Source organism: Stecheria intestinalis, from assembly GCF_009696165.1.
GTDB lineage: Bacteria > Bacillota_I > Bacilli_A > Erysipelotrichales > Erysipelotrichaceae > Bulleidia > Bulleidia intestinalis.
In genome coordinates this window covers 1-57,671 of sequence record NZ_VUMN01000006.1, presented here as the reverse complement: position 1 = coordinate 57,671, position 57,671 = coordinate 1, and the positions used below count along the sequence as shown (strand labels likewise).

The 57,671-nt window shown below is 51.3% G+C and carries 58 protein-coding genes (1 of these 58 running past the window's edge); 4 read left to right on the top strand and 54 right to left on the bottom strand.

What is annotated here, in order from left to right:
* The 5 genes from FYJ51_RS04005 to FYJ51_RS03985 form a co-directional block, all read right to left on the bottom strand.
* A protein-coding gene (locus FYJ51_RS04005) for a pentapeptide repeat-containing protein (protein ID WP_154503490.1) crosses the window boundary here: on the bottom strand, positions 1-593 show its 5' portion. Its footprint begins 49 nt before the window's first position; only the first 593 of its 642 coding nucleotides appear in the window; the start codon lies at positions 591-593; the stop codon falls past the left edge of the window.
* Entirely contained in the window at positions 590-1,651 is a 1,062-nt protein-coding gene (locus FYJ51_RS04000; protein ID WP_205946170.1) for an RluA family pseudouridine synthase, read from the bottom strand. Before FYJ51_RS04000 ends, FYJ51_RS04005 begins: the two co-directional genes overlap by 4 nt.
* A 31-nt stretch (positions 1,652-1,682) precedes the next feature.
* Positions 1,683-2,168: a YbhB/YbcL family Raf kinase inhibitor-like protein gene (locus FYJ51_RS03995; protein WP_456243035.1), complete on the bottom strand. Its 486-nt coding sequence runs from the start codon at positions 2,166-2,168 to the stop codon at positions 1,683-1,685.
* A gap of 86 nt (positions 2,169-2,254) precedes the next feature.
* The gene (locus tag FYJ51_RS03990; RefSeq protein ID WP_154503481.1) at positions 2,255-3,187 is read right to left on the bottom strand and encodes a PfkB family carbohydrate kinase; all 933 of its coding nucleotides are present in this window, start codon (positions 3,185-3,187) and stop codon (positions 2,255-2,257) included.
* A gap of 47 nt (positions 3,188-3,234) precedes the next feature.
* A complete protein-coding gene (locus tag FYJ51_RS03985) occupies positions 3,235-3,768 on the bottom strand; it encodes a CYTH domain-containing protein (RefSeq protein ID WP_154503478.1) in 534 nt (177 codons plus the stop codon).
* 81 nt (positions 3,769-3,849) lie between these two features.
* Between FYJ51_RS03985 and pdxR the strand changes: the two genes are divergently transcribed.
* A complete protein-coding gene (gene pdxR, locus FYJ51_RS03980; protein WP_154503475.1) occupies positions 3,850-4,932 on the top strand; it encodes a MocR-like pyridoxine biosynthesis transcription factor PdxR in 1,083 nt (360 codons plus the stop codon).
* Here the strand turns inward: pdxR and FYJ51_RS03975 are convergent, their stop codons facing one another.
* The 31 genes from FYJ51_RS03975 to FYJ51_RS03825 form a co-directional block, all read right to left on the bottom strand.
* Positions 4,933-6,303, bottom strand: coding sequence for an MATE family efflux transporter (locus tag FYJ51_RS03975; RefSeq protein ID WP_154503472.1), 1,371 nt, complete (start codon positions 6,301-6,303; stop codon positions 4,933-4,935). It abuts the gene before it with no gap.
* 72 nt (positions 6,304-6,375) lie between these two features.
* Positions 6,376-7,044, bottom strand: a complete 669-nt coding sequence (locus tag FYJ51_RS03970) for an AlkZ-related protein (RefSeq protein ID WP_154503469.1) — start codon at positions 7,042-7,044, stop codon at positions 6,376-6,378.
* Positions 7,032-7,703: an MmcQ/YjbR family DNA-binding protein gene (locus FYJ51_RS03965; RefSeq protein ID WP_154503466.1), complete on the bottom strand. Its 672-nt coding sequence runs from the start codon at positions 7,701-7,703 to the stop codon at positions 7,032-7,034. Before FYJ51_RS03965 ends, FYJ51_RS03970 begins: the two co-directional genes overlap by 13 nt.
* The gene (gene nrdG / locus FYJ51_RS03960; protein ID WP_154503592.1) at positions 7,696-8,217 is read right to left on the bottom strand and encodes an anaerobic ribonucleoside-triphosphate reductase activating protein; all 522 of its coding nucleotides are present in this window, start codon (positions 8,215-8,217) and stop codon (positions 7,696-7,698) included. The genes FYJ51_RS03965 and nrdG overlap by 8 nt, the downstream gene beginning before the upstream one ends.
* A 74-nt stretch (positions 8,218-8,291) precedes the next feature.
* Positions 8,292-8,444 (bottom strand): hypothetical protein, encoded by a 153-nt coding sequence (locus FYJ51_RS03955; protein ID WP_154503463.1) that lies wholly within the window; start codon positions 8,442-8,444, stop codon positions 8,292-8,294.
* 55 nt (positions 8,445-8,499) lie between these two features.
* Entirely contained in the window at positions 8,500-8,913 is a 414-nt protein-coding gene (locus tag FYJ51_RS03950; protein WP_205946169.1) for a PIN domain-containing protein, read from the bottom strand.
* Positions 8,914-9,252: 339 nt separating this feature from the next.
* Positions 9,253-11,454 carry an anaerobic ribonucleoside-triphosphate reductase gene (gene nrdD / locus FYJ51_RS03945; protein WP_154503457.1) on the bottom strand — a complete coding sequence of 734 codons (2,202 nt, stop codon included), beginning with the start codon at positions 11,452-11,454 and terminating at the stop codon, positions 9,253-9,255.
* A 305-nt stretch (positions 11,455-11,759) separates the two neighbouring features.
* The gene (locus tag FYJ51_RS03940) at positions 11,760-12,836 is read right to left on the bottom strand and encodes a 6-phosphofructokinase (RefSeq protein ID WP_154503454.1); all 1,077 of its coding nucleotides are present in this window, start codon (positions 12,834-12,836) and stop codon (positions 11,760-11,762) included.
* Positions 12,837-12,891: 55 nt separating this feature from the next.
* The gene (locus FYJ51_RS03935; RefSeq protein WP_154503451.1) at positions 12,892-13,608 is read right to left on the bottom strand and encodes a biosynthetic peptidoglycan transglycosylase; all 717 of its coding nucleotides are present in this window, start codon (positions 13,606-13,608) and stop codon (positions 12,892-12,894) included.
* The gene (locus FYJ51_RS03930; protein WP_154503448.1) at positions 13,605-14,345 is read right to left on the bottom strand and encodes a hypothetical protein; all 741 of its coding nucleotides are present in this window, start codon (positions 14,343-14,345) and stop codon (positions 13,605-13,607) included. The genes FYJ51_RS03935 and FYJ51_RS03930 overlap by 4 nt, the downstream gene beginning before the upstream one ends.
* Entirely contained in the window at positions 14,339-15,034 is a 696-nt protein-coding gene (locus FYJ51_RS03925) for an ABC transporter ATP-binding protein (RefSeq protein ID WP_154503445.1), read from the bottom strand. Before FYJ51_RS03925 ends, FYJ51_RS03930 begins: the two co-directional genes overlap by 7 nt.
* Complete coding sequence (locus FYJ51_RS03920) at positions 15,031-15,405, bottom strand: GntR family transcriptional regulator (RefSeq protein ID WP_154503442.1); 375 nt, start codon at positions 15,403-15,405, stop codon at positions 15,031-15,033. The genes FYJ51_RS03925 and FYJ51_RS03920 overlap by 4 nt, the downstream gene beginning before the upstream one ends.
* Positions 15,406-15,534: 129 nt before the next feature.
* The gene (locus tag FYJ51_RS03915) at positions 15,535-15,714 is read right to left on the bottom strand and encodes a hypothetical protein (RefSeq protein WP_154503439.1); all 180 of its coding nucleotides are present in this window, start codon (positions 15,712-15,714) and stop codon (positions 15,535-15,537) included.
* Between the two features lie 52 nt (positions 15,715-15,766).
* Entirely contained in the window at positions 15,767-16,366 is a 600-nt protein-coding gene (locus tag FYJ51_RS03910) for a leucine-rich repeat protein (RefSeq protein ID WP_205946168.1), read from the bottom strand.
* Positions 16,363-16,980 (bottom strand): leucine-rich repeat domain-containing protein, encoded by a 618-nt coding sequence (locus FYJ51_RS03905; RefSeq protein ID WP_167836535.1) that lies wholly within the window; start codon positions 16,978-16,980, stop codon positions 16,363-16,365. Before FYJ51_RS03905 ends, FYJ51_RS03910 begins: the two co-directional genes overlap by 4 nt.
* The gene (locus FYJ51_RS03900; protein ID WP_204378595.1) at positions 16,970-17,974 is read right to left on the bottom strand and encodes a VWA-like domain-containing protein; all 1,005 of its coding nucleotides are present in this window, start codon (positions 17,972-17,974) and stop codon (positions 16,970-16,972) included. The genes FYJ51_RS03905 and FYJ51_RS03900 overlap by 11 nt, the downstream gene beginning before the upstream one ends.
* A complete protein-coding gene (locus tag FYJ51_RS03895; RefSeq protein ID WP_154503433.1) occupies positions 17,971-18,378 on the bottom strand; it encodes an FAD binding domain-containing protein in 408 nt (135 codons plus the stop codon). The genes FYJ51_RS03900 and FYJ51_RS03895 overlap by 4 nt, the downstream gene beginning before the upstream one ends.
* A 156-nt stretch (positions 18,379-18,534) precedes the next feature.
* The gene (locus FYJ51_RS03890) at positions 18,535-20,388 is read right to left on the bottom strand and encodes an alpha-amylase family glycosyl hydrolase (protein ID WP_154503430.1); all 1,854 of its coding nucleotides are present in this window, start codon (positions 20,386-20,388) and stop codon (positions 18,535-18,537) included.
* A gap of 12 nt (positions 20,389-20,400) precedes the next feature.
* Complete coding sequence (locus FYJ51_RS03885) at positions 20,401-21,372, bottom strand: carbohydrate kinase family protein (RefSeq protein ID WP_154503427.1); 972 nt, start codon at positions 21,370-21,372, stop codon at positions 20,401-20,403.
* A 174-nt stretch (positions 21,373-21,546) separates the two neighbouring features.
* Positions 21,547-22,020 (bottom strand): cyclic pyranopterin monophosphate synthase MoaC, encoded by a 474-nt coding sequence (gene moaC, locus FYJ51_RS03880; protein WP_154503424.1) that lies wholly within the window; start codon positions 22,018-22,020, stop codon positions 21,547-21,549.
* A gap of 63 nt (positions 22,021-22,083) precedes the next feature.
* Complete coding sequence (locus FYJ51_RS03875) at positions 22,084-23,163, bottom strand: sulfate/molybdate ABC transporter ATP-binding protein (RefSeq protein WP_154503421.1); 1,080 nt, start codon at positions 23,161-23,163, stop codon at positions 22,084-22,086.
* A complete protein-coding gene (gene modB, locus FYJ51_RS03870) occupies positions 23,160-23,831 on the bottom strand; it encodes a molybdate ABC transporter permease subunit (protein WP_154503418.1) in 672 nt (223 codons plus the stop codon). Before modB ends, FYJ51_RS03875 begins: the two co-directional genes overlap by 4 nt.
* Before the next feature lie 27 nt (positions 23,832-23,858).
* Positions 23,859-24,755 (bottom strand): molybdate ABC transporter substrate-binding protein, encoded by an 897-nt coding sequence (modA, locus tag FYJ51_RS03865; protein WP_154503415.1) that lies wholly within the window; start codon positions 24,753-24,755, stop codon positions 23,859-23,861.
* Positions 24,756-24,855: 100 nt separating this feature from the next.
* Positions 24,856-25,800 carry an MOSC domain-containing protein gene (locus FYJ51_RS13695; protein WP_154503412.1) on the bottom strand — a complete coding sequence of 315 codons (945 nt, stop codon included), beginning with the start codon at positions 25,798-25,800 and terminating at the stop codon, positions 24,856-24,858.
* Entirely contained in the window at positions 25,790-26,761 is a 972-nt protein-coding gene (gene moaA, locus FYJ51_RS03855; RefSeq protein ID WP_154503409.1) for a GTP 3',8-cyclase MoaA, read from the bottom strand. Before moaA ends, FYJ51_RS13695 begins: the two co-directional genes overlap by 11 nt.
* Complete coding sequence (locus FYJ51_RS03850) at positions 26,758-27,783, bottom strand: XdhC family protein (protein WP_154503406.1); 1,026 nt, start codon at positions 27,781-27,783, stop codon at positions 26,758-26,760. The genes moaA and FYJ51_RS03850 overlap by 4 nt, the downstream gene beginning before the upstream one ends.
* A 15-nt stretch (positions 27,784-27,798) precedes the next feature.
* Positions 27,799-28,836: a molybdopterin-binding protein gene (locus tag FYJ51_RS03845; protein WP_154503403.1), complete on the bottom strand. Its 1,038-nt coding sequence runs from the start codon at positions 28,834-28,836 to the stop codon at positions 27,799-27,801.
* Complete coding sequence (locus FYJ51_RS03840) at positions 28,833-29,912, bottom strand: histidine phosphatase family protein (RefSeq protein ID WP_154503400.1); 1,080 nt, start codon at positions 29,910-29,912, stop codon at positions 28,833-28,835. Before FYJ51_RS03840 ends, FYJ51_RS03845 begins: the two co-directional genes overlap by 4 nt.
* Positions 29,909-30,748: a TylF/MycF/NovP-related O-methyltransferase gene (locus tag FYJ51_RS03835; RefSeq protein ID WP_154503397.1), complete on the bottom strand. Its 840-nt coding sequence runs from the start codon at positions 30,746-30,748 to the stop codon at positions 29,909-29,911. Before FYJ51_RS03835 ends, FYJ51_RS03840 begins: the two co-directional genes overlap by 4 nt.
* Positions 30,745-31,713, bottom strand: coding sequence for an NTP transferase domain-containing protein (locus tag FYJ51_RS03830; protein ID WP_205946167.1), 969 nt, complete (start codon positions 31,711-31,713; stop codon positions 30,745-30,747). The genes FYJ51_RS03835 and FYJ51_RS03830 overlap by 4 nt, the downstream gene beginning before the upstream one ends.
* 343 nt (positions 31,714-32,056) lie before the next feature.
* The gene (locus FYJ51_RS03825) at positions 32,057-33,037 is read right to left on the bottom strand and encodes an ROK family protein (RefSeq protein WP_154503391.1); all 981 of its coding nucleotides are present in this window, start codon (positions 33,035-33,037) and stop codon (positions 32,057-32,059) included.
* Between the two features lie 90 nt (positions 33,038-33,127).
* Here FYJ51_RS03825 and FYJ51_RS03820 point away from each other — a divergent pair, with 90 nt between their 5' ends.
* Positions 33,128-34,357, top strand: a complete 1,230-nt coding sequence (locus FYJ51_RS03820) for an MFS transporter (RefSeq protein WP_154503388.1) — start codon at positions 33,128-33,130, stop codon at positions 34,355-34,357.
* On the opposite strand, the gene FYJ51_RS03815 is transcribed toward FYJ51_RS03820, so the two are convergent.
* Entirely contained in the window at positions 34,238-35,623 is a 1,386-nt protein-coding gene (locus tag FYJ51_RS03815; RefSeq protein WP_154503385.1) for an MATE family efflux transporter, read from the bottom strand. The genes FYJ51_RS03820 and FYJ51_RS03815 overlap by 120 nt on opposite strands.
* Before the next feature lie 384 nt (positions 35,624-36,007).
* Here FYJ51_RS03815 and FYJ51_RS03810 point away from each other — a divergent pair, with 384 nt between their 5' ends.
* The gene (locus FYJ51_RS03810) at positions 36,008-36,265 is read left to right on the top strand and encodes an iron chelate uptake ABC transporter family permease subunit (protein WP_105303912.1); all 258 of its coding nucleotides are present in this window, start codon (positions 36,008-36,010) and stop codon (positions 36,263-36,265) included.
* Between the two features lie 380 nt (positions 36,266-36,645).
* Here the strand turns inward: FYJ51_RS03810 and FYJ51_RS03805 are convergent, their stop codons facing one another.
* From FYJ51_RS03805 to FYJ51_RS03770, 8 genes are all read right to left on the bottom strand, one after another.
* Positions 36,646-38,100, bottom strand: coding sequence for a glycoside hydrolase family 1 protein (locus FYJ51_RS03805; protein ID WP_154503382.1), 1,455 nt, complete (start codon positions 38,098-38,100; stop codon positions 36,646-36,648).
* 1 nt (position 38,101) lies between these two features.
* Entirely contained in the window at positions 38,102-39,466 is a 1,365-nt protein-coding gene (locus FYJ51_RS03800) for a PTS transporter subunit EIIC (RefSeq protein ID WP_154503379.1), read from the bottom strand.
* Between the two features lie 134 nt (positions 39,467-39,600).
* Positions 39,601-40,467: a LysR family transcriptional regulator gene (locus tag FYJ51_RS03795; protein WP_154503376.1), complete on the bottom strand. Its 867-nt coding sequence runs from the start codon at positions 40,465-40,467 to the stop codon at positions 39,601-39,603.
* A gap of 14 nt (positions 40,468-40,481) precedes the next feature.
* Positions 40,482-41,126 (bottom strand): vWA domain-containing protein, encoded by a 645-nt coding sequence (locus FYJ51_RS03790; protein ID WP_154503373.1) that lies wholly within the window; start codon positions 41,124-41,126, stop codon positions 40,482-40,484.
* 79 nt (positions 41,127-41,205) lie between these two features.
* A complete protein-coding gene (locus FYJ51_RS03785) occupies positions 41,206-42,021 on the bottom strand; it encodes a macro domain-containing protein (protein WP_154503370.1) in 816 nt (271 codons plus the stop codon).
* Between the two features lie 12 nt (positions 42,022-42,033).
* Positions 42,034-42,444, bottom strand: coding sequence for a peptide deformylase (locus FYJ51_RS03780; RefSeq protein ID WP_105303918.1), 411 nt, complete (start codon positions 42,442-42,444; stop codon positions 42,034-42,036).
* Between the two features lie 80 nt (positions 42,445-42,524).
* On the bottom strand, positions 42,525-43,478 hold the full coding sequence (locus FYJ51_RS03775; RefSeq protein WP_154503367.1) for a ketopantoate reductase family protein: 954 nt from the start codon (positions 43,476-43,478) through the stop codon (positions 42,525-42,527).
* Positions 43,479-43,567: 89 nt separating this feature from the next.
* Positions 43,568-44,020, bottom strand: coding sequence for an Rrf2 family transcriptional regulator (locus FYJ51_RS03770; protein ID WP_154503364.1), 453 nt, complete (start codon positions 44,018-44,020; stop codon positions 43,568-43,570).
* A 262-nt stretch (positions 44,021-44,282) separates the two neighbouring features.
* Here FYJ51_RS03770 and FYJ51_RS03765 point away from each other — a divergent pair, with 262 nt between their 5' ends.
* Entirely contained in the window at positions 44,283-47,291 is a 3,009-nt protein-coding gene (locus FYJ51_RS03765; RefSeq protein ID WP_154503361.1) for an EAL domain-containing protein, read from the top strand.
* A gap of 281 nt (positions 47,292-47,572) precedes the next feature.
* Here the strand turns inward: FYJ51_RS03765 and FYJ51_RS03760 are convergent, their stop codons facing one another.
* From FYJ51_RS03760 to FYJ51_RS03720, 9 genes are all read right to left on the bottom strand, one after another.
* Positions 47,573-48,868 (bottom strand): C1 family peptidase, encoded by a 1,296-nt coding sequence (locus tag FYJ51_RS03760; RefSeq protein WP_205946165.1) that lies wholly within the window; start codon positions 48,866-48,868, stop codon positions 47,573-47,575.
* A gap of 163 nt (positions 48,869-49,031) precedes the next feature.
* On the bottom strand, positions 49,032-49,343 hold the full coding sequence (locus tag FYJ51_RS03755) for a hypothetical protein (RefSeq protein ID WP_105303923.1): 312 nt from the start codon (positions 49,341-49,343) through the stop codon (positions 49,032-49,034).
* 237 nt (positions 49,344-49,580) lie between these two features.
* Complete coding sequence (locus tag FYJ51_RS03750; protein ID WP_105303924.1) at positions 49,581-50,246, bottom strand: DUF1287 domain-containing protein; 666 nt, start codon at positions 50,244-50,246, stop codon at positions 49,581-49,583.
* The gene (locus tag FYJ51_RS03745) at positions 50,243-50,845 is read right to left on the bottom strand and encodes a cyclase family protein (protein WP_105303925.1); all 603 of its coding nucleotides are present in this window, start codon (positions 50,843-50,845) and stop codon (positions 50,243-50,245) included. The genes FYJ51_RS03750 and FYJ51_RS03745 overlap by 4 nt, the downstream gene beginning before the upstream one ends.
* Positions 50,836-51,453, bottom strand: a complete 618-nt coding sequence (locus tag FYJ51_RS03740) for a uracil-DNA glycosylase family protein (RefSeq protein WP_105303926.1) — start codon at positions 51,451-51,453, stop codon at positions 50,836-50,838. The genes FYJ51_RS03745 and FYJ51_RS03740 overlap by 10 nt, the downstream gene beginning before the upstream one ends.
* Before the next feature lie 77 nt (positions 51,454-51,530).
* Complete coding sequence (locus FYJ51_RS03735) at positions 51,531-52,079, bottom strand: GNAT family N-acetyltransferase (protein ID WP_154503355.1); 549 nt, start codon at positions 52,077-52,079, stop codon at positions 51,531-51,533.
* Between the two features lie 177 nt (positions 52,080-52,256).
* Positions 52,257-52,508: a hypothetical protein gene (locus tag FYJ51_RS13500; protein WP_205946164.1), complete on the bottom strand. Its 252-nt coding sequence runs from the start codon at positions 52,506-52,508 to the stop codon at positions 52,257-52,259.
* A gap of 120 nt (positions 52,509-52,628) precedes the next feature.
* Positions 52,629-52,955 (bottom strand): dihydropteridine reductase, encoded by a 327-nt coding sequence (locus FYJ51_RS03725; RefSeq protein ID WP_154503352.1) that lies wholly within the window; start codon positions 52,953-52,955, stop codon positions 52,629-52,631.
* Positions 52,956-53,077: 122 nt separating this feature from the next.
* Complete coding sequence (locus FYJ51_RS03720; RefSeq protein ID WP_205946163.1) at positions 53,078-57,493, bottom strand: EAL domain-containing protein; 4,416 nt, start codon at positions 57,491-57,493, stop codon at positions 53,078-53,080.
* Positions 57,494-57,671: the final 178 nt, after the last annotated feature.

Below are 57,671 nucleotides of genomic sequence, written 5' to 3'. Positions count from 1 at the left end.
TCGGCAAGGACCACGGCCTGTTCTTCATTGACGATGATTCCTTTGAGATCTACCGTGCTGACCAGCATCCCGCTGATCGAACAGGTGCTGAAATCCATTCCGGCAAGCCGGCATCCTCCGAATTCAGCCTGCTCGAACAGATCTTCTGACAGTTCCATGTCCGCAAACGTGCAGGAAGTGAATGAACACTCCGAACAGTCTGAAGAAAGAATGGCTCCGCGTTTCCACCGGGAAGCACCGAAGCTGGCATATCTCATGCTGCAATGCTGGAACCGGATATCCTCAAAGAACGAATCTTCCAGATCCGTTCCGATCAGCCGGCAGTCTTCAAACGCACATCTGCGGAACGCAGATTCCTGCATCCGGCAGTTGGAAAAATCGCAGTGCATGAACAGACAGTCCGTATATCCGCAGGATTCCATGGACTCGGGCAGCGTGACATGATCAAACCGGCACCCTGAGAAACTATGATCGATGATCTCGCCGGTGATGGTTTCCTTTTCATACCATTCCTGATCATGCCTCAGGATCTCCCCATTGAAGGAAGTCTTCTCAGGAATCACAGAAAAAGAAGGTTCTGAACGCTTCTTCATTTTCTGACCGGCTGTTCTGGTTTCAGGGCAGGCTTCTTCTGATCAAAGAGACGATAGAACTCGTCCGGAACCGGAGCTTTCATCTTCATGGTCTCGTGGGTTTCCGGATGGACGAAATCCAGCTCGCTGGCATGAAGACCGAGTCTTGCGAACGGAGTCTTGCCATCTCCGTATTTGTCATCCCCGACAATCGGATGACCGATCGAAGCCATCTGCACACGGATCTGATTCTTTCTTCCGGTTTCAATCGTGACCTTCAGAAGCGAGTATTCCTCATTCTCCTTCACGACTTCATAATTCGTGATGGCCTTCTTGCCCTTCTTCTTGTTCTTCGTGATATAGACGATATTGTTTTCATTCTCTGCCAGATAGTGAACAAGACGTCCTTTCTTCTCTTCCAGAGTTCCGTTCACAACGGCATAGTATTCTCTGAGGGTGATGTCTTCATTCCAGTGCATCCTGAGCATGCTGTGGACCCTGATGTCTTTGGCAAACACGAGAACCCCGGAGGTTTCCTTGTCAATGCGGTGCAGGATATAAGGACGATTCGATGCTCCCTTCATCCGCAGATAGTCGCAGGCATACGAATACGCGCAAAGACGCTCTTTATCTGATTCTACCGACAGCAGTCCGTTGGGCTTATTGATCACCAGAAACTGATCATCTTCATAGATGATCATCGGAATCAGCGGACTCTCAATCGTCTTCTTCTTGCCAAGCCGGACGGTATTCTCCATGCGCACCGGATTCTTCGCAATCTTCACTTCATCATCCTTGGCCAGCGGATAATCAAACTGCGTCACTGGCTTGCCGTTGACCAGAACCTTGCGGTCATGGAGGAGCTTCTTGACGCTGTTGCGCGACAGCGGGATCTTGCTCAGCAGAAAATCCAGCAGAACAGTACTGTGCGGAATGACCCACGAATACGTATACCGTACTGCAGGGTATTTTGCTGCCTGTTTCTTTTCTGTTTTCTGTCTGGTTTTCTTCGCGGTCTTTGCGGCTGTTTTCTTCGATGCTTTCGCCCGCACCGGATGGCTTCCTGATTTCTTCTTCATCGCAACCATAATATCATGCCTGTCTACCGGTTCAGTTTCCGGCGGTATACGTTCCGCTGATCGTTTCGGAAACAATCACATTCCCGCGTGATCCGCCCGCGGTATCCATGCCTGCAAACAGGTCTTCCGGATTGTTCCCTGCCGCATCGAACGTGCCAGGCAGCGCATCCGGAGCCGCCTTCAGGGCATAGACCGTCACTTCATACGTATGGGTTCCGGAGGGCGGATACGGTCCTTGATAGCTGCCTGGGTTCTCGCCTTGTGACAGGTGTGTGCTCTTGATTCCTGACGCAATCCAATGCAGCCAGTTATTTCCATCCGGGTCGATCATTACAACGGCATATTCCTCTGCCCCTTCCACGGCATCGAAGGAAAGTTCCGGAGACAGGTTCTGTCCGCTCCCATTTGAAGCGATCACGGAGTTCCAGACGCCATCAGAAAGATCATCAGAAGAAAGATTCAAGGAAAGAACAGCCGGTTCTGAAGAAGCAGGCACTGTCGAAGAACTTTCCTGCATTACAGCAGCACTCTGCTTTGCTTCAGTTTCTGCAGCGGCACTGCCGCAGCCAGCCGCAAACACTGCNAGAATCACTATCAGCTTTTTCATCCGATCATCTCCTTTGCTGCTTCTTTCACGAGTACATCCGGAATCGAAGCACCATGCTGGCCTACAGCAAGCGCACTGATGCGGCTGGCAAAAGAAAGCGCATGATCCACATCCAGGCCAAGCATCCTTCCGGCGATGAATGCTCCGATATGCGAATCCCCTGCTCCGTTTCCATCAATATGCACTGCCGGAAAGGCAGGCGCTTCATGGTAGGAACCATCCGGTTCCATGCATGCACTGCCATAGCGGCCATCCGTGATGATGACCAGATTCCCGGTAATTTCTTCCAGGAGGCGGCAGCAGCGTTTCAGCGTATTCTCACTCGGAATGATCAAGCCCTCTCTGGCCAGGAAAGAATATGCTTCACGATGATTCAGATGCAGGATCGGGTGAATGGCAAGCAGGCGGTTCTGACGTTCCCGATCGATATTCAGGATTCTCGCTCCCGGGGCATAGTAGAGCAGCAGCTCCGGATGTTCTTCCATATACGAAACAATGGCTTCGCCAGTATCTTCCTCGATTTCCAGGCCGCAGCAGTAGGCACACTGATATTCCGAAGCATCCATGGCATCAAGCCAGGCTTTCTGAAAATGATACTCCGCTCCATGGATGGCCAGGAACGTCCTGTTTCCTTCCTGGTCCACGATGCAGTAGCAGCATCCGTTTTCTTCTTCCGGGCGCACCCATGGCTCTATTCCTTCTTTTCTGAGTCCTTCTGCCACCATCTGGCCGTAGAAACCTCTCCCGACGGGCGAGCATTGCGTCATCGGCACGGAAAGCTGACGCAGGATTTTCCCGACATTGTAAGAGCAGCCGCCCATGGACAGTTTCTGTCCATAGGGATTCACATCTTCTTCCACCTTTGGAAGATGATCGACCCGGATCGTGACATCGATCACGCTGGAACCTATTACCATTGCTTTTTTCATGGGAATATCATAGCCCGCACCGCCAGGAAAAAACAGAAAGAAATGACCTAAAGTCTGGTCTTTTCCCAGTATGCTCCCATGGACTGACCAGGCTGAGCGGTGACTTCATGGTTCAGATAGGAAGAAAGACCATCTTCAGAAGGATCATAGGCAAGAGCACTGCGGGGATCCGGGAATTCAATCTCGGCATACCAGAATTCCGTCGGCTGGCCCGCATCGACATGATTCACTTCCAGATGCCTTCCGCTTTTCAGCAGATACGTTCTTCTTGTCTTCGGAATCAGGGGCCGGCCGATCAGATCTTCAATCTCGTGATATTTCTCTTCCGAGATTGCGATCTCGATTTCCTTCCGGCTCAATGTTCCGCTGGATTTCAGGCAGAGGATCCACGCATCCTGGCATGGAACTTCTGACAGAACGGAATAGATGGTACTTTCCCGGCGGATGCGGACCGTGGGATGCACGGAAACATAGCCCTGATCCATCTCCTGCTCCAGCAGAAGCTTCAGTTCGCTTTCCGGCCAGTGAGTCACGAGCCACTTCCGTTCGGTTTCAATCGGTGCCTTGATGTCTTCTTTCATATCGTTTTCTCCGGCTCTATTGTACTTCTGACGAAGGAGGAACGGCCAGCGTGTTAGAATCATCCCGGAAAGAGAAATGAAATGAATATTGCCATTGACCAGAACTCTGAAGTTCCTGCCTACCTGCAGCTGTACCGCCAGCTGAGGGAAGAGATCGTGAAAGGAATGTACCCCTACCGCTCCCGGTTTCCGAGCAAGCGGACGTGCGCAGAAGAGACCGGCCTCAGCGTGATCACGATCGAACATGCCTATGCGCTGCTCTGTGAAGAAGGATATCTTGAAAGCAGAGAGCGTTCCGGGTTCTTCGTCTCTTATACCGAAGAAGAAGTCAGGCCTGTTCAGGAAGCTCTGCCGGACCTGAAGCCGATGGACAGCCTTTCCGTAGATGAAGAAGCGTTTCCACGTTCCGTGTTTGCAAAGACAGTCAGGAACGTGCTTTCGATGCGGGAAAACGAGATTCTCGAGAAATGTCCTGGCAAAGGACTTCCGGAACTGCGCAGCGTGCTGACTTCCTATCTGGCCAGATCCAGAGGCATCATGGTGAATCCCGAGCAGATCGTGATCGGCAGCGGCAGCGAATATCTGTATTCTCTGATCGTGCAGCTTTTAGGCAGAGAGCGTATCTTCGGCATCGAAGATCCTTCGTATGAACGCATCCGCGAGATGTATCAGTCGCAGGGAGTTCAGGTAGATCTATTGAAGATGGGAAGAAACGGCATCCGCACGGATGAACTAGCCCGGACCAGAGCTACTGTTCTCCATCTGACCCCGTTCCACAGCTTCCCGACAGGAATCTCTGCCGATGCGTCGAAGAAGCAGGAATACCTGCAGTGGGCTGAGAAGCATCATGGCATCCTGATTGAAGATGACTATGACAGCGAGTTCACGGTTTCTTCCAAGGCTGAGGATACGCTGTTTGCAATGGAGCCGCATCATCGGGTGTTCTATCTGAACACGTTCAGCCGCACGATTTCTCCTTCGTTAAGAATCTCGTATATGCTGATGCCGGAAACCTTTCTGGACACCTATGAAAAACGGGCAGGCTTCAATGCCTGCACCGTATCCACACTGGTTCAGTTAGTGACGGCGGAATTAATCGAACACGGGGATTTCGAACGCCATATCAACCGTGTGCGCAGAAGAAGACGCCGTCAGCCGAAATGATCAGGCTTTCTTCTCCATCAGCTTCTGCCGCTGCTTCAGAGATCTTCTGAGCCAGCCGCCCTGCAGATAATAGATCACGAACAGAACTGAAGTTGCTGCCCAGGAAATCGGATAGCAGCGCAGCGTATCGAAAATCGTCTGCGACGGATAGGACAGAATCCATACAATCCGGAATGCCCCGATACCGAGGGCCGTCATGATCATCGGCATCAGCGAATCCCCGCAAGCCCGGATGCTGGAAGAGAGAATCTCCACGCCGATGAACGTGATCCACCACGGTGCAAGATATCTTAGCATGCTCTGACCGATCGCGATGACATTCTCATCGGGCGTGAACAGTCGGAACAGCCACTGTCCTGCTAACAGGCATACGCCTGTGATCACCAAGGTTCCGATCGCATCGATGGCAAAGCTCTCGCGGATTCCCTTCTTCACACGTTCGGTCTTTCCGGCTCCGAAGTTCTGTCCGGCACAGGTCAGAACAGCGGTTCCGATCGCTCCGGAATAGTTCCAGAACATCGCATCGATCTTGCCGAAGGCGGTATAGGCCGCAACCGTATCAGTCCCGTAGCTGTTCACACTTGCCTGGATGAAGAGATTGGCAACACTGTAGAGGCAGGACTGGATCCCGGTCGGAAGACCGATGATGACAATCTGCTTCAGCGTTTCCGGATCATTGGACAGCGTGCGCAGCGTGAACCGGCTTCCCTCTTCTCCTTCGGCCAGAACTTTCAGAGTCAGCACGCAGCTGACGACCTGGGCAATGACTGTAGCCAGGGCAGCCCCGGTGATTCCCCATGGAATCACGGCGACAAACAGAATATCGAGAACGATATTCGTGACACAGGCCGCAATCAGAAAATACAGCGGTCTTCTCGAATCGCCCATAGCTCTGAGAATTCCGGCGCCGGTATTGTAGATCAGCGTCGGCAGAAGACCGGTGAAGTAGATCCGCATATAAATCAGCGAATAAAGAAAAATATCATCAGGCACATTCAGCAGGCGAAGAATGCCAGGAGCTCCCCAGATTCCGACGGCTGTCAGGACGATGCCGAGCACCACTGCCAGATACATGCCGGAATTGACGCCTTTCTTCACGCCTTCCCAGTCTCTTCTGCCGTAGTACTGTGCTACGACAACCGTGGCACCGGAAGAAAGCCCGGTCACGAATCCGACCAGCAGATTGATGACCGTACCAGTGGAGCCGCCGACGGCTGCCAGTGCTTCTTTGCCGACAAAGTTTCCGACGACAATCGCATCGACCGTATTGTAAAGCTGCTGGAAGATCGTTCCGGCAAATACGGGAAGAAAGAAGAAGAGCAGTTCCTTCCAGATGACCCCTTCCAGAAAATCTGTCTGATGACGCTTCATGAAACGATCCCCCTTCTGCTTGAGAGACATGTTAGCACACCTGTACCCTCTGCAGAAAGAGGAACATGCATGCTAGCCGATCAGGCGATTCAGCTGATCCTCAGATGCGGCAGGAACTGTCTTCAGAAGATGGCGGATGATCCGTTCTCTGGACTCTTCCGGCGTACGGGAATAGGCCCTGGTCACCCGTTTCTGTCCGAACTGCTGCTCCGGGGTCGTGTATTCAGCAATGCCCCAGCCATACGGCTCGCCATGCTTATCGAACGGATAGACAAACGTGCGGATATTCAGATACGTTTCCATCTGCAGCCTGGTCATGATCGTATCGAATCCCTTCTTCTCCTGATCATAGCCAGTCATTTCTTTCAATGCTTTCGTATCAATCGCATGATGTGCCATCACGGCATTCATGATGACCTGATCCGGATGCGGTGCTCTGCCCATATCGATGAGCGTATCGAAATCACAGCCATCCCGGCGGACATTGGCAAAGTCCGGAAACCATCTCATCGCGACAAAGCCGGCCTTCTTCCGGAAAAACTTCCCGTAGACTGCTTTTCCATTCAGAGATACTTTTCCTTTCCATTCCCATGGTCCATCCAGCGTATCCGAAAACCACCGCTCTGAGGGTGTATGTTCTTCAATCGAGAAGCCTGGAATCTCATTGGCGAAGAATGGCAGAAAGCCTGACTTCAGCACCAGTTCCTCCAGTTCTTCCGCATTATGAATCATATCTTCCATTTCTTCCTGATCAGTCCCCTGCTTTCTTCTGCCATCTCAAAGAGCATCTGATCTGAAATCTGTCCATCCAGCACGGCGCTGATCCAGAGCTGATGATTCATATGCCAGGCAGGATAGATGCCTGCCTCTGTTCTCTTCGTGTCCTGCCTGAGATTCACGATCTCGGCAATTTCTTCTCGGCCTGGCTCGAGCTTCTCATACGGCACACACATGATCAGTGCATACCACTTTCCGCCTGTCCGGAAGACCGCCATCGTCTGATCATCCTTGAACGGATAGTCCGGTTCTTCGGAATATTTCTGGTGCAGATATGCAGCAAGCCTGACTGCCTGATCCGTACGGAAACGGACTTCGTCAAAGCATTCTTCCCGAACCTGCTTCAGCACAGCTTCATACGCTTCGCGGACGCCGGATACGAAAGATCCGGTCTCCTGAGCAACCCGCAGAGGAAGAAATGGTTCATTGAACGCATTCTCAATGACTTCTCCTGAAAGAATTCCGTTCTGATTGACATGGAGTTCTGCTCGGAAGGCATCATTCAGAAACGGAATGGTTCTCTGATAGCCATCCCGGTCCTTCTGAAATCCATGCTGTTCTGCCTTTTCCGGATTGAATCTGCTATGCAGAAAGATCTGTTCCTCGATCTTCTGATCAGTCAAGGTACAGCACTGCCTTTCCTTCTGCCAGCGTCTTCTTCATATCAAGAACCCGCTGATTCGAGGAACCCCGGAACTTCAGAGAGATATCCTTCCTGCTGAGCACAAACGGCCCGTCCACCAGGACATCGAGAAGACTCAGCATCTCATCTGTAACCTCGGTATGTTTCCGTCCTCCTGGCAGCAGGTCTTTGTCATAAACAAAGCCTGTATAGCTCCAGATATCCTTATCCGGATATTCTGCTCTGACCTTTCTCAGCAGCGTGACCAGCACTCTCTGATTCTCCGGTTCAAACGGTTCGCCGCCAAGCAGGGTCAGTCCCTGGATATACGGATGATTCAAAGCATCCAGAATTTCCTGTTCAGTGTCTTCGGTATATAGCTTTCCATACCGGAAATCCCAGGTTTCCTTCTGGAAACAGCCTTCGCAATGATTCGTGCAGCCGCTGCAGAACAAGGAAACCCTCACTCCCAGTCCGTCTGCAATGTCATATTTCTTGATATTCCCGTAATACATATCCATGTCCGCCTTCTGCAAGAACTATACCACGGAGAACGATATTTCTGTCTGTTCCTTTCGCCAGAGCTTTTCTAGTGCTTCAGGCGGACAGACGCTTCCCGGGACAGCGCAGAGCTGGCAGATTCCTGATCTGCCCGCGTGAAGAATGCATTCTCGATGCAATTTCCTTTCGGGAAAATGGCATGCTTGTCATAAGTTCCGGGGATTGCTGCGGCATCGATCATCACGGTTTCGCTGTCCGATCAGCCGGAAGATTTGATCTGGGTATGATGATAGAAGTCAGTCCGCACCCCAAAGACCAAGGCATTGAAACGCATCTTCTGTGACCAGGATCACCAGACTTTTCCGCTTCTGCTGGTTCAGTGTCAGGCAGGCGGAAATGATCCGGTTATCCGGTTTTGCGATGGAATATCCGGCGGGAAGTTTATCCGGATTGACACCATCCGGTTCAATGATCAGTCTTCCGCCATTAGTGAGCTTCACGCCTTTAATCAGGTCTCCCTTCATCCGCAGCTCTTCCAGAATCCGGATCGTCTCCCGGGCATGATACCCGATTTCTCTGAATTCTGTCTTCTTGGCATCCAGCTCTTCCAGCGTAGTGCCAAGCAGATACACATCATTCTTTTCAAATCCGCTAATTGCGTTGTGGAAGTGCAGCAGGATATTCGTATCCAGGACAATGCGTTTCCCCATCAGCTGTTCAGCTACTTTGCTACCTGAAGTATAGGAACCCGCGGAAAAGAACCGATGAAGTTCCATTAAAGTTCAGGATGACGCATCACTGCATGCATGAAAAAGAGTTCTGCATCAGTTAGGGGAAGACCGGAGGAATGCAGAAACAATCAGCAGGCTGAACTGCGTTTCCTCTTTCTGTACAGATTGACGAAGAACAGCAGGAACTGCGCGAAAAGGATGCAGTTGAGCACCGTGAATCTCTTCGGTATTTCCGAGAGCCTGCGGATTTCCTCCTGAATCAGAAAACACAGGCCGGATCAGCCTGTGCTTTCTGAAATAAAATGTGATTTCTGAATCTTACAGATGAAGGACGCGTTCCTTGATTTCCTGCGTACGGCCCTGGTTCCAGAACTGGGTGCCGATGTAGCCGCAGGTACGTCTAGCGACGTTCATCGTGTCCTGATCCGTATTGCCGCAGTTCGGGCATCTCCAGATCAGCTTGTGGTTCTCGTCTTCGACAATCTGAATTTCTCCGTCATAGCCGCACTTCTGGCAGTAGTCGCTCTTCGTGTTCAGCTCTGCATACATGATCGTGTTGTAGATATGTTTCATCAGGGCAAGAACTGCCGGAATGTTGTTCTGCATGTTCGGAACTTCGACATAGGAGATTGCTCCGCCAGGACTCAGCTTCTGGAACTGAGACTCGAACGTCAGCTTGTCGAATGCGTTGATCTGCTCGCGGACATTGACATGATAAGAGTTCGTGATGTAGTTCTTGTCGGTTACACCCGGGATGATGCCGAAGCGTTCCTGCAGGCACTTTGCGAACTTGTAGGTGGTGCTTTCCATCGGGGTTCCGTAAACAGAGAAGTCAATATTCGTCTCTGCTTTCCACTTTGCGCAGGCATCATTCAGATGCCGCATGACCTTGAGGCCGAATTCCTTGCCTTCTTCCGTCGTATTGGACTTGCCGGTCATATAGCGCACGCATTCGCAGAGGCCGCCATAGCCCAGTGAGATCGTCGAATATCCGCCGTAGAGAAGCTTGTCGATCGTTTCCCCCTTCTTCAGGCGGGCAATGGCTCCATACTGCCACAGAATCGGAGCCACATCGCTCGGCGTTCCGAGCAGACGGTTGTGGCGGATCATCAGCGCCCGGTAGCAAAGATCGAGACGCTCATCGAAGATCTTCCAGAAGTCATCCATGTTGCCTTTGGAGGAGCATGCGACATCAACGAGGTTGATCGTAACGACGCCCTGATTGAACCGGCCGTAATACTTATGCTGGCCCGGCTTGTAGCTGCCGGCATTGGCAACATTGCCTTCACCTGCATCCGTGAAGCGATCCGGAGTCAGGAAGGAACGGCATCCCATGCATGGATACACATCGCCTTTGAVTTCCTTCATGATCTTGGCGCTGATATAGTCCGGCACCATGCGCTTGGCGGTGCACTGGGCAGCGAGCTTAGTCAGATAATAATATTTGCTGTTTTCATGAATATTATCTTCATCCAGGCAGTAAATCAGCTTCGGGAAGGCCGGGGTGATGTAGACCCCCTTCTCATTCTTGACGCCCTGCATGCGCTGCTTGAGCATTTCTTCGATGATCAGCGCAAGGTCTTCTCTGGTCTGGCCGGCAGGCACTTCATCCAGGTACATGAACACGGTAACAAACGGGGCCTGTCCATTCGTGGTCATCAGCGTGATGATCTGATACTGGATCGTCTGCACACCGGTGCGGATTTCCTTGCGGACCCGCTCTTCTGCAACCTTGTTGATCTTGTCCTGATCGACTTCGATGCCAGCTTCCCGGAACTCTTCGGCAACGGTCTTCCGATGTTTCTGACGGCTGACTTCGACAAACGGAGCCAGATGGGAAAGCGTGATCGTCTGGCCGCCATACTGGTTCGAGGCAACCTGGGCGATGATCTGGGTAGCGATATTGCATGCCGTCGCGAAGGAATGCGGCTTATCAATCGTCGTTTCGGAGATGACCGTGCCGTTTTCCAGCATGTCTTCCAGGTTCACGAGGCAGCAGTTGTACATCGGCTGAGCAAAATAGTCCGCATCATGAAAATGGATGATGCCTTTCTCATGCGCATCGATGATATCCTGCGGCAGCAGGAATCTGCGAGTGATGTCCTTGGACACTTCTCCTGCCATATAGTCACGCTGCGTGCTGTTGACGGTCGGATTCTTGTTCGAGTTCTCCTGCTTGACTGTCTCATTATTGCGGCCGATCAGAGACAGAATCTGCTTATCGGTGGTATTAGCCTTGCGGACCAGAGCCCGTTCATACCGATAGGTAATATAGTTATGAGCAACCTGGTATGCCTTTTCTGCCATGATCTCCGTTTCGACCATATCCTGGATTTCTTCCACGGAGACTGCCCGAGTGACCTGCTGGCACCGCTTGACAACCCGCTCCGTGATCTCACGGATCTGCTGATCGCTCATCTCTGCATTTTGTACCGTAGCAGCATTTGCTTTGCGGACTGCATTCTCGATTTTGCTCGCATCAAAAGCAACTTCTTCCCCACTGCGCTTGATTACATTCATGTCTGCTATCCCTTCCTGATTCCATATAGCAATAGTTGCATGTCCAACTATTTGCGTTAACAGCTATAACTATACGGTCCGAAACCGGGAAGATCAAGTGAAATCATCCCGGCAGAATCATAATCAGATCAGGAAATCTGCTTGTGCATGAAAATACATTCAGGCGATTAATTTCCCGCCGGGAAAAGAATCTCCAGGAATGCTTTCATACAGCCCTCCTGCAGTTCTGCTGTCTTGTTTCACAGGAATTTCTTTCCCGCCGAAAAGAAAAAAAGTCTGCCGCCGCGGACAGACTTCAGGAAAACTCAGTCGCCGAAGCTGACGCCGATCAGCCTGGTCTCCTTGATGATCTTTGCTTTCGGATCGATGGTCTTGAGCTTGCCGGCAACATCCTTGAGCGGCACTTTGACCATTTCACGGTTCTTGTAGCCGATCATGCAGCCGTATTCCTGCTTCAGCACCAGCATGCCTGCCTCAGCACCAAGCCTTGACGCAAATACCCGGTCATAAGCATCCGGCGTGCCGCCGCGCTGGGTATGTCCCGGAACGGTGACCCGGACTTCACGGCCCGTCTCCTTCGTGATCTGGTCGGCCAGCTCATAGGAAACAGACGGGAACTCATAGTTGCCGAGCTTCTTGCGGTATTCTTTCTTGGAAAGCTTTGCATCGACTTTCGAGATTGCGCCTTCCGCACAGGCGATGATCGTGAATCGCTTGCCGGCCGCATCGCGCTTCTCGATGACATCGACAACGTTCTTCAGATCATACGGGATCTCCGGCAGCAGGATGATGTCAGCACCGCCAGCAATGCCCGCATTGAGCGTCAGCCAGCCGGTTTTATGGCCCATGATCTCCACAATGAAGACACGGCCATGGCTGTTGGCAGTCGTATGAATCTCATCGATGCACCGGGTGGCGATATCGACAGCTGACTGGAAGCCGAAGGTCATATCCGTTCCCCAGAGATCATTATCGATGGTCTTCGGCAGCGTGATGACATTGAGCCCTTCCTCGCTCAGCAGATTCGCCGTCTTCGTAGACCCGTTGCCGCCGAGCACGACCAGGCAGTTCAGCTGAAGCTTGTAATAGGTCTGCTTCATCGCTGCAACCTTATTGTTCCCGTTTTCATCCGGATCATGAATTGTCTTGAACGGAACCCGGGAGGTACCGAGAATCGTTCCGCCAACCGTAAGGATGTTGGAGAAATCCTCTTCGGTCAGCAGCCGGAACCTGCCCCGCATCAGTCCTTTATACCCATCTTCAAATCCATAGAATTCCACAGGTTCTTTGGAATTCAGAGTGACACACTTGAAGACTCCCCGCATCGCTGCATTCAGCGCCTGGCAGTCTCCGCCGCTGGTAAGCATACCTACTCTTAGCATAGTCAGTCTCCTTACGAATCTTGTTCTGCATTTATTTTAGTATCGATCTGCCCATTTAGAAAAGAAGAAGCGGATGCACATCTTCGCAAAGTGCATCCGCATACTCTTCTTCATTCAGATATCCGCATACCAGCATCCGGTGAAGCACCCATTCCTGGCGCTTCTTGGCAGCCTCGTATCCATCTGACAGCTGATAGACCGAAGGTGCATTCGGAATTCCCGCCAGCATTGCTGCTTCGGCCGCAGTCAGATCAGAAGGATCCTTCCGGTAGTAATGCATTGCTGCGTCTTGTATTCCATAACAGCCATCACCGTAATAGTTCATGTCGGCATAGACCGCAAACAGCTCCTGCTTGGAAAAAGACCATTCCAGCCGGTACATTACGAGCACCTCTGCTCCTTTCTGCTGCAGACCTCTCGGTTCCCTCTGGAAATAGAAGTTCTTCGCAATCTGCTGCGAGATCGTGCTGCCGCCTTCGACGATTCTGCCAGCTTCAAGATTATGAAGCATCGCCCGGAAAAAGGACAGCCAGTCAAAGCCATGGCGGATGAAGAATCTCTGATCCTCCGCTGCGATCACTGCATGCACGAAGTCCGGATCAATTTCCTCAAAGGATACTCCCCCTGCCAGCACTTCTTCCGCAAGCGGTTCCGGAGCCTGAATTGTGACTGCTTTCTGATAGAGCTCTGCACTGGCTCGGATACCGATGCCGCCAGCTGCACAGCAGGTCAGAAGCAGGAACAGGAAGAAGATCCGGACCTGTTTCTTCATTCGAGATTCAGTCTGCGATCCAGGATCAGCCAGGTAATCGCTCCATAGAGCACAATCTGCAGCAAAGGAACCAGAAGCTCCGCCAGCATTGCCTGTTCATTCAGGATCGAATCCGGCACCAGCGAAAGGCCGATCTCTGAAATGAGCCAGAACACCAGGATCTGAAACCCGATGTACGCAAGGTAGGCACCAAGCAGACGATGGCCGCTCCAGAGATGACCGACAGAAATCGATGCGTAGATCCTGGTGACCAATGCAGTAACCGTCAGAATCCCAAGCACAATCGAGAACAGCAGCGTCTTCTGATCCTCAGGATTCAGATGTACCTGAAACATTGCATTCATCATTTCGCCGATGCCCTGGAATCCGCCAAGCGAAGGATCGAAAACCACGATCAGAACTCCCGAAAGAACAACCACGAGAACTCCGATCAGCCCCCAGATCAGCGCCGTCAGCACTTTGGCAAAGATATGCGTTCCGGTAGACACCGGGATCGTGAACATCAGATATCCCTGGCTGCCAAGCAGGTTCTGATAGAACCGCTGGATCACCAGCACGACCGTCATCACCATCGCCGCAATCAGCAGCACAGAGTAGATGATCGCGATCGTCAGCGAAACATTCGTATTGCGGCTGGACAGACCAAGCAGAATCGCTGCCACCAGCATCGCTCCATAAACCGGAAACAGAATTCTGCCAATGGAACGGAAATCGTATTTCAGAAGTTTTCCTAGCATGCAAACACCTCCCGGAAATAAGAATCCACGCTTTTTCCGGTTTCTTCCCGGATCTGATCCGTGGTCTTATGAAGCAGAATCTTTCCCTGCTTCAGAAACACTGCTTCATCAAGAATGCTCTCAACATCCGCAATCAGATGTGTCGAAATGATAATCAGCGCATCCTGCCGGTAATTCGCCAGGATCGTCTTCAGAATATAATCCCGTGCCGCAGGGTCTACCCCGGCAATCGGCTCATCCAGGAAAAACACCTTGGCATTCCTGGAAACTGTGAGAATCAGACGAACTTTCTCCTGATTACCCTTGGACAATTGCTTCAGTCTCTTTTCCGGATCAATCGAAAGATCAAAGAGCAGACCCTCCGCCCTCTGCCGGTCAAAATCATCGAAGAAGTCCTGATAGAACGACAGAGCTTCAGACACTTTCATCCAGTCCTGCAGAAATTCGCGATCCGGCAGATATGCGACGATATTTTTCGTCAGAACTCCCGGCTTCTCTCCGCCGATCAGGATTTCCCCGCTGCTAGGCTGCAGCAGCCGGCAGGCAATCTTGATCAGCGTCGTCTTGCCCGAACCATTCGGACCGAGCAGGCCGACAATTCTTCCCTGTTCCAGATTCAGATTCACATGATCCAGCGCAGTAAGGCTTCCATAGCGCTTGGTCAGATCATGACATTCGAAAATACTCATGAATTCCTTTCCTCCTTTGCGTACGCTTCGCAAGCCAGCAGGATTTCCTCCTGGCTTAAGCCAAGCCCCGTCAGTCTTTCAAACAATTCTCCGATATACTTCCTGCCAAGGCTCACCCTAAGGGCAGAAAGCTTCTGCCGATCTTCGGTCACAAATCTGCCGCTGGTCCGCTGACTATGCAGCAGGCCGTCCCGCTCCAGCTCGGCAAAGGCCCGCTGGACCGTATTCGGATTGACTCCGGCCTCCAGAGCCAGATCCCGGACCGAAGGCATTTTCTGGCCAGGGGCATATGTCCCGGCCGCGATCCCGGTCTCCAGCTTCTCGATGATCTGAAGATAGATCGGGCTGTTTCCTTCAAATCTCCATCCCATTGTTTCTCCTTTCTTCAGTCTTATTGTATTAGTGTCTTAATACACTATGAATATAAAGCACTGATATCATTCTGTCAACCAGTTTTCCTAACAAAAAAGTGCCCGGAATGAAGGAACCGGACACCTGCATCAAGCTTTCCCGTTCAGATAGGAAAGCCTGCGGAATTCTTTTTTCGATAGAAGGACAGCAAGGATCGCCATGCCAAGATCTGCAGCCGGACCGCTCCAGAGAATGCCGTCGATTCCGAACTTCGACGGCAGCAGCAATAAGCAGATCGGCAGCAAGATCACCTGTCTCTGCATGCTCATCTTCGGTCTGCCCTGGGCCGAGAAGAACCCCCGACGGAGCTCTGCAGGCCATTCAGCGTGACCAGCGGTCCTCTTCTTCAAACAGCTCCGGATGTCTTCTGCGGTAACAAAGCAGAGACGCAGTAATTTCAAGCTCCCGTTTCTGCTCTGCTTCTTCCAGCAGCCTCAGAGACAGTTTCTGATCTACCAGCTCATGGCGCAGAAAATAATTCACGGCCGGAAGCCTGGATTTCCGGATTGTCTGAAAAAGGCATGTCTCTTTTTCTGTTTCAAGAGCTTCCTGATATTTCTTTCTCATCAGGAAAGGATACCGTTCCTCCTGCTCTGCATAACCAAGCAATGCGGCCAGATGAATGGACGGAGTATGAAATATCTCCTGATCCGATCCGGGACTTACCAGGATCACGAGCTTCTCATCGCCCTCAAACATCTGATCATCCATCGTCCGGACCGAGGAAGGAATCTCTGCATATTCCAGCGCTGTACATACTGCAAACGCATGGGCTCCGATCCATTTCACACCATCAGGAACATATAACTTCTGCAGCAGATGCTGATTCCGGAAGGCTCCGCTCTGAATGGATTCAGTTCCCTCGGGAATCCTCGCGATCGCTTCCTCGCGGATTCTTCCCAGGCAGACATGATCGATCATGAAATATCCTTCTGCATCTGCCAGCTTTTCGCATCCTGCAAATACCTGTCTGCCAGCCTCGAACATCCCCGGAATGCATGCCAGCCGAGGATCTTCGCATTGCCTGGCACCGTCACTTCGGTCAGCCCGGTGCACGATTCAAATGCGCGCCAGCCAATTTCAATGCAGGTGGAAGGAATAGAGATCTTCCTCAGAAGAACATGTTCCCGAAATGCATCGGCTGTGATCCGGACGGTTCCTTCAGGAATCCGTGCTTCCCGGAGACTTCTGCGTCCTTTGTACAGAACTTTTCCGAGGAAGCAGAAGTCTTCGTTCCAGCTTGTTTCATTCTCGCTGTAATACTGATCAAATCTTGTTCCGGCAAATGCATTCAGGCCGACCGCCATGATCAAATCCGGGGCATGCACGATCTCCAGGGCAGAACACCACTGAAACGCACCTTCTTCAATCCCTTCGCATCCTTCCGGAATCGTGACAGAGATCAGCGTCGTATCATCCTTGAATGCCCCTTCGCCGATCATCCTGACTCCTTCCGGGATCTTCACATTCGAAGCATCTCCGAGGTAGCGGATCAGCTTGTCTCCTTCGATCCGGAAATCTTTCTCAGAGGTCATGGATCTCATTCTCCTTCAGCACAAGCCGGATGGCCCATGTCGGCACTTCCGGGATCTCATGTCCATGATCGAGAAACACAAACGCCGTCGGATAAGCCGGAGGCATGGCCGGATAGGTTCCGTATCCATCCGTGAAATAGATCAGTCCACGGAAATTGGAGAACGCATGGCTGCGGATCAGCTCATTGACCTTCTCGAACACCGGCCGGAAGTCGGTTCCTCCGAATCCCTTCAGCAACATCATACTCTTCAGATAAGCATCCAGGTCTTCCTGGCTTTTGATGGAGACATCTTCTTCGACTTTCGCTCCGCATTGGAGAATATGGATATTCACGCGGGAGAAGAAACTGTCGGTCTGCTTCAGCATGTTCCAGGTCTTCTGCACGAATTGCTGCACCAGATCTCCGGATACTGATTCCGAGGTATCGATCGCAATCACGATCTCCCGGACTTTCTTCACTTCCTTGTATTCCAGCGGTTCGACCAGCGGCATATTGCCGTAGTGATCCATGCCGTAGATATAGTAGATATAGTCGAACTCATCTTCATTGGTTTCGAGATTCTCGCCCAGCGAAGCAAACTTCTTCAGAAATTCCCGGTAGTCATATGTCTCCCGGTTCAGCTCCTTCAGAGTCTGCTTCAGATTGCCGGCCTGTTCGAGAACTTCATCAGTGAGTTCCTTGCCCTTCAGGAAGGCTTCTGCCTTCGGAGCACGGATTGCATTGACAGCAACACCGCCCAATGCGATTCTGCAGTCTTCGATCTTCTTTCCATCCATGCGTACCCAGGCGGCAGTGCCGATGATGGCAAGATCCATCGCCTTGCGTACGGAGAGCTTGAGATAGGCAGAACCTTCATGCGGATTCAGTTCAGGAATGTAGATCTCACTGATCAGCTCGCCCTTGGACTTTTCCAGGTCGTATTTGCGGAAACCTTTATAGAACTCATTCATATTGATGGTTCTCGTGTTACCGTCTTTGTCATACGTTTTCACAGAAGCATGCTCACCAAGAGAATCGGGACGGTATCTGCAGACGGGGACGCATTGACGATGTTTCCTGCCATCGTTCCTTTTCTGCGGATCTGCGCAGAGGCAACATAATGAGCTGCCTGGGCAACTGCCGGAAGATGCTTCTTCACTTCAGGATCATTCTGAATTGCGTAGAGCTTGGCAAGGGAACCGATATGAAGGCCATCGCCTTCGACGAATTCCACTTTGTCCAGGCCCTGGATGCCCTTCAGATCCACTTCCCGCTTCAGCCCCTTGAGGGCTTTTGCCTGCACGAGAAAAATGACATCCGTGCCGCCTGCCATGACGCGCACATCGTCACATGCATTCAGCGCAGCTGCTTCCGGAAGGCTCTTTGCAAVTACGTAATCGAACTCGGGTAAAGCCATCAATGAACTCGTCCTTCTTTTTGATCATCAGTAACATACGCGCTATGTTGTATTCATACCTTAGCAGAACCCCAGAAGAAAAACCGGTAGCCCAGGATACCGGTAGATCATATTTTCACACAAAAAAAGCTCTGGAATCTCCAGAGCAGAAATCATTTATTCTGAATACGTCTTCAGCAGCCAGCGGAATTCATGCGGCTTCATGGCAACTGCCTTCGCATCAGTCTCTTCACCAGTCAGAAGATCAGTATAGACCTCAGGTTCATTGAGCCATGCTGTCTGATCATTCTCAGAGAAGTTGAACAGTGCCAGCAGCTTCTCGCCTTTGCAATATCTGCCAAGTGCAAGAATTGAATCATTGTATGGTTCCAGCACCCACGTATCCGCATGCGCATCAAAGACGATATGAGACTGCCGCAGCTCGATCAGCTTCATGAGCCGTTGAAACAGCATGCCTTGCCTGGTCGCCGGATCCTTGCGCATTGCGGCAAGATTCCAGTCGAACTTTCCGCGGTGCAGATAGCGGGAATCATCTTTCTTCAGCGGATCTTCATGGTAGCTGTAATCATTCAGCTGCCCGATCTCATCACCGGAATACAGCACCGGAATGCCGCTCTGGGTCAGCAGGAATGCATGCAGCATCACATCGAGATCGATCGAAGCATGCAGCTTGAAGTCATTCTTCTCATAGACCGCTGCTTCCGTTCCGCACAGCGAAGCCGTCGTTCCGCACAGTCTTGCGTCTTTCAGCCGCGGATCGTCGTTATACAGCTCGCCTCTGGAATCAGATCCCCAGTATCGGCCAGTCAGGAACGCATTCAGATATTTCTTATGCGCAGCCTGCTCGATGCCGAACTGCGCCAGGAAGTCATAATCGAGACCCCAGCCGATATCATCATGGCAGCGGAGATAATTCAGGAATGTATCCTGCTTCGGCAGGGCGCAGACGGTTTCCATCTGGCGTCTCAGAAGTCTGACATCTCTGGTTGCGACCGTATTCCAGGTACTCGCCATCGTCGTCACGTTATACAGCATCTGGCATTCCGGCTTCTCAGCAGTTCCGAAATACGGGACGACCTTGTCCGGCTCCATGACCACTTCGCCAAGCAGCAGTGTGCCCGGGGCAGCGATGTCGGCTGCCATGTGCATGATCCGTACCAGCGTATGAACCTGCGGCAGATTGCGGCAGGTGGTTCCCAGCGTCTTCCAGATATAAGGCACTGCATCCAGACGGACAATGTCCACGCCCTGATTGCAGAGATACAGCATGTTCTCGCACATATCATTGAAGACCGTCGGATTGCGGTAATTGAGATCCCACTGATACGGATAGAACGTCGTCATGACGACTTTGTTCGCTTCCGGACACCAGCTGAAATTGCCAGGAGCAGTCGTCGGGAATACCTGCGGAACCGTCTTCTCGAATTCATTCGGAATCGTCCAGTCATCAAAGAAGAAATAGCGGTCCTGGTATTCTTTCTCGCCAGCCTTAGCCCGCTTTGCCCATTCATGATCTTCGCTCGTATGGTTCATGACGAAGTCCAGGCATACGGAAATATCATGTTTATGGCAGGAATCCGACAGATGCGCAAGATCCTTCATCGTGCCGAGTTCCGGTTCCACCTTCCGGAAATCCGAAACCGCATAGCCGCCGTCGCTGCGTCCTTTCGGCGTTTCCAGGAGCGGCATCAGATGCAGATAATTCACATGGCATTCCCGGATATAATCCAGATGTTTTTCCACCCCGGAAATCGTTCCGGCAAAGCAGTCGGTATACAGCACCATGCCGAGCATTGAGCCCTGCTTGTACCAGTCGCCTGCCTTGGTGCGCTTCTGATCCCATTTCTGCAGCTTCTTCGGCCGCTGGCTGTAGCAGCGATAAAGCATCGTCAGAAAGTAATCAAACGCATGTTCATCATGATAGAGCTCATTGTATAGCCATTGCATCTCTTCATACGAAACGGCCAGACGTTTCGTGAATTCCTTGTCCCATTCCGGTCTTGTTTTCATGTGCCTTCCCCCTCATTGAACTGCTGTGATCAGTGCTCTGACTTCTGCTTCCGAAGGCATCACTGCCAGAGCGCCTTTGCGGGTGGTCACGATGGAAGCGGCGGCATTGGCAAACGTCAGAATCGAACGGAGCTTCTCTTCGTTCAGAGCCTCCATTCCTTCCCTGAGAATACCATGGAGCACGCATGCCCCGAACGTATCTCCTGCCCCTGTCGTCTCAATCGTATTCGGCTGCAGAAAGGCAGGAACTTCTACCATCAGGCTTCCCTTGTAAGCCCGGCTTCCATCCGGTCCCATCGATAAGGTGATCAGAGGAATATGATAGGTCTTCTGAAGCAGTTCAATGCCTTCATCAAAGTCTTCTTTTCCGGTGAACCAGCGGATCTCATTATCAGAGATCTTCAGGATATCGCAATGATGCAGACCATAGTCAAACGCAGCTTTGGCATCTTCTTCGTGATGCCAGAGCGGCAGTCTCAGATTCGGGTCAAACGAACGCAGGCACCCGCTTTCTTCTGCCGTCGCAATCGCCAGTTTCGTTGCAGACAGCACCGGCTCATCCGTCATCGACAGCGTTCCGAAATGGAAGATCTTCGCATTGCGGATCAGATCAAGGTTCACTTCTTCCGGCTTCAGATTCATATCTGCGCCAGGATTCCGGTAGAACGAGAAATCACGGTCTCCGTTCGGCAGCTTATGAACCAGGGAGAGTGTCGTATGCACTTCCGGATCGAATACCAGGCCGCTGCCGTCAATGCCTGCTTTCGTGATCGCTTCTGACAGCTGGGTGCCGAAGCCGTCTTTTCCTACTTTCCCGATGAATGAAACCGAATGCCCGAGTTTTGCTAGCATCGCAAGCACATTGCAGGGTGCGCCGCCCGGGTTTGCTTCAAACATCGGATTGCCCTGTTCCGAAGTACCGTTCTGAATGAAATCGATGAGCAGCTCTCCAAGAGCCGTCACATCCAGCTGATTCTTTCCCATGGTCAGTTCCTCTTTTCCTAAGCGCTTTCATTATATCGTGACTGAAGCGTCAGTTGATACTCTGTTTCTTCAAACCTCATAAAAATACCGCAGAATCAGAGAGACAGAAAAAAGCCCTGGGAGGAGTGCACCGCATTTCATCGATGCTTTCCGGCCAGGACCATCCGAAAGAGATTACTCGAAATGGAATTCTCCGCTTTTTCCGCCGGTCTTTTCAACCAGATGGACATCCGAGATCACCATGCGCTTGTCGATGGCCTTGCACATGTCATACACCGTCAGCAAAGCTACGCTGACGCCGGTCAATGCTTCCATCTCCACCCCGGTCTTGCCATCGGTACGGACCGTGCAGAAGGCAGTGATCTCATGCGTCTTCTCATCTGCCTCAAACGTCACCGAAGCATGGGTCAGGTTCAGCAGATGGCACATCGGAATCAGCTCGCTGGTGCGCTTGACCGCCTGGATGCCGGCTACCGTCGCAACGGTATAGACATCTCCTTTCACGACCTTCTTTCCTTCGATGGCATCGAATACTTCCGCTGAGACCTGGATCGTGCCTCGGGCAGTTGCTTCACGATGCGTGATCTCTTTTTCTGAGACATCCACCATGCGGGCATTGCCGTGTTCATCAAAATGCGTGAATTCCATTGTTATCCTCCCTAGAGTCTTTCCTCAGCCATCCTGTCAAGAGAATCCATCGTAACTGATTCATCAGCGAACTTCCCGATCCTTCAGATACAGCATCCGCTTCATGTCAAACTGCAGATAGTCCGGCATACCCTTCTCCTGAAGAATCGGCCAGTCTTTACGCTGGACCAACCAGGTGATCACGTCCTCGCGCTCATAATTCTTCCGGTTCTCTGGCGGAATATAGAAGTTCTTCTCAAACGGAAGGCTGCTTTCATCTGCACCCTTTGCATCGATGCAGTTTTCTTTTCTTTCCCCGTAGATCGGAATGAAGTCATGAGCCCGGAAGCCAAGATAGGAGAAGTCCTCCGGGAGCAAGTCATCGCTGTGCAGCGTGATGCCCCAGCTCTCTGCCTTCACGGTATGATCATCCACTCGGACTGCGGAAGAAAAATTCTTGCAGCCGGTCAGGACGGCAGCTGCCTTCGTGCGCGGATCCGCAAATACTGCCTTCGGAGTACCATGCACTTCGATGCTGCCATGATCCAGGATCAAGAGATCCTCCGAAAAGCGGTATACTTCATCGCGGTTATGCGATACAAGCACTGCAATGCCAGTATACTCCTTCAAAAGATCCAGCGTCTCCTGCTGCACGCGGTCGCGCAGATACGCATCCAGTGCTGAGAATGGTTCATCCAGCAGGATCACATCCGGCGAATAGGCCATGATCCTTGCTAAAGCCGTACGCTGCTGCTGGCCTCCGGACAGCTGGTCGGGAAAATGCTTCTCGAGCCCCTTCAGCTCAAACTTCTCAATCATCTCCTGCACTCTGGCATTCTGTTCCTCTTTCCTCATGCCATGCAGACCGGAACGGATATTCTGTTCCACGGTCATGTTCGGAAAGAGTGCATAGTTCTGGAACAGATAGCCGACATGGCGCTGCTGCGGCTTCAGGTTGATATGCTTCTCAGAGTCAAAGAGCACTCTGCCATTCAGGACGATTCTGCCTTCGTCCGGAGTCACAATGCCGGCGATGCATCTGAGGGTCATGGACTTGCCGCAGCCGGATGCTCCGAGAATGCCGATATGGCCTGCATCGGACGCAAAGTGCATATCGAGGCAGAATCCCCCGAAATCCTTGCTGATGTCTGCTTCCAGTCTCATGATTTCCTCGCTTTCTTCCGTTCCCGGTCTTCGAGCATGTTCACCGAGATCAGCACGACAGCCGAGATCGCGATATTCACGAGCACCCAGGTCATCGCTCCGGCTTCATCATTCGTCCGCCAAAGCTGATATACCGTCGTCGCAATGGTTGCGGTCTTTCCCGGCGTATACCCGATGAGCATGCTGGTGGCGCCGTATTCGCCTAGTGCTCTTGCAAAGGCAAGCACGGCTCCGGCCAGAATCCCCTGCCGGCAGGATGCCATCTGGATATGCCAGAAGATATACGTATTAGACAGGCCGAGCGTTCTGCCGGCATAGGTCAGATTGCGGTCATAGCTTTCAAACGCCCCGCGGGCTGTCCGGTACATGAGCGGAAAGGACACCAGGGCTGCAGCAAGAACACCGCCCGGCCAGTTCATGACAAATGAGAGATCAAACTCTGCCAGAAACATGCCGATTGGTCTTCTTGCCCCGAATACCCGCAGCAGCAGCCAGCCGCATACGGTCGGCGGAAGGACCAGAGGCAGGGTCAGCACGACATCGAGAATGCCCTTCAGCACCTTCGGAAGTCTGGCGGTTTCATAGGCCAGGAAGATGCCGAGGAAAAACACGATGACACTGCTGATTGCCGCGATCCGCAGCGAATTCCATAACGGGAACCAGTCCATGTGTCCCCTCCTTTCCGAAAATCAGTATTACTCAGCCGTTACAGCAGAGAAGCCGACACTCTCGAAGACCTTCATTGCTTCATCTGTCTGCAGATAGTCGAGTAACTTCTTTGCACCATCCGGATTCCTGGCCGTCTTCAGAACTGCTGCCGGATAGATGACCTGTCCGCACATTTCCGGAGTTGCAGAATCAACTGTGGTCAGGCCAGCAGAATATGCATCGGTCTCATAGATGACGCCGCAGTCCACGGAAGCTTCGGAGATCTGGGTCGTGACTTCCTTGACGTTGGTGCCATAAGTGATCTTGCCCTCATTGGCAAGCGTGGTTTCATCAAGACCATAATAAGCCAGAATCTTCTGCGTGTACTGTCCGACCGGAACATCGCTGTTGCCAATCGCCATCAGCACATCGCCATTCTTCAGAAGATCAGCTAGCTGATCGAAGCTTTCAATGCCCTTCGGGTTTCCTTCCGGTACGGCCAGCGTGATTTTGTTTTCCAGCAAGTTGACTCTCGTATCCGGATCGACGAAATCAAGACCGTCGGTATTCACATCAGAAGAAGCAGTGATATCGAGCTGATTCATCTGCTTCTGACCAGCCGAGATGAATAAGTCGCAGTCTGCCCCTTCCTGAATCTGCGTCTTCAAGGTTCCGGAAGAGTCGAAGTTGAAAGTCAGGGTAACACCCGGATTCTCTGCTTCATACGTTTCCTTGATCTGGTTCAGCGTCTCGGTCATCGAAGCTGCTGCGAAGACAATGACCTCGGACTGTTCAGCAGCGGCAGCAGTCGTTTCCGCTGCTTCGGCTGCTGCTGCAGATGCGGCGGCAGTGAAAGCTGCAGCAGTCGCTGCAGAAGAGCTGCTGCTTCCGCACCCAGCCAGAGCAAGTGCGATTGCTGAGGTGAGTGCAATGAGTTGTTTCATAGGTTTACTTCTTATCCTCCTGTTTTATCTCAGCCGTATGCTTTTTTTATAATATACGATTCTGATCATATAAGCCCGCATAGCGGGCAGTGAGGACTGTTCAGGCGTCCGCGGTACCGCGCAGGATCCCAAGCCCATGAGGCAGAGCCGGCATCAGAATATCGAGGTCTTCCCGGCAGGCTTTCGGGCTTCCGGGCAGATTGATGATCAGCGTCTGTTTCCGGATGCCGGCCGTCTGACGGCTCAGCATCGCTTTCGGCGTGATCTTCAGAGACTCCGAGAGAATTGCCATCGCAATGCCTGGGGCCATACGGTCGCAGACTGCTTCCGTGGCTTCCGGCGTGATGTCTCTCTGCGAGAATCCGGTTCCTCCGGTCGTGAAAACGACATTGACCTGACGCTGATCCGCTAGGCGGATGAGTTCTTTCTGCAGGAATGGCTTCTCATCCGGAAGCAGGATCTGTTCCAGAACCTGAAATCCTTTTCCTTCGAGATACTCCCGGATCGCAGGTCCGCTCTTGTCTTCATAGATGCCTTTGAATGCCCGGTCGCTGAGGGTGATGATCGCTGCAGTGAACGGATGGTCTTCTGCTAAAGGCTCCACAATGATTTCATCACCCGGATGGATCATTCCGCCTTTCAGCACCTTTCCAAACACGCCTTCTCTCGGCATGATGCAGTCGCCTACCGCCTTGTAGATGGCACAGTGATCATGGCATTCCTTGCCGATCTGCGTCAGTTCCAGCAGGCAGTCACCGACATGGATCAGAGATCCGACCTGGATCGAACGCAGGTCGATGCCATTCACGATCAGGTTCTCGCCGAAGGCACCATAAGCCACATCGATCCCTTTCTTCCGGAATTCTTCAATCTTCTCTTTCTCCAGCAGGCTGACCTGGCGATGCCAGTTTCCGGCATGTGCATCGCCGACGATTCCCCAGTCGACTTTCAGTTCTGCTTCGGGAATCACGTATTTCGCGGTTCCGCGATGATCGCTGATGCAGATGGCCTCCAGAGATCCTTTTCTGATTTCGTTATCCGCCAATTTCAATCATCTCCTGTTCTTCGGTAATTCTGTTCAGCTGCTCAAAGCAATGAGCCTGCGGCTTTTCTGTGATTGCTTCTGCAATAGCCTGCTTCAATCCTTCCTGATGATCGTTCTGATCTCTCAGGATCGATCTCAGATCGACCGTATCGCCATAGCAGAGACATGGCTTCAGCTTGCCCATCGAAGTGAGACGGATCCGGTTGCACGAACTGCAGAACTTTCCGTGAATCGCTCCGATGAATCCGATCGATCCAGCAAAGCCTGAAAGACGCACATATTCTGCCGGCCCGTTGCCATGAACCCGATGATCTTCTTCGATGGGTCCGAACTCTGCTTCGATCTGCTTCTTCAGGTCTTCATTCGATACCGGCGGATACTTCTTTCCGTACCCGATCGGCATCATCTCGATAAACCGCACATCGATCGGAAGATCCTTAGATAGACGTACGAGATCTTTCCATTCACCGTCATTGACACCGGTCTGAAGCACCGTATTCACTTTCGTGCGGATGCCGCCTGAAACCGAAGTCTCAATGCCTGCCTTTACTTCCTGCAGACGGTCGGAACCGGTGATCATCCGGAATACTTCCGGCTTCAGCGTATCGAGCGACACATTGATCGCATCGATGCCTGCTTCTTTCAGAGCTGGAAGATTCTGCTTCAGCAGAATGCCGTTGGTCGTCATCGTGACCTGCTCGATGCCGGGGATCTCTTTCAGCCGCTTCACGAGATCCGCACATCCAAGTCTGACCAGAGGCTCTCCTCCGGTCACCTTGATCTTCGTGATACCAAGCGAAGCAGCAGCTTTCGCAATCTCGAGGATTTCTTCATAGCTCAGAATCTCATGCATATGAACCTGCTGAATTCCTTCCGGCATGCAGTACCGGCATCTCAGGTTGCAGCGATCCGTGATCGAGATTCTGAGGTAATTGATCTCCCGTCCGAAGGAATCCTTCATCCGTCGAACCTTTCCAGAAGGACATGGAGATCGCCGCCGCAGACTTCTCCTTCTTTCGAAGCCGCATCTGCCGTCAGCGAATCATGGAACAGCTCATTGCCAAGACCCGTATCCAGCATCTTCTTCGCTTCCTTCAGAACCAGGGCTTCCAGCAGTCCTCCGCCGATTGTGTTGATGCCGGTTCCGTCTTCGACAATCAGCATCTTCGTACCGACTTCACGCGGTGCAGATCCGCTGCGCCCGACAATTTCAGCAAGCACTTTCGGACCATCATGGTCATAAGCTCCCTGCAGAATATCCTGCGGATAGCCATACTGCTTTCTGGCATTGCGCACCTGAATGACCTGCGCCAGAACCGAGATGGCAATCTCTTCCGGCGTCTCAGAATTGATCTCAAGCCCGATCGGCGCATAGACACTATTCACCAGATCTGCATCGTTTCCCTCATCGGTCATCTTCTGCTTGACCATCTGGATTCTGCGCCTGCTGCCCATCATGCCGATATAGGCATGCGGCTTCTTCAGAATCATGCGCAGGCAGTCTTCATCCCACTTATGGCCTCTGGTCACAATCACGAAGAACGTATCCGGGTTTCCAGGAATCTCAGCCAGGGCTTCGGCAAACGGCTTAGCGATCACATGTTCTGCTCCTGCTTCTCTGGCATTTGCAGCGAATTCCTCGCGGTCATCAATGACCGTGACTTCCATGCCGACCGTCTGGGCAAGCTTCAGAATCGGAATGGCCACATGGCCCGCTCCGCAGATCACCATCTGACTCGTGCGCCCGAGGCGCTCGATGAATACCTGCTGGCCATCCACTTCATGGAGGCCAGTCTCCTTCATCGCCGCAAGCTCTGCTTCATGAGCCTTCAGAAACGTGCAGTCATCTGACAGGAATACGGTCTTTCCATCGCAATACAGTGCTTTCTCCATCTTCTCAGAACTGATCAAAGAAGCGCTATGCATTTCGAGATATCCGTCCAGGGAACGGAATGCATCGAAATATGCAGATAATTTCGTCATGAACTCGCTCCCCCCTTACTTTCCGAATCCGCAGTTCGGGAACGTGCATGGATTGCAGCCAAGGCATAATCCGCCCTCCCCGAGCGCATCCATTTCCGCCTTCGTGACCGGGTCATCCGCCATCAGCCTCGGCAGAACGAGATCGAAAACCGTACGCTTTGCATACATGACACAGCCCGGCAGTCCGACAATCGGAATCCGCTTTCCATCCCGGTTCTTGTATGCAAGCATGAACATCGCTCCCGGAAGAACCGGTGCCCCATAAGTGATCACTTCATCCGCAGCAAAACCGATCGCCGCCGGCGTCCGGTCATCCGGATCCACGCTCATGCCGCCGGTGCAGCAGATGAAATCTGCCCCGGCATCCAGCAGCTTCTGAATCGCTGCGACTTCCATATCAGAATCATCGCTGCATACCTCATGCCCGATGATCTCTGCCCCGAATGCCTGAAGCTTTGCAATCACGACCGGCGTGAACTTATCTTCAATCCGATGGGCATAGACTTCATTGCCCGTCGTGACGATTCCGACCTTCTTTTTCCGGAATGGCAGAATCCGGAAGATCGGCGCACCCTTAACCGCTTCTTCCACTGCTTCCATCTTCTCTTTCTCGATGATCAGCGGAATGATGCGCATCCCGGCAATCTTATCTCCCTTTTTCACCGGGAAGTCCCCATGGATGCTGGCAATCATCATCTGTCCGAACGAATTCACGGTATAGAGACGCTTGCGGTCAATCTTCAATAGACCGTCAATCATCGCCTTCGCTTCGATCTTTCCTTCCTTGATGTCATCCGAATGCGTGATCGTATCCTGATCGCCTGCACTGATGCGGTACAGCACCATTGCTGCATCATTCTCATGCATCATCGATTCATTGACTTCCCAGATATAGACATGATCCTTGCCGACTCTCAGCAGCACCGGCACATCTTCCTTCGTGATGATATGTCCCTTGCGGAACACCGGACCTTTCTTGACCCCCGGAACAATCTCCGTGATGTCGTGGCATAGCATCTGCCCGACGGCATCCTCCGTCTTCATCAGTTTCATACGTTCTCCTGCCTCTTCTCCTTCTGAATCTTCGCTTCTATTCCAAGTGCTTTGCGGTATCTCGCATCATGATGCCGCATTGCCTCTTCGCTTCTGCATTTCGCCCTGCTCGCCTCAAAGCGCTCTGCAAGACTTACCCTCTGATCTTCCCTCGTGATCTTGTCTGCGTAATAAAGCAGATCTGCTTCATTCAGCGGCGTCTGTTCCAGATATCCTTCGTCATCATGAAATCTGACGATATCAGCAATATCAAGCCATCCTTCGCTTGCCAAAAGGTCAGCCGTACGACCTGCATGTTTCGGCAGCGCCCGGAGCAGATCATGAACGAGGGCCCCCTTCTCGAGAACCTCGCCATCATACGCTCCCTTCAGTTCAGATATTAATTCCACACAGGTATCACGAACTGCTTTCATATGTGCCGCAAGCGGTTCTGATACTTCGCAGCGCTCATATAGATCTTTGATCTCAGTCTCACCCATCAATCCGATCGGACGGTACAGCGGTTCCTGTACCGAGAGACTTCCATTCCAGCCAAGCACGGCGATCCCTGCTTCCGGCATCTTCACATCCAGAATGGAATCCAGACTGATCCCTCTGACCCTGCAGATCAGCGAACGGATCACGCCGCTGTGCGTCACGATGGCAAAGTCATCTGTGCTGTTATGGATCAGATCCAGCAGTTCCTGCATCGCCCGATCAGCGGTTTCCTCAAACGATTCTCCGCCAGGAGTCCGGTAGGATCCGATTGCCTTTCCGCGCTCTGAATATGCTTCCGGGAATTGTGTGCGGATGTCTGCAATCTTCTTTCCTTCCCAGGATCCGAGATTGATTTCACGGAAGGCTTCTGTCTTCAGCACATACGGAAGGCCGGAAGCTTCCGACAGTTCTTCGGCAGACCTGACTGTTCTGGAAAGATCCGAGGAAGCAATCCATCTTGCCTTCGTGCGCTTCAGCCATGCACCGTCAATCTGCATCTGTTTCCTGCCTGCTTCAGAAAGCGGGCAGTCAGTAATTCCGAGATACGTTCCTGGTTCCTTTTCTGCTTTTCCATGACGGATCAGATAGATCTTTCTCATGGTTCGCCTCCCTGCTTCAGGAAAACTGCAGAACCATGCAGATCCGCTAACGGGATCAGGTAAAGTCCATGCTTGCGGCAGAAACGATCCGCTGCTTCTCTGACACCCGGATACTGCAGGCTGGTATAGTCATGCAGAATGATCACGCCGCCCTTGGATAATCGCGGCCAGAAGTATTCCAGTCCCGCTTCTGCTCCGGCAGACAGATCGGGATCCAGGCTGACAAAGGCATAACTCGTTTCCGGAAGTCCCGATGCGCTTTCCGGAAAGTGGCCTTTCACGAATACTGCATGCTCCGGATGCGGGAGCTTCTGCCGCACAAGTTCAATGGAAGTATCCGAGAAATCATTGCGGTACGTGCCACCGGTTTCGTGTTTCAGATCTGCTTTCGCGAATCCTTCAAACGTATCAAGCAGATATAATTTCCGGTCCGGGAAGCAGCGATTGATTTCTCTGGCAAAGGCTCCCTGGTATACCCCGAGCTCAGCGGTGTCTCCAGGTACGTTCCTGTCTCTGATCTGTTCTGCAGCAAGTCTCAGTTCCGCAAGTCTCAGATCCTGAAGCTTCCGGAAGGATGAGATCGTCTCGATGGACCCATGATAGCCGGAGGCTTCGATCTGCTTGCGGATGGATTCGGCTGCTTCCTGATTCAGAACTGCAATCAGGATCAGATCCGGCGAAAGCTTCAAGCCTGCTTCCAGAGAAAGAACCGGAATATGGTCACTCTCTGTGTTCTGACAGGCTGGATTATTGTCCATGAAGCACACGACTTCGCCAGGGATCCAGCGGGATGCCATTGCCCCGCCCTGTCCGGCGCCGAAGATTGCAGTTTTCATGAGCGCACCTTCTTTTCGCGGCTGGATTCCGGAAACAGGGAACTTGCCGAGAACAGATTGCAGAATTCCTGTTCGGCCTGCCGTTCCACTCTTCTCGAAAGCTCTTCGTAAAGCTCCATCAATTCTTTTCCGCGTTCGGTCAGGACGGAACTGCCGCCGTCTTTTCCTCCGGCTCTTCTGGTAAGGATCCGGTAGCCAAGCTCTGCTTCGGCGCTGTGGATGATCTGCCAGCCTTTCGAATAAGACAGCCCTGCTGCCTCACAAGCCTTACGGACCGAATGCGTTTCCTCAATCTCTTTCATCAGGTCAAAGGTTTCCGGTCCGAAGAAGCCCTGGCTGTTGACAAGCGTGACATTGGCTTCTGCCCGCATCAGCCGGCTGTTCTGGCGGTCGATCGCATACTGCAGATCTTCTTTGGTATCCATGTCCATGACCGCCCCGGCATCATCAACTGGCAGGAAACACGTATTCTGAGAAGAAAGCGAATCCAGTGCTCCTTTGAGACCGCGCTCGCCGGAATAAGAGAGAATCTTCGGAATGAAAGAACCGCTGAACAGTACCGGATGTCCGATCCGGTTATGGCAGATCGGATAGACCAGATCTTCTTTTCTGGTCATTTCCAGCCTGACCGTATCTTCGAGAAAAAACGGAATATCCACCGGCGTGAAGAATACCCGTTTCACGTTTCCTTCCAGTCTTGCCAGCCCGAGCTTTGCGCTGTCAAACATCTGACTTGTCTCATATTGTTCATTGCGGACGAATTCGACTCCGAGCGGAGCAAGTGCTTCTTCCACCTGGTCTGCCTGGTAGCCGGTGACGACCACGATCTTCTTCACGCCGCAGCGCTGAAAGTTCGTGATGACGCGGTCGGAAAAAGAACGGCCGCCGACTTCCATCAGCTGTTTGAACTGATTCATTCTTTTTGACATTCCTGCAGCAACAATCACCGCTCCGTACTGGTTCATATCAGCCTCGTATGTTATTTTCATACCATACGTATTTCATGCAGGCAAGTGAAAAAACAGACAAAGATTCAGCTTCTGTAGCCCAGGCTGCAAGAATTTGTGAAAAAATGCTGAAACAAAAAAGAGATCCCTGAAACCTGGTATCTCAGAACAATAGAAATCAGAGCAGATGGAAAATCGGCTTCATTCTGCCGGTACGGCATCTGATCGATTTCACTCCAGTCATATTTGATGCCATAGTCGACATGGTCAGTAATCGCAATCTCGGCAAGACCGAGCCGGATTGACGACATCTTCCCTCGGGCAGACGGAATCATCGCTGTAATACGTATGAACATGATAATCACATTTCTTCAGAATTCTCCTTCAGCAGATAATCAATCGAAAGCTTCCGCATCCCTATCCTGATATTGGCGTCCAGATCCCTGATCACCTCCAGCGATGGTCTGATTTCTTCCGGAAGAGAAGTATCTTCGAGGCTCACGGATACTCCTTCCAGGGCACTGCACCAGCCGATCAGTTCCGGATTCATCACTGCCGCAAGTGCCTGGATCTGAAAATTCAGCAGTCTGGAAGGATCTGTCTTCAGCAGTTCGGCCTGATCTTTCAGACTGAAGCCAGGCAGATACTGAAGCTCACCTGCTGCAGAAGCGTATCCTCTGCAGAGATGATGAGAAAGAATGATTCCGCAGCCGGTTCCCTTTGCGGAAGGCTGATACACCGCCGCGAGATCTGAAACCTCCGGATGAAGCGAAGATAAGCCCATCACCGCAAGATTCATATCATTTTCAAGAAGGAACGGACGGGAGGAGACTGTCTTCAGTTCACTCTTCAGATCCTTTCCGGCAAGTTCTTCCCAGTCGCAGGTTTCTGCATAGCCATCGCGGCAGATACCCGGAATTGAGAGCACCCAGATGGAAATTGCAGGATCTTCGTATTCTGCTTCCCGGATCTCATGGAACACTTCTTCCAGGGTTCCTTCGGCATAGACCGTTCTCTTTCCGGATATCAGATTTCCATGCAGGTTCAGGATATCTCTTTCTGCAGCACAGCCGTCCTTTACTGCTGAGAGCAAAAGAAAACCGAGATGATGAAAGTCCGGATTCACCTGATACTGCTTGGATCTTCTGCCGCCGGTAGAAGTCTCCTCTCCGCAGCAGAGGATCTCATGATTCTCCATCATCTCTTTCAGGTAATTCAGAATCCCGGCATGAGATAAGTGCGTCTGCTCTGCCAGCTCATTTCTGGTATGGACCTTTCCATCATAGAAACAGCTCCGGATCATTCTGAGATTCTCCTGTTTCAGAGTTTCTATCTTTGCCATTGCATGCCTATCATAGTGATCCGGACCAACTTATGTCAAGATATGACGAAAGTGGTTGAAACAGCCTCAGACTGCAGGTATCATTGGCTTATGAACCAATCAGAAATCAGAAAAACGGTAAACGCCTGCTGGTGGGCTTATATTGTCCAGGCTATTGTCAATAACTTCTCTCCGCTGCTCTTCATGCAGTTCATGAAAGAATGGAATCTGACCCTGGCAGAGATCACCCTGATCACCACGCTGAACTTCAGCATTCAGCTGTTTGCGGATGCGGTATCCGCCCCGATGATCCGGAAATTCAGAACGAGAAAAACCATCGTGCTCGGGCATGTGATGGCCGGTGCAGGTCTTTTGGCGATGACCATTCTTCCTTCCCTTCTGACTCCATTAGCCGGTCTTTTGATTTCGGTATGCATGTATGCCATCGGCGGCGGTGTGATCGAAGTTCTGATCTCACCGATCATCGAAGCATGTCCTTCGGACAATAAGAAAACCGCGATGGCCCTTCTGCATAGTTTCTACTGCTTCGGATTTGCCGGAGTCGTCGCGGTTTCTGCATTGTTCTTTCACTTCTTTACCACGAGTCACTGGCGCTTGCTGGCTGTTCTCTTTTCGATCATTCCGTTTCTGAATGGATTCCGCTTTTCCAGGATCTGGCTTCCAGAAGCGTTTCAGGAGGAAGCACCTGCTTCCCGCGCGCTCTTTCATTCCGGAACGTTCTGGCTTCTGTTTTTCCTGATGCTCGGTTCCGGAGCGAGCGAACAGGCAGTTGCACAGTGGGCAAGCACGTTCATGGAGTCCATTGGATTATCCAAAGCGGTCGGAGATCTTGCCGGGCCCCTGCTGTTCACGCTCTGCATGGGAGCCAGCCGGGCTATTTACGGTCGCTTCGGGCAGAAGCTTTCTCTGAATCGAGCAATGATTTTCTCAGTGATGCTGTGTCTTGGTTCTTATCTGGTTCTCTCTTCGGCTGCCGGTGTGATGACCGCGATCGGCTGTGCGCTCTGCGGATTTTCGGTCGGCATCTTCTGGCCGGGAACGCTGTCGATTGCGGCATCCCTGATGCCTTCCGGCGAAGCATCCCTGTACGCGCTATTAGCCCTGGCCGGAGATCTAGGCTGTACGGCCGGTCCGACACTGGCAGGTCTTGCGGCTGCAGGAGCTGGAAACTCGATTCAGCATGGCATCAGTATAGCAATCCTATTCCCGGTTCTGATTCTGATCTGCCTGATCATTCTCAGTTTCCGCAACAGGGCCAGCAATTCCTTTCCGCTTCAGATGCGACAGATAGACAAGACTCAGAATAATCTGAACCGCTGAGGAACACGGAGTCGATAATCCGATCCGGAACAAGGATACCGGTGTCTGCCTGCTCATGAAATACGCAATCGGAATCCGGATGCAGAAAGCGCTGAAGATGCCCTGGATNATGACGAACTTTGTTCTGCGGAACCCATTGAAGAAACCGATGCAGCAGAAGAAGACCGGCGTGAGAACGCAGTCGATCGCATATGCCTTCAGATAATCTGCCGCTGCCAGAACCACCTGCTGATCTTCAGCAAAAAAACCAGCAAGCGTGTCACCATGGAAGAAACTGATGTAACTCATTACTGCCCCGGCGCAAAGAGAAGCGAGAATCGCATCCTTCAGTCCCTGCATCGCCCGCTTCGGCTTGCCTGCCCCGCAGTTCTGAGCTGTGAACGCCGCCATCGACTGCATGAAGGCACTCGGCAGAAGCATGATGAAAGCACATACTTTCTCCGCCACGCCTACGCCGGCAGAAGCAGTGACGCCGAGCACGTTGACAATCGCCTGAATCACCAGGAAGGAAACACTGACGAGAAAGTCCTGGATCGCAATCGGGATTCCGGTCTTCAGAATCTCTGAGATCTGTACCCCATTCCACTTCACCATTCTTTTTTCCAGTTCAAACGGCATCTCTTTTCCGCGCAGCAAGAGAAGAGAAATCACTACCGAAAGCGCCTGGGAAGCAACCGTTGCAATGCCAGCACCAGCAGGTCCCATATGGAATACTGCGACCAGAAGCAGATCTCCGAAGATATTGCCGGCACAGGCAAGTGCCACCGCGATGAGCGGGGTCCTGGAATCTCCGATGGCCCTAAATACACTGCCGATCAGATTGTACCAGGTGATGACAAACATCCCTCCCCCGCAGATCTGCAGATACTGCACCGCATAACGGAACGCTTCCTGAGGAACTTTCATGATAGATGCGATCGCAGAAGCACCGAAACCGACAAGAAAACTCATTCCGATTCCAAGAACCGTAAACAGCACGATGGAGGAGCCGAGAATTTCGCCAGCCCCGGCCCGGTCATGTTCGCCTGTTTTCCTTCCGAGCAGCACCGTGGTTCCCATTGCCAGCGAAGCCATGACGTTCGTCAGCGTCGTCATGATCTGGGCACCATTGGACACTGCAGAAACACTTGCCGCATCCGCAAAGCGCCCGACGATGATCAGGTCGGCAGCGCCATATAATGCCTGCAGCAGCAATGCCAGAAATACCGGAACTGCAAAGCGGATCAGTACAGGAAAGATCTTTCCTTCGGTCAGCTGATTTCTCATAAGACAACCCTCCTTCAGAAAAAAACGGCCGGACAGACAACAGGCATCTCAGCCTGCCATCTTATCCAGCCGTTTCTATCGCGTTAAGCAAGAAACTGCCCTCCGATGAGCAAGAACGTTTATACCAGAGCAGGAAACTTACGTCAAGCAGGTTCATTTATGTTTTCCTATGACGGATCAGAACCTGCTGCATGCATGGAAGCGGAAGTCGAAGAGCCCAGAGAAAAAAGAGAAACGGCAAAAACAGTTTTTCACAAAATAATATCGATTGACTAAATAGTTAGATTTTCTAACTTATTGAATGTGTGTTGTACAGACCGTACGTAAATCCAGCCCGTGCCTGCACGGTAAAACGATCTCACTGAAAGAAAAAGGACAATTCATATGTTCAGAACTCGTTCTTCCAGGACTCTTTTCATCATGCTTGCAATTCAGTCACTCCTCTCCCTGTTCATCGGAGTGGCTGATCTGGATCTTTCTTCCCTCCTGCAGGGAGATGGCGGTCAGTGGATGACCCTGCTTGCTTCAAGAGCGCCGCGTCTGCTGGCAATTCTCTGCACCGGGGCTGGAATGTCTGCTGCCGGACTGATCACGCAGCAGCTGGAAACCAGATGCACGATCAGATCGAATTCCTCATCTTGAAACGGCAGCGACTTCGTCCTATCTCCGCGGATGATCCGGATGGAATACCTTTCCCGCTCTTCAGCTGTTCTTCGGAATAGTCAAATACCGTGCACGCTGCACCCGCTGCCGATAGAACCAGCAACTGCTGGCCAGGCCAAGTACTTATTTACTGTTCAGATTCTTTTGAAAACCAGTCCCTCGGCACGCATTTCGTGGTCGTGAGATGAATCTTCAGCGCGCCAGGAACTGCCTCCAGATATTCTTCATGAGAAATAGGCTTTCCCCATCCGTTCTTCACCCAGCGGTCGATGACGGACGCACTGATTTTTGTGATCGTTCATAGATAGGTCTCCTATGAGTCCACGATAAAGGCAGCCGGTCGGGCTGCCCTCCTTGTCTTATTCCAGATTTTCTCCGTTGGAGGAGATGACTTTCTGATACCACCAGAAGCTGTCTTTGCGATAGCGGTTCAGCGTTCCGTTTCCGAGATCATCTTCATCGACATAGATGAACCCATAGCGCTTGGACATCTGATTCGTGCTTGCACTGACGAGATCAATTGGCGCCCAGCTCGTATAGCCCAGGAGATCGACGCCTTCATCGATCGCTTCCGCCATAGCAAGGAAATGCGAGCGGAAGTAATCAATGCGATACGGATCATGAACCGTATGATCGCTCTCCAGCACATCCTTCATGCCAAGTCCGTTCTCGACGACAAACAGCGGCTTATGATACCGGTCATACAGATCGATCAGAGAGACTTTCAGTCCTTCCGGATCAATCTGCCAGCCCCATTCGCTGGAAGGAAGATACGGATTCTTCACGCCTAATACCGTATTTCCAGGAGTGCGCTCGGCATTGGGGTCAACGGATTCCGTCATGGACATATAGTAGCTGAAGGAAACGAAGTCCACCGGATAAGCCCTGATGAGTTCCAGATCGCCATCCTGCATCTTTGGCATCCATCCGTTCTTCTCCAGTCTCCGCTTCATCATAGCCGGGTATTCTCCGAATACCTGAACATCCGCGAATTCCATGTTGATGAGATTCTTTCTCTGCGCAGCAAGCACGTCTTTCGGAGCACAGGTGCGGGGATAGGTCATGAGCTTCGTGACCATGAGGCCCATCTTTGCCTCAGGCAGAAGCTCCTTCATCATCTTCGTGACCATCGCACCGGCAACGAACTGATGATGCGCAGCCTGATACACACACTGCTCAGGGCTCTTTTCCCGGCAGAATTCCGGAATGATGCCAGCCGTCGTGAACGGGTGGCGCATGATACTGTCAACTTCATTGAAGTTCAGCCAGAGCTTCACATACTGACCGTATTCTTCAAAGCAGGTTCTTGCAAAACGGACAAAGCAGTCAATCACATGCCGGTCCGTCCAGCCGTTGTAATGCTCGGCCAGATACAGCGGCATCTCATAATGAGACAGCGTGACCAGCGGTTCGATGTGATCCTTCTTCATTTCAGAGAACAGGCGATGGTAGAACGCAACTCCTTCCGGATTCGGCGTTTCTTCTTCGCCCGTCGGGTACAGTCTCGTCCAGGCAATGGAAACTCTTAATACTTTGAAGCCCATCTCTGCAAATAGAGCAAGGTCTTCTGGGTAGCGGTGATAGAAATCAATCCCGCGGCGCTTCGGATAGTAAACCGTATCGTCCGTCGCCTTTGCTTCGGCGATTCCCTTCAGCGTCACGCCGACATTGGCAGCGTAGTTCTTCACATCGACATCCGGTTTATAAGTAGCGATATCGGCTACGCTCATGCCCTTTCCGCCGACATTCCAGGCGCCTTCGCACTGGTTGGCAGCGAGCGCGCCGCCCCACAGGAATCCTTCCGGGAATCTCATCTTATGCCTCATCCTTGTACAGAATCAGCGTTGCGATAAACGAAGCAGCCAGAGATACTCCGAAGCCCGCAAATGCCCAGACGATATTCTTCGGGTTAGCCGGATCGACAAACATCGCCATGCCGGCAAGACCAGGACCCATTGCAACAAATGCCTTGACATGCGCAAGACCGATCACAGCTCCGCCGAGGATTCCGCCGATCATGACGCCGGCCATTGCCTTCTTATGCTGGAGCGTGACGCCGTAGAGCGCCGGTTCCGTGATGCCGAAGATTCCGGAGATGCCTGCCGAGATTGCGGCAGCTCTGAGGTTCTCATCCTTGGTCTTGACGGCAACTGCCAGGCAAGCGCCGCCTTCGGAGATATTGTGGGCCAGAGATGCCGGCATATACAGCATCTCCTCCCCCGCAGTCGTGATGGCGCTGACCGCATACGGAAGCAGTGCCTTGTGCATGCCCATCGAGATCATGAACGGAAGAATCGCCGCTAACAGAGGTACCGCAATCCAGCCGATCGTATCATAGACCCAGAGGATGACGGAGGTGATCAGCGTTCCGATGTTGTAGCCCAGCGGGCCAAGCACTAAGAGAGCCAGCGGCGAAACAATCAGGAAGCACATCATCGGGACGAAGAATACCCGGATGGCTTTCGGAGAAATCTTCGTGAAGAACTTTTCAACGAAATACAGCACTCCGACCGTCAGAATCGCCGGGAATACCTGATAGGCATATGCGATATTCTGCAGGCCGATGCCGAAGAAAGTCTGACCATCCGCAAGGGCCGCAGTAATCTTCGGAAGCAGCGTGACGCCGACGATCGCCACCGCGGTCACACGGTTGCAGCCGATCTTGCTCGCCATGGTCACTGCAACCATCAGCGGCAGGAAGTACAGAGCCGCATCTGCTGCCTGCATCAGAATGAAATATACATCTCCGCTGGAGCTTATCCAGCCAAGCAGAACGAACAGAGACAGAATGGCCTTCAGGATGCCGGCACCCGCAATTGCCGGAACCAGCGGCTGGAAGACGCCGATCATGAAGTCAAGAATCTTTCCGCCGATGCTGGTCTTGTTCTCAGCAGGTTTCGGATCATCAGCTACGGTTCCGCCGGTGGTGAAGTCTGCTTTCTTTGCGATTGCATCATATGCCTCGATCACATCATTGCCGATGATGACCTGGGTCTGGCCGGCTGCTCTGACCACTCCGAGAACTCCCGGAGTCTTCTTCAGACCATCCATGTCTACCTTGCTGTCATCGCGGATCGTGAAACGCAGTCTTGTCGAGCAGTGTTCCAGATGCGAGACGTTCCCCTGACCGCCTACTTTCTGGATGATGGCATCTGCCAGTGCATCATAGTCTTTTTTCATTCCCTTTTTTCTCCTCTTTGAACACCCGTAATGTAATCGGATTTAAACCGCTTTCAAAGCAGGAAGGTTTTGTATCATGACCACTTTCAGTTGTCACTCATTCTGAATGAAAAGCAGAAGCTCCTGGCTCCTGCTCACTTCATCGCATCGAATTTTCCGAAGAACCACTGCTCTACCGTATGATAGACATCCTTCGGGGAAAACCCTTTCTTCCTGATCATGACCACAGGCAGTTCTCCCTGTGCGCCGGAAACCGGAATGACCTTCTCCTCATTCCTGTAATGTTCCGGAATCAGGATTGAGGCACCTTCTTCCTGATGAAGATACCTGGCAAACCCATAGTCTCCGGTCGTCGCCAGAATCTGCGGGTGAATGCCCTCTTCCAGACACAATGTCCGGAACCTCCGGTTCATGTTCTGCATTCCTGCATGCAGGATGATCTTCTTCCCATCCAGATTTCTCAGCGTGAGCTTCTGAACATCCTTCAGATCCTTTCCGGGAATGACTGCCATGCGGTCCTTTCCGACTTCCCGGAAGTCAAAGGTGTCCGGGGTATCTCCCTTAGCCAGCACCGCAAAGAACGCCTTGTTGATCAGAATCCGATGCTCGCATTCCTGATCCGGCAGAGCTTCCCAGGCAAGCCGGATATCTTCATGCGTATCATTGAATTCCTGGCACAGCGGGTACATCATGTGCATTTGGGAAACTGCAAACGGGAAACTCAGCTGCACTCTGCCTCCGGCAAGAAGCCTGGCATTCTTTCTTGCCTGCATGTACGAATTCAGAAGATGCCTGCTCTCTTCGTAGAAATAATCTCCTGATTCGGTCGGAATCACGCCGGATACACTCCGCCGGAACAGCTTGACCCTCAGATCGCTTTCCAGACTCTGAATACTCTTGGAAAGCCCCTGCTGAGAGATATAAAGTTCCTCAGCAGCCTTATGCATGCTGCGGACTTCATAGAGCTTCATGAAATAGCGCAGCTGTTTCTCATCAAGCATGATGTGCTCCTTTCCTATCTGCTGTTCTTCATCGAACCTTTCCGGATCTTTTCCAGGCGTTCCGGTTTCACTTCCCCGCAGGTTCTCAGATCGCCGATCATATTATCCACAACCTCGAAATTCAGTGCAGTGCCTTCTTCATCTGCAGTATAGCTTGCCGCATAGGCACGATCCATGCCATACGACTCTGCGGTCTCTTCTGCATCGATATTCGCCCCGAGGAAGATGAACTTCCATCCTGCTTCTTTCTCAGCTTCAATCATATTCCTGATCTCTCTGCGGCTGCAGACTCTGCTGCTGTTTTCCATGCCATCCGTGATGATCACAAACATCACATGCTCAGCCTGATAAGCTTCTGCCGTATTCTTCTCGGCATCCGAGATCTTCCGAATCGTGAATCCGATCGCATCAAGCAGAGCCGTGGACCCGCCGACCGAATACTGCGTTTCATCCATCGGCTTCACCGCCCTCAGATCGATCCGGTCATGAAGCAGTCCATACCGATCGCTGAACAGCACCGTCGTGACCAGACACTCTCCTGCTTCTTTCTTCTGCTTCTCCAGCATTGCATTGAAGCCGCCGATGGTGTCTTTCTCGAGCCCGCACATCGAACCGCTGCGATCCAGAATGAATACAAGTTCCGTGAGATTCTTCTTCATATCAGATCCTCCTTCTGATCTGTCTGAAGAATAGTCTCACTCTCCCTTCTGCTGGTCGCTTCGCAGGCGACATTTCCGATCAGGAACCTAACAGCTGCTGATCATAGCGGAACAGCACTTCGTTGATCTCATAGATATCATAGTTTCCATGGGCGATGAAATATGCAATGATCACATCGCTCACCTGGCTCATGGACAGCGAGTATCCGCCCTTTTCCAGCAGATCTTCCGTCTCTTCCCGACTCAGCTTCAGCGCAATGCACAATGCCAGAATCGTGCGCTTGCCCGGCCGGTAGTCTTTCTGCGAACGGATCTTCGAAAACAGCCTGCGGTCAAGATTTGCTTTCCGATATACTTCCGCATCCGTAAGACCTTTCGCATCGATGATCCGGAACAATGCACTCTGAAATGACTCATCGAGATGTCTGACCGCATCATCGACGTCATCCTCTTCCAGGAGAATTCTTCCTTCCGGAAGCGCACAGGCTGACATCATCTCTGGTTCCAGATTCAGAGAGAGAAACGCCTCCAGCTGAGCATCCCTCTTCTCTGCTGCAGGCCGTTCCCGGACCAGATAAATCATCAGGTCATGATCTTCCAGGAACCTGCGGGCAGCAGATTCTGCAGCTTCAAAACTCACCTCTGCAGGATATCCGCATCTCAATGCAGAACTCATGGGAATCGCAATGCGCCGGCATTGTGATTCTTCTGCCTGCTCCAGTGTTTCCAGATATGCAGATTCCAACCGGCACTCGCTTTCTTGGGGAGAACCGGAATCATAGAACGGCACAGAGGCGGAAATGACATGCTCTGCAGAATCTGGAAGATCGTCCTCATTCTGCAGCCGGATGATTGCATCTGTCTTTTGCGGCTTTCGCACAATCAGAAATGGCATCTTCGTTCTCCCTCAGATCAGAATTCCTTTCAGGTGATCGCACTCATGCTGGATCACTTCTGCCACAAGACCGGAAAACTCCTGCTGATGCGGCTTCAGGAATGCATCCTGATACTTCACGGTGATCTTCTGGAATCTCCTGGTCTTCCTGGTGCCGGAAAGCGAAAGACACCCTTCTTCTGCTTCATAGGGTCCCTGTTTCCGGACAATCATCGGATTGATCATCGTCACGAGAACCAGACCATTCCGGACGCAGATGATCTGCTTCTGAAAGCCGATCATATTCGCAGCCATGCCCAGGCAGTCCTGCTCATGCACAGCCATCGTATCCAGCAGATCTCTTACGATCGCCAGGTCTTCTTTTCCAGCCAGTGAAGACGGAACCGAAAGAAACACCGGATCTCGATCAATGGGACGGATCATGAATCATTCCTCCAATCATACTTCTATGCATTCAGTATAGCGGAAACCGGAAAAGAAAATGTCCGAGTCCGGACATCCTNTTATTCATAATCGAAGCGGCCTTCGTTCTTTTCCTCCAGTGCCTTGATGATATGGTATGTGCACTCTGCGGCCGGGACCTGTATGCCTTTTTCTGCAGCCTTCTTCATCAGCACGCCGCAGAACATGTCAATCTCCGTCGGACGTTTCGCATCCAGATCCTGCAGCGTGGAATATCTCGTTGCCGGCGTATAGCGGTAGGAACCTCTCGGAAGAGGTCCGATCTCTATGCCATATGCTGCAGCAACCTTCCGTCCTTCTTCTTCCAGCTTCATGGAATACCAGAGCGCATGCTCGCTGTCGCTGTAGGCGCCAAGTCCGGTTCCAAGTACCGCCTGAGGAAGATTGTAGGCAATGTTCCGGATAAACTTCGTCCACTGACGCTTCAGGATATCCGGCACAAAACCAGTATGCAGCCTGGTTGTCGCAAAGAACTGCTCCAGAACCTCACAGGCCTCTGTCTTCTCCGGGGTATTCCGGTCTCCGTACCAGAGCCCATCCGGTCCCTCCGGATGATAGATCTCAATCTCATTGCCGGTGCGATGGGAGACGATCGTCATGTATGCATTCACGATCGGTTCCCAGCCGATCTGTTCTGCAATGAGCTCTTCCGAATCGATGCCATTGAGCAGACTCAGCACCGTGGTCCGTTCATTTCCGGATACCGTATGTCCGGAATTCCTTCCGGCAATCCGGACGATATCTGCCATCGCATCCTTCAGACCGGTATATTTGACCGCCACAATCAGAAGATCCGCATCTGATGCTTCTGCTGCACTCTGAACATGAAGATCATAATGTTCTCCATTGATCTCCATGCCCTCTTTCCTAAGGCGTTCTGCCCGTGTTCCTTCTGCGACTGTGACGAGATTGTCCTTCAGGGAATTCTGCATTCCCCAGACCATATACCCGCCGATTGCTCCGGCGCCGAGCAATGCCACTTTCCGGATTTCCATACTGAATCCTCCCTGCTGCAATGTGCCTATGATACACGAACGCGAGCAGAAAATGCAGAAAAAACTCCTGACAGACTGCCAGGAGCCGGTTATTTTCCTTTCCGTTTCCCTTTCTTCAGTTCCTTCTCGATCCCGTCATAGACTTCCCCGACATTATGAGAAGCCAGGTCCTGCTCGAAATCATGCTGGATTTCTTGCAAGGAACGATCCAGGGCTTTATGGATATTCTTCCCGACCGGACAGTTCGGATTCGGGTTCTCATGAAAGCGGAACAGATCTTCCTCGCTGTTCGTCTCCACTGCCTTATAGAGATCCAGGAACGTGATCTCCGAAAGCGGCCGGGTCAGCGTGATGCCGCCAGGACCCCTCTTCACTTCAATGATGCCTGCATCCTGCAGCTGCAGCATGATATTTCTCACAATCACCGGATTCGACCCGATGCTGGCAGCGAGAAACTGGCTGGTGATCTTCTCACCTTTTCCGAATACTTCTGCTGCGACCAGCATATGAACCGCAATCGTGAACTTGGTTGATATCTGCATGTCTTCTTACCTTCTTATCTTATTTTAACGCATGAAGTCCTTTTCTGAGAGGCAAATTCCATGATTCTGACCAGCTCTTTCCCTGCAGAATTTCCGCATATGAATGCATGGTCAGCATACCCCTATGGTGAATTGACTGATGTTTCCCCGTTAATTACAATACTGAGGTACATGCATCTGAATCTTCTCAGACCAGGCTGACTCAGACTGGATCGATTTTCTTTCAGAGAATGCACATGCAGGAGATACGAGGAGATTCCATATGAGCAGCAAATCCTCAGGAACTTATGTGATTGATGAAAATTATAATGTGATCGCCGTGAATCAGACCATCCTGGATCTTTACCCTTCTCTGAAAGTCGGGAAGAAATGCTACCAGTGCCTGATGAACCGGAATGAACCATGTCCGCCCTGTCCGGTTGCTAATCATGTGCAGGGTCCGCAGACTTACATGGATCCGATCCGCCGCATCTATGAGACCGTTGATGCGGTTGAAATCAATCTGCCCGATGGTCAGCTCGGCCATGCTTTAGTCATTAGCACGGTCGGCGAAAGCGAGACGATCGCCGCAAAGCTTCCCCGTACCAGAGAAGAACTGGAGAAGCTCCTCGACCAGGAATACTTCGATACCCTGACTGACGGATCTACCCGCAAAGGATTCATCCGTGAGACGGAACGGATCTTCTCCAGAAGAAACAAGACCGATTATGCGATGATCCTGTTCGATATCCGCAACTTCAAGGCAATCAATGAGACTTTCGGAACCGAAGGCGGCGATCAGGTGCTGCGCTTTGTCTATCAGTTTCTTGCTCACAGCTGGCTGAAGCCGGCTGTTTCTGCCCGCATCGAATCTGACTGGTTCCTGTTTCTCGTGCCGAAGAGCTGTCTGAAAGAAGAACAGCTCAGCTTCCTTCTGAACCTGGACTGGGTCAAGGACAGCCGGGTTGTTCATCTGCACCTGCGCTGCGGCATCTACTACGTGGAGGAGAATGCTGCATCGGTTTCCACGATGGTTGACTGGACCATCATTGCCAAGCAGTCTGCAGGTCCGGGAGAATACAATACGTATGCCGTATTCACTCCGGACATGCGGGAGAAGTATGTAGACCGGGCCGAGATCCTCTCCGGCTTTGCCAACAGCCTGGCCAATAAGGAATTCCAGGTATACTACCAGCCCATCATCGAAGCTTCTACCGGAAAACTGTGTGCAGCTGAAGCACTGGTGAGATGGAATCATCCCCGCCGGGGATTCATTCTGCCGGGCAGATTCATTCCGGCCCTGGAAAGCAGCGGCTTCATCACCCAGCTGGATCAGTATGTGCTTCAGCATGTGTATTCCTTCCAGGAATATCTCAGAGCGAAGAAGCAGCCCATGGTTCCGGTTTCCGTGAATCTATCCCGTCAGGATTTCTACAACAATGCATTCATGAATGACCTGTTCACGATGGCAGAAGACAGCACGCTCCCGGCAGATTCGATCAGCTATGAAGTCACGGAGACATCAGTCGCGGTCTTAGGTGAGAACTGTTCCTATCTTCTGAACCAGATCCGTCAGATCGGTGCCAGAATCCTGCTTGATGATTTCGGCAGCGGCTATTCTTCTCTCAGCATGATCGGAAACTATTCGTTCGATACGGTGAAGATCGATAAGTCATTCATCGATCAGATCGAGACGAAGCCTTCGATCCGGGCAGTCATCGAATCCACGATCACGATGTGCCATAACCTCGGACTGACCACCGTAGCTGAAGGAGTGGAATCCATAAGCCAGCTGAACTATCTGAAAGAACATGGCTGCGATTTCATCCAGGGATACTATTATTCGAAGCCGCTCAGCGAGCAGCACTTTCTCGAATATCTCTCCGCCGCAGAAATCGCCGAGACGCATACTCTGCGTTCGTTTGATCAGAACGATCCTGGCAGGATGGATCTGAAGAATCTCATGGACCTGGTCGATCATTCCGGCATGTTCATCCAGGTATGTCATCCGGAAGACTACAGCATGGTCTATGCCAATCAGATGACGCTCGAAATTTCCGGGCATCCGGATCTTCCCTATAAAGGAGCACGCTGCTATCAGTACATGCTCGGATTCAATGCACCATGCGGACACTGTCCGATGAAGCAGATGGGCAGTGAAAATGAGAAAGAAATCGAAGTGGATGATGGTGCACATGTATTCTCTCTGAAAGCAAGATATACCACCTGGAATGGCAGGAAGGTATTCATGGAGTACGGGAGAGACATCACGGATACTAAGAAAGCTCAGCATCGCTATGCGGATCAGATCCGCGGCATCCTCGAATGCATTCCAGAGGGCCAGGGCGTCTTCCATGTCGATCTGACCGAAGACCGCTGGCTGAGTTCCGGCGGCAATGCCCAGAACGCCAGAAACATGCAGAATATGAGCGATGTGAATACGCTCATTCATCAGATCGCCTCCTTTGTCCCGGACGAAGAAGGACAGAAACGGTTCTTCGATACGTTCAGCCGCGAAGCTCAGCTCAGGGCAAAAGCAGAACACCGCCATCAGATTCTGTTAGAGACAGAATCCTACTATGATGACCGTTCCATCAGATGGTCCCGCATCACCGCGCATCTGATCGAGAATCCGGAAAACGGCCATACTGAAAGCATCATCTATGGCGTCGATATCTCCAAGGAGAAAGCACACATCGAAGAAATAGAACGCGAACGCCAGAAAGAAAACCTCGAGAAAGACCAGCTGAGACAGAGAATCGATGAGACGATGGAGCTGTACCAGCAGGCGGACCGCGACCGCCGCTATGACTATCTGACGGGACTTGGAAGCAGACTTGATCTGCATGACTTCCTGAAGAAAGCAGAAGAACAGGAAAGAAGCCCGGTCACTGGAGTCGTGATGCTGGACCTGGATAACTTCAAGCTCGTCAATGATACGTTCGGTCACGATGCTGGAGACCGCTGCTTGAAAATTCTCGGCGAGAAGCTCACCGATTTCGGCCTGCAGCATAATATCACATTCTACCGCTTCGGCGGTGAAGAGATCGTCGGCCTCTTCCGCAGCCCGGAAGAGAATGTCAGCAAAACGGTCAGTTCCCTGCTTGAACTGATCCGCACTCAGGAGATCATTCTCTCGGACGGACAGGAAATCTCCGTCACTGCTTCAGCTGGCTACACCTCCATTCCAGGCGACTATCATGACATGATCACGAACGCCGATCATGCGATGTATGAAGCCAAGAAGCATGGCAAGAACCAGTCAGCCTGCCTGGATCGTTCAGAGTCCTGATCCTGTTTCTGATAGGAAATGCACTGTGCTGTTTCAGGTACAGTGCTTTTTCCTTTCCCTTTCTGTCATACAGAAGAAAGAAGAGGACGATATTTCTATGACCAAGCAGGAATTCTGAATCAGTTCATTCTGTGAGCTGCCCAGGGCTGAAGCGCCTGGGGTTTACACCGCTTTTCTCTAAATTCTGCTGTCAGAAAACTTCATGATTATCATAAGACAGGCATGAAAAACCGGCCGGTGAAAATCCGCCAGCCGGCATAATCCGTATTTCTGTCTTCCGATCACATCAGAGGAAGCTCCCATGGATGAAGTACCACAGGTTCTTTCTTCAGATCCGCTTTCTGTTCTTCATTCAGGAAATCCTGATGAACCGCTGCTTCAAAGACATACGTGCGGAAGTAGTTCTCACTGCATGCATAAATGCCATCTTTTCCGCTCTCTTTTCCCCAGGAATTCTCGATCTTCCAGCGAAGCGGCTTTCCGTCCTGATCCAGATGCACTCCGATCAGAAGGACATTATGAACCGCAGAACTTTCCCCAGTTTCCAGAAGATCCTTTCTGCTCATGGAAAGATCTCCGAAGCACTGTGAAAGCACGAAGCAGTCCGGATCAAAGATCCCTTCCTCCCGGCTGGAATACGCTCTGGAATCCAGACCAATCCAGACAGGCATGCCAGCTTTGAGCTGCGCAATGCATAATGCTTCAAGCTCTTCATACGGAAGATTCAGACGCACCCGGTTGTTCTCTGCCATCGTGCCGTTATCATGCGATACGATGCACACATGCATCGGCTCATAAGAAGTGGGCTCTGAAATCACATGAACATATTCCGAGAGATCCGTGCCAACATAAGTCTGATAGAATGACTTCGGCGTCAGATTCTTCACTTCATGAATCTGATTATTCCGATCACGCCACACATAATCAAAAGTCTGTACTGGTTCCCCGAACAGGATGCATTCCAGACGGTAGATCTGCTTCATCCCGTCCTGAATAATCGCTTCTCTTTCTTCCGGCTTAGCTGCCCGCAGCTCGGCAGCCTTCTTCCTCAGAATGCGGTTGGTCAGCTGGTTAGCCGAAGCAGTATGTTCAGAAGCCCACGTCTCTGGCATGACTTCTTTCGGAACGAGTCCGTATTTCATGATCAGCCCACGCACCTGATCCCAGACATTGCCATCCTGGATGCCATGGAACAGGTACTGAACCGCTCTGGAAGAAATCGGTTCCTCGGCGGTATCGGCCGCCATCTGCAGCCAGTTATTTGCTTTCTCCAGCTTGTCGTAGAACGCAAGATAGTTCTCTGAGAACTCAAAGGTCTCAACGCCCATCTTCGATGCTGCGGTTTCCCGCAGACCATTGAGCGCAGAAAACAGCCAGCATCTTCCGCTCTGTTTCTGGGCGGTAATCCCATGATGCTCAATTTCAATATTGAAAGCCATATGCAGCATCGCTGCTTTGCGATCATCGCAGCCAAGCTTCATGACATCTTCATGAGTTGCCGCAGCCGAAAGAATCCGATCCTGCTCCGTGATGGAATTCTGCAATTCTGATAGGCGCTCTGGTGTCAGCACTGACATTTGTTTCCTCCATGTCTTCTCTGAAGACTTTCTGTCTTTCAGAATACCGCAATCTGACAGAAAAGGAACCTGAGAAGATGTCATTCAGTTCCTCCATCTTCTGACGCAAGTCACCGATGAAACAGAATCCGAAGATCAGAGGATCCTCTCTGATTCCGTTGTTTTATCTGATGTTATGTTTCTTCATTTTCTCCTGGAAAATATCGGTGATGATCTTCCGGAGTTCCTCCCTTTCCTTTTCCGGAAGTTCTCCCGGCTTCTTTGCGACCGCATATAGCTCAGGATACTGTGCAGCAATGCGCTCAATGGTCTTGGTAGTCGCATGCTTTCTCACGAAGAACGGAATCTTTCTGATCCATTCTTCCGGCACGAGGGCAAGAATCTTGTCTGCAGCTTCCTTGTCGCTGATCTCTGCCGTCGATAAGCCTGCCTGTATTTCCTTCTGTTCCTTCTCTGTGAACTCCTTCAGTTCCATAATCTGGTCCTCCTGTCTCCTGAATGCAGAAGATGAACCGCATTCAGTTCAGATAAAGAGTCTACGTCATTATGATGCTGACCGCAATGATCCTGCACCTATGCTGCAGGATAGAGTTTCCCGGACCTGTTTTCAAATTCTTCTATCCTGATGAGATCATCTGATCTCCCTGTTTGAGAGCAGGATCCTTCTTCCGATGTCTGAGCAGACTGCCTCTTAAATGCAAAGACGACCCATTCATGAAATCCGATAATGTCCGATGAGATCATTGCGATGTTCCAGGATATCTTCTTCATAGCGGCGCTGGAATGGCCCGCTATGGTGAATCACATACGGAATTCCCTCTGCATTTCTATGATCTGATACAATCCCGATGTGATTCCGGAAGATGACGATATCACCGCCCTGCCAGTCTTCAATCTCATTCAGATCCATACTGCATGGTATCGCATGATTTCTGAACCATACCTGAAGATTTCTCACCCTCCGGTAATCGATATTGGCATCCGGTGTTTCCACCTCATAGTCCTGAGGATTCTGACGGATATCCTGATCGACCAGCACCCTCAGGTCATAGCCTGCTCCTTTCAATGCCGCAGCAACGAGGTCCGTGCATACTCCGTACCCATCATCTGGATATCCCCCGGCATAGTATCTGCTCTGATAGCTCGGATGTGTTTCAGTATACCGAAGGGCACTCTGCAGAATATCTGTCTGATCATCGATCCCGTCTTTGTCTTCATCAGTCTGGCTGAAATAGGCAGAAATCTTGTCACGACAGCGATCCGGAAGCCGGGCAGAAGAGGTATGGTTCTTCAGGAACAGAGAAAAGAAGGCAGCGATGATCAGCACAGCCGCTGCCGCACTCAGCAGGATTCTTCTGAGATTCCTATGATTCGTCATAGACTGCACGCTCTGCTTTCTGCCAAGCCGGATTCCTGATCCGCTTGGAATTCTGCAATCACTCTGCAGGGCAGTCCTGTCATCCCAGCAAAGCTCATCGGATAAGTATTGATGATCAGATTCTTCTTTCCGCACAGCAATTTCAGATTGCAGAGATTCTCTGTAATAAACACCCCATGATCTGCACAGTACTGATCCTTCTGCACATGTTCTTTTCCTCTTCGTACGCCAGGACCGTCAATGCCGATGATCGATACTTCCTTCTGAACCAGAGCCTCGATCAGATGATCGGACAGCTGAGGATGATCAGTAAAATACTTCTTTCCTCCATATCCVACCCGTTCGATATAGCCGGTGCAGAAGGCCGCGAACATATTTTTCGAGACTGCGTCAATCGCAATATCAGATTCCTCGATGTCCCTGCCTTCCACGCTGCTTACGTCAAAGACAATTCCCGCTCTTCTGGTATATTCCAGGGGAAACTCTTTGTTCATGACATCGAAGTGCGTGCCAAGATGTCCAGCTATGGCTTTCTTTTCATTGCCCTGTGCATCCATAACCATCTGAGGGGTGATTTGCAATGAAATATCTACCAGCATTTGATTCTCCCTTCTGTTTCTTTCTGATTCTCTTGTCTGATAAAAGCAACCTGTTCTTTCAGAGCCGGGATTGTCTCATCGAGAAACCACGGATGATTCTTTCTCCATCTCTGATTCAGCGGACTCGGATGCGTGATGGGAAAATATTCCGGAAGATATTCCTGATAATTCCGCACGGTTTCAGTCAGGTTCTGTTTCTGACGGCTTTTCAGATAATATGCACAAGCATAGCGTCCGATCAGCACGGTCAGTTCGATCTCCGGCATTAAGGCAAGCAAGTCCGCATGATACGTTTCCGCAATGAAGGATCTCGGCGGAAGATCTCCGCTTCTGCCCTTTCCAGGGTAATAGAAATCCATCGGCATGATACTCGTATCCGGCCCGTAGAACTCCTCAGGGCTCATTCCCAGCCATTCCATCAGAACCTTCCCGGAAATATCATGAAATGGAATCAGAGATTCTTCTGCTTTTCTTCCCGGAGCCTGTCCGACAATCAGAATCCTTGCATGTTCATGAATCTGAAAAATCGGCGGAATATGCCGTTCAGTATAAGATCGGTTGCGCGGGTCCTGTTCAATATTCTGAATCACCTGTTCTAACGTTTTCATAGTGTTCTGCACCTTGCAAGATAGTAAATCAGCCGTCCCTCTCAAAAGGGAACTGCAGCCTTCCATAGACATCGCGATCAGAGCTTTTTCATCATCCAGAAGGCATCCCCATATGTTCCGTCTCTGTATTTCATATAATCCTGGAAAGTTCCGTACTTCTGAAATCCCAGTTTTTCATAGAGCGCGATCGCCCTTTCATTATCAGCGATCACTTCCAGTTCTGCCTGTTCATACCCTGCTTTCTCGGCAGCATCCAGAAGTACTTCCATCATTCTTTTCCCGATTCCTTTTCCGCAGTACTTCTGGTATAACGCGATGGCAAGTTCACACCGATGCCGGAATCTCCTAAGCTCTCCCATCCTCATCAGCGAACAGGCCCCGGCAAGTCTTCCATCCGCAATCGCCACCAGCATCAGTTCTCTTTCTGCATCGATCTTTCTCTGAATGATTTTCTGTTCCTGTTCTTCGGAAAGAGAAACCTCTTCCGGCTCACGGATCAGATATGGAGTTTCTGAGCTTGTATCTTTCAGATATCTGATCAGAACAGCAGCATCGCTTGGTTCCGCATTTCTGAGAACTACTTCATGCCCATACCGATCCAGAAAATTATCGGATTCAACTCTCATTCTTCGTCCCCCTTCACGACCTGCGCAATCCTCACTGAGGCATCTTTTCCACACTGCCGATTCAATCGTTTTCCATGAAGATTGTACCTTAGATCTCTAGAAAACGGAGACCACATCTGCATGTGATCCCCGTTCAGCAATCTCATGATGCACATCGAATCGAAAGAGAAACTTTCATCAAATCATCCTGATCATTGCTTCGCCAGCATGATTTCCATCTCCTGCCGTATGGATATAGGCGAGATATGGCTTCAGATAAGCCAGTGTCACGAGATACAGTTCCTCTTCGGGACATGTGCATGGCTTTGGCACAATCGCATCCGGATTCTGAGTCATCCCTTTTGAAAACTCCCGTTTCATGAATTCGATGCTTTCATTCAGCAGATCATTCACCGTTTCATAATGCAGATAGAACGTAGAACGATTCAACCCCGGCAGCTTCGCACATCTCCTTGACTGTGATATAGGCAAAATCTTTCTTTTCGGGCAGATGAAGAAAAGCCTGATCCATTCTCTCTGCGGTTGCAGAATATCTGCTTTCACTTCTGTTCAGATGGAATTCACTGCCTTTCTTCTGCTCTCCTTTTTCCAGCATTTCCTGTAAATCGGATAATTGGCAGCCACTCCAGCCAGACCTGCAATTCCGGCAAGGACTCCGATCCAGAACGCTGCTGCAGTGCCGTCACCGATCACATTCATGGAAAGGCACATTCCTGCTCCTAACACCATGGCAGAGAGAATGCCGAACGTATAACCAAATACTGTGGCAGGAAGCTTTGCCTTCGCATCAAGTTTGCAGAGCGCAATCACTTTCGAGTTATCTTTCGGTGCATATTCATTTGCGAGATGTTCTGCGCAGATCTTATCTGTATTCATAGGTTTCTGTCTCCTTCCCTCAGATGACCCTATTAAACCCGGTAAAAAGACAGGACTGAACAACACCTAGGAAGAAAAGTGTTGAGTTCATCTCCTTGCAGACTCTCGCCAGGAAGAGAGAATCATTGCTGTTCCTCACTCTGATCACTCGCCCGGCGATGATAGTGACGTCCCTTGTCTTCGTACATGGACTGATCTGCTTTTTTCAGGAGATCATCAATGTCATCCAGATTGCCATGATGCACTGCATAGCCAAGTGAGATGCTCAGACCCATGCTTTCACAGGCTTCCCGGATCGTCTGAATCAGGTGCCTTGCGCCTGCCTCATCCATGCCTTCCCGGATCACCAGGAATTCATCGCCGCCCATCCGGAATACATGATCGCGGTCTGCATACTTCACAAGAATCTCAGCAATCCTGCAGATCATCTCATCCCCTGCCAGATGTCCTTTCGTATCATTGACTTCCTTAAGTCCATTTGCATCGCCGGCGATCAGCGCGATGGTTTCTTCCGATGTGCGCGCATTCAGATAAGCCTGAAGACCAGCCCGGTTGCCGACACCGGTCATCGGATCTTTTTCACTGAGTTCCAGTGCCCCAGCCAGGTTATTCCGGTTCTGAATCATTACCGCAATGAAATCCGTCAGCGTATGCAGCACATAGCCAGCTCGATGGAGCTCATTCTCGCTGACATTCAGGACAAGCGTGAATCCGAGCGATTGTCCTGCAATTGCAAGGTGTCCTGAAATCACATTGCGGATCCCTTCCAGCGGCAGCCAGAACCCGGGATGTTTCCGGCAGTAAGCAGGATAATTGGCAATGATGAGGACTTTATTATCCTGAAACTGCTGATACAGCGGTTCCAGTCTGGAACGCAGCACACTCTGAAGCTCGTCCTTGACCGGCATCTGCCCAGGAACACACCATTCATACGTGCAATGCACGGTCCGATCATCCCGTTCTTCAAAGACAAGCAGCCGGTCTGACTGCAGGTTCCATCCGATCTGGCTGACTGTCTTATTGATGCCGGTCCCAGGATCCTTCTCGGCCATTCCTGCTGTAATCGACTCATTCGCCCACAGCTCATCATTCAGAAGGTTATTCAGCTGCGCAGTGCTTGCATGATCCGCGGCCGGCGTGCAGATGTACAGCCGTACCATTCTTCCCCGCCATGGCAGGATCACATTCCTCGTGTCATACGTATTCCCGCTCGAAATGAACTTCTCGGACTTCGTGACAAACCGATCTGAAGGCAGCGTGCTGTTCCGGCAGAACTCACACGGCGTATCCCTGCCCTGCAGAACCTGATAGCACTTCTTTCCTTCATAGCTGTAATCCTCGGGCAGATGCAGATCACGCCTCATTGCCTTGTTCACAAACAGAAGATCAAGACTCTCCGTATCAACCATCACGATCTGCTGCGGGGACGTTTCCAGCAGCTCCGGTGATAAATTGAGACTTCGGCGCTGCTCATCAGCTTCGCGGATTGATCTGAAAGTGCGATTCTGCTTTTCGATTCTGTTTTCCAGAAGGATCATCAAAGCTGCCGGTCCTGAAGTCTCCGACCCATATGCAATGCTGAGATCCAGAGAGAAATGACAGCCCACTCCATCAATCTCGTCAATTTCCTGCATTCCATTCCGGACCTTCTCTGCCGCATCCAGCAGTTTCTGACCATGCGCCTGCGGTCCGATCAGCAGAAAGCGGAAACCAGGAAGATGAGCAGCAGACGTTCCGTCAGGGAGATGTGCATTCCTGATCAGATCTGCTGCCATGCGAACCGCCTTATCAAAGAATTCCTCTCCGTACGCTCGGCTGATCCGCAGTGCATCATGCAGAGAAAGATAGATCGCTTCATATTCCTGCCCGCTGTTCCGGAAAGCCGCATCATGGGCATTTGCTGCAAGCAGGGATCCGTAGGCATTCAGAAGTCCTGTCATTCCGTCCTTTGTAAAAGAGTCTTCTTTTGCTTTTTCCCAGCTATGAACATACCCTGCGGTTCCCACAATCCGATTGCCCTGATACCATGGGAATACCGTAATAGGCAGCATCTGGCAGACGCCCGAAACCGCCAGTGTCAGATGATAATGAATCGTTTCCCCATGTTCCAGAACCCGCTTCTCCATCTGCCGGAATTCTTCTTCATCCACAAGAATCCCAAGTTCCTGCAGTGTGCTCCCGATCACTTCTTCTTTTGTCTTCCTGCCGAAATAGGATAATAATTCATCATTGACTTCCAGATATCTTCCCTGAAGATCCTTGCAGAATAATGCGGCTTTGCTGTTTTTTTCAACGGCATTCAGAAGACCGGTCTTGATCTCTGCAGTTCCTTCCTGCTTATTCCAGGAAAACATACCTGGTTCCAGCGACGAAGCAATGTCCCGCAGAAGACGCTTCAGATCCGGATAGTCATTGAATACTGCGTTCCGTTCATACAGCAGAATGCTCTCATGATCTTCATGCTTCACCGGCATGCCGATAAAAAGGGTCCATCTGTAATTGCCATCATCTCTCAGAATCCGGAAGAAATCCTGCACATAGCCGCATTCCGCATTCGCTGCTTCTTTTCGAAGATGCTCCGTATCAATAAACGTCATGAACCGTTTCTGATCCTCCTGATGCACAAGAGTGTGACAGTAATACAGAAACGAAGCCCGGATATTCTGATACACGGTGCCGAGCTTCACCTGTGAATGCACACAGGCAGCAACTTCAATCTGATCCTTCTCAAGGTTAAGATGATAGATCCCATCAAACAGCAGCATCGCATATCGCGTCTGATCATCCTTCTGCAGAACCGACCTCTCCTCATAGCTGAGATTCGTCAGATGTGCCTTCCCGATCCAGAATTCACGCACTCCTGCCACAAATGAAGCCTGCATCCGGAAAACCGATCCATTCTCAATAAACATTTCCGTACCGGAACTCTGGTCAAATAATCCGGAAAGAAACCTTACCATGTGACGATGCCGGGGAGTGATTTCTTCTGACATCAGACAGTTCAGGTTCAGATCACCCCAATCACCAGCAGACGCCACTTCTTTCTGAAGCGACGCATTATAGGCAAGCAGCTGGATCGTCTGATGTTCTACGAGGAACAGATATGCACTGTCCTCGGACGAAAGATCGATCAGTCCTGCTTTGCTGTATACCGAAATCTCAAGTCCGCTCTCCAGCTGCAGATGCTTCTGACTCACCTGTTCCAGGACTGTCTGCCCCGGCATCGGCCTCCCATAGTAATAACCCTGGATCCGTTCACATCCGATTTCCTTCAGAAAATCAGCCTGCTCTCTGCTCTCAACCCCCTCAGCAAGCGTATGCATGCCAAGTTCTTTTGCCATCCGCACGATGCTGTTCACAATTTTTCTGCTCTGTGCATCGAAATTCTGGAAGAAGCCCATATCCAGCTTGATCAGATCAAACGGAAAATGACTCAGCGACTTCAGACTCGAATAGCCGGATCCGAAATCATCAAGCCATACCTCATACCCCTCCGCATGGAACTGATCAATCATGCGTGCCATCCGGTCCTGGTTCTCAGCCAGCACCGTCTCCGTGATTTCGATATGAACATAGGAATGCGGAGTATGATACCTCTCTGTCATCTCATTCAGGCACTTCAGCGGCTGAATCAGATCAAAGTCCAGCTGCGACAGGTTCAGGGAGATCGGCACCGGACGCCGCCCGCTTTCCAGCATTGCATGCAGGTACTGCACAACCCGCTCGATCATATACTGATCCAGCCGTCCGATCCGTCTCGCGCTTTCCAGAACCGGCACAAATACGCCCGGAGAGATCATGCCCTTCTCAGGGCCTTCCCATCTGGCCAGTGCCTCAAACGAACAGATTTTTCCAGAGAGCACATGCACTACCGGCTGATAATAGATCTTGAGATATCCCTCCTCCAGTGCCTGATCCATGTGATCCAGAATATACTGTCTCATCTCAAGCTGCTCTTCCATCTGCCGGGAGAAGACTGCATAAGAATGCATGGCATCATTCTTAACGCTGCTGCAGGCAATCTGAGCCATATCAAACGAATGCTTTACCAGTTCCTCATCTGCAGGGTGATCAAACTTCACAATTCCGGCCTTCAGCGCATAACTCCGTCTGCCTAGATACAGATTCATTGCCGAACACGCACGATCCAGCCTCTCGCCGATATTTTCCCGGCCTACAAGCCCGAGAAAATTATCCGCATCCGTCCGTGTGAAGAGTCCTTCCGGAAATGTCTGATGCAGAATTGTCCCGAGATACGCAATGCACTGATTGCCGCCGGTGATTCCGAATTCCCGGTTGAATCCCCGGAAGTTTGCGATATTGAAGCAGACCGGGCAAAGTTCTTCAAATGTTCCTTCTGCAATCCGCTTTCTGGCAATCTCCAGGGCCTGATGATAGAAGATCGAGGTGCCAGGAAATCCAGTCAGAGAATCTTCCGCAGAGTCTTTCTCCTGCCATTGGCGGTTTACAACCTCCAGCACCCAGCAAGCCTGTTCATCCACCATGAGCGGCTCGGCTTTGACATCAGCTGTGTGCATATGATGCATTGCTGAAAAAAAGGAAAAGCAGAATGCACCAGTCTTTTCAGAAAAAGCCGTATTTGCACAAGGGGGCTGAAAGGCATACGATTTAAGAGATCCGAGAGGATCTAGAAAGTATGCTTAGGCAGGCAGCCGTGTACTTTGGTGCGTGGTGGCCCTGCATGACTGCCTGCCT

Excerpts from the sequence above, each read along its gene's own strand:
- FYJ51_RS04000 (WP_205946170.1), bottom strand. The coding sequence starts at position 1,651 with ATGAAGAAGAAATCAGGAAGCCATCCGGTGCGGGCGAAAGCATCGAAG.
- FYJ51_RS03995 (WP_456243035.1), bottom strand. The coding sequence starts at position 2,168 with ATGCAGGAAAGTTCTTCGACAGTGCCTGCTTCTTCAGAACCGGCTGTT.
- FYJ51_RS03990 (WP_154503481.1), bottom strand. The coding sequence starts at position 3,187 with ATGAAAAAAGCAATGGTAATAGGTTCCAGCGTGATCGATGTCACGATC.
- FYJ51_RS03985 (WP_154503478.1), bottom strand. The coding sequence starts at position 3,768 with ATGAAAGAAGACATCAAGGCACCGATTGAAACCGAACGGAAGTGGCTC.
- pdxR (WP_154503475.1), top strand. The coding sequence starts at position 3,850 with ATGAATATTGCCATTGACCAGAACTCTGAAGTTCCTGCCTACCTGCAG.
- FYJ51_RS03975 (WP_154503472.1), bottom strand. The coding sequence starts at position 6,303 with ATGAAGCGTCATCAGACAGATTTTCTGGAAGGGGTCATCTGGAAGGAA.
- FYJ51_RS03970 (WP_154503469.1), bottom strand. The coding sequence starts at position 7,044 with ATGGAAGATATGATTCATAATGCGGAAGAACTGGAGGAACTGGTGCTG.
- nrdG (WP_154503592.1), bottom strand. The coding sequence starts at position 8,217 with ATGTATTACGGGAATATCAAGAAATATGACATTGCAGACGGACTGGGA.
- FYJ51_RS03955 (WP_154503463.1), bottom strand. The coding sequence starts at position 8,444 with ATGATCGATGCCGCAGCAATCCCCGGAACTTATGACAAGCATGCCATT.
- FYJ51_RS03950 (WP_205946169.1), bottom strand. The coding sequence starts at position 8,913 with ATGGGGAAACGCATTGTCCTGGATACGAATATCCTGCTGCACTTCCAC.
- FYJ51_RS03940 (WP_154503454.1), bottom strand. The coding sequence starts at position 12,836 with ATGCTAAGAGTAGGTATGCTTACCAGCGGCGGAGACTGCCAGGCGCTG.
- FYJ51_RS03935 (WP_154503451.1), bottom strand. The coding sequence starts at position 13,608 with ATGAAGAAACAGGTCCGGATCTTCTTCCTGTTCCTGCTTCTGACCTGC.
- FYJ51_RS03930 (WP_154503448.1), bottom strand. The coding sequence starts at position 14,345 with ATGCTAGGAAAACTTCTGAAATACGATTTCCGTTCCATTGGCAGAATT.
- FYJ51_RS03925 (WP_154503445.1), bottom strand. The coding sequence starts at position 15,034 with ATGAGTATTTTCGAATGTCATGATCTGACCAAGCGCTATGGAAGCCTT.
- FYJ51_RS03920 (WP_154503442.1), bottom strand. The coding sequence starts at position 15,405 with ATGGGATGGAGATTTGAAGGAAACAGCCCGATCTATCTTCAGATCATC.
- FYJ51_RS03915 (WP_154503439.1), bottom strand. The coding sequence starts at position 15,714 with ATGAGCATGCAGAGACAGGTGATCTTGCTGCCGATCTGCTTATTGCTG.
- FYJ51_RS03910 (WP_205946168.1), bottom strand. The coding sequence starts at position 16,366 with ATGATCGATCATGTCTGCCTGGGAAGAATCCGCGAGGAAGCGATCGCG.
- FYJ51_RS03905 (WP_167836535.1), bottom strand. The coding sequence starts at position 16,980 with ATGACCTCTGAGAAAGATTTCCGGATCGAAGGAGACAAGCTGATCCGC.
- FYJ51_RS03890 (WP_154503430.1), bottom strand. The coding sequence starts at position 20,388 with ATGAAAACAAGACCGGAATGGGACAAGGAATTCACGAAACGTCTGGCC.
- FYJ51_RS03885 (WP_154503427.1), bottom strand. The coding sequence starts at position 21,372 with ATGGGAAAGAATCAGCTGGATGTGACGGCTCTTGGAGAGCTGCTCATC.
- moaC (WP_154503424.1), bottom strand. The coding sequence starts at position 22,020 with ATGGAATTCACGCATTTTGATGAACACGGCAATGCCCGCATGGTGGAT.
- FYJ51_RS03875 (WP_154503421.1), bottom strand. The coding sequence starts at position 23,163 with ATGAGACTGGAAGCAGACATCAGCAAGGATTTCGGGGGATTCTGCCTC.
- modB (WP_154503418.1), bottom strand. The coding sequence starts at position 23,831 with ATGGACTGGTTCCCGTTATGGAATTCGCTGCGGATCGCGGCAATCAGC.
- modA (WP_154503415.1), bottom strand. The coding sequence starts at position 24,755 with ATGAAACAACTCATTGCACTCACCTCAGCAATCGCACTTGCTCTGGCT.
- moaA (WP_154503409.1), bottom strand. The coding sequence starts at position 26,761 with ATGAAGGATTCCTTCGGACGGGAGATCAATTACCTCAGAATCTCGATC.
- FYJ51_RS03850 (WP_154503406.1), bottom strand. The coding sequence starts at position 27,783 with ATGACGAAATTATCTGCATATTTCGATGCATTCCGTTCCCTGGACGGA.
- FYJ51_RS03845 (WP_154503403.1), bottom strand. The coding sequence starts at position 28,836 with ATGAAACTGATGAAGACGGAGGATGCCGTCGGGCAGATGCTATGCCAC.
- FYJ51_RS03840 (WP_154503400.1), bottom strand. The coding sequence starts at position 29,912 with ATGAGAAAGATCTATCTGATCCGTCATGGAAAAGCAGAAAAGGAACCA.
- FYJ51_RS03835 (WP_154503397.1), bottom strand. The coding sequence starts at position 30,748 with ATGAAAACTGCAATCTTCGGCGCCGGACAGGGCGGGGCAATGGCATCC.
- FYJ51_RS03830 (WP_205946167.1), bottom strand. The coding sequence starts at position 31,713 with ATGAACCAGTACGGAGCGGTGATTGTTGCTGCAGGAATGTCAAAAAGA.
- FYJ51_RS03825 (WP_154503391.1), bottom strand. The coding sequence starts at position 33,037 with ATGGCAAAGATAGAAACTCTGAAACAGGAGAATCTCAGAATGATCCGG.
- FYJ51_RS03820 (WP_154503388.1), top strand. The coding sequence starts at position 33,128 with ATGAACCAATCAGAAATCAGAAAAACGGTAAACGCCTGCTGGTGGGCT.
- FYJ51_RS03810 (WP_105303912.1), top strand. The coding sequence starts at position 36,008 with ATGTTCAGAACTCGTTCTTCCAGGACTCTTTTCATCATGCTTGCAATT.
- FYJ51_RS03805 (WP_154503382.1), bottom strand. The coding sequence starts at position 38,100 with ATGAGATTCCCGGAAGGATTCCTGTGGGGCGGCGCGCTCGCTGCCAAC.
- FYJ51_RS03800 (WP_154503379.1), bottom strand. The coding sequence starts at position 39,466 with ATGAAAAAAGACTATGATGCACTGGCAGATGCCATCATCCAGAAAGTA.
- FYJ51_RS03795 (WP_154503376.1), bottom strand. The coding sequence starts at position 40,467 with ATGCTTGATGAGAAACAGCTGCGCTATTTCATGAAGCTCTATGAAGTC.
- FYJ51_RS03790 (WP_154503373.1), bottom strand. The coding sequence starts at position 41,126 with ATGAAGAAGAATCTCACGGAACTTGTATTCATTCTGGATCGCAGCGGT.
- FYJ51_RS03785 (WP_154503370.1), bottom strand. The coding sequence starts at position 42,021 with ATGCCATTTCTGATTGTGCGAAAGCCGCAAAAGACAGATGCAATCATC.
- FYJ51_RS03780 (WP_105303918.1), bottom strand. The coding sequence starts at position 42,444 with ATGATCCGTCCCATTGATCGAGATCCGGTGTTTCTTTCGGTTCCGTCT.
- FYJ51_RS03775 (WP_154503367.1), bottom strand. The coding sequence starts at position 43,478 with ATGGAAATCCGGAAAGTGGCATTGCTCGGCGCCGGAGCAATCGGCGGG.
- FYJ51_RS03770 (WP_154503364.1), bottom strand. The coding sequence starts at position 44,020 with ATGCAGATATCAACCAAGTTCACGATTGCGGTTCATATGCTGGTCGCA.
- FYJ51_RS03765 (WP_154503361.1), top strand. The coding sequence starts at position 44,283 with ATGAGCAGCAAATCCTCAGGAACTTATGTGATTGATGAAAATTATAAT.
- FYJ51_RS03760 (WP_205946165.1), bottom strand. The coding sequence starts at position 48,868 with ATGTCAGTGCTGACACCAGAGCGCCTATCAGAATTGCAGAATTCCATC.
- FYJ51_RS03755 (WP_105303923.1), bottom strand. The coding sequence starts at position 49,343 with ATGGAACTGAAGGAGTTCACAGAGAAGGAACAGAAGGAAATACAGGCA.
- FYJ51_RS03750 (WP_105303924.1), bottom strand. The coding sequence starts at position 50,246 with ATGACGAATCATAGGAATCTCAGAAGAATCCTGCTGAGTGCGGCAGCG.
- FYJ51_RS03740 (WP_105303926.1), bottom strand. The coding sequence starts at position 51,453 with ATGAAAACGTTAGAACAGGTGATTCAGAATATTGAACAGGACCCGCGC.
- FYJ51_RS03735 (WP_154503355.1), bottom strand. The coding sequence starts at position 52,079 with ATGAGAGTTGAATCCGATAATTTTCTGGATCGGTATGGGCATGAAGTA.
- FYJ51_RS03725 (WP_154503352.1), bottom strand. The coding sequence starts at position 52,955 with ATGAATACAGATAAGATCTGCGCAGAACATCTCGCAAATGAATATGCA.
- FYJ51_RS03720 (WP_205946163.1), bottom strand. The coding sequence starts at position 57,493 with ATGCACACAGCTGATGTCAAAGCCGAGCCGCTCATGGTGGATGAACAG.